46 protein-coding genes and 4 pseudogenes (1 of these 50 cut by a window edge) are annotated in these 57,671 nt (G+C 70.2%); 18 read left to right on the top strand and 32 right to left on the bottom strand.

The features are described 5' to 3' along the window. The first annotated feature begins 72 nt into the window (after window positions 1–72). A complete protein-coding gene (locus QF037_RS02670) occupies window positions 73–2,130 on the top strand; it encodes an ATP-binding protein (RefSeq protein ID WP_307021405.1) in 2,058 nt (685 codons plus the stop codon). Window positions 2,131–2,417: 287 nt separating this feature from the next. Here the strand turns inward: QF037_RS02670 and QF037_RS02675 are convergent, their stop codons facing one another. Beyond that, window positions 2,418–2,546, bottom strand: a complete 129-nt coding sequence (locus QF037_RS02675; protein WP_307021406.1) for an AMP-binding enzyme — start codon at window positions 2,544–2,546, stop codon at window positions 2,418–2,420. A 147-nt stretch (window positions 2,547–2,693) separates the two neighbouring features. Here QF037_RS02675 and QF037_RS02680 point away from each other — a divergent pair, with 147 nt between their 5' ends. Beyond that, on the top strand, window positions 2,694–3,386 hold the full coding sequence (locus tag QF037_RS02680; RefSeq protein WP_307021407.1) for a DUF899 domain-containing protein: 693 nt from the start codon (window positions 2,694–2,696) through the stop codon (window positions 3,384–3,386). A gap of 40 nt (window positions 3,387–3,426) precedes the next feature. Further along, window positions 3,427–3,555 (top strand): annotated as a pseudogene (locus QF037_RS02685) (lanthionine synthetase); the annotation flags it as partial. Window positions 3,556–3,629: 74 nt separating this feature from the next. Here the strand turns inward: QF037_RS02685 and QF037_RS02690 are convergent. Together QF037_RS02690 and QF037_RS02695 are read right to left on the bottom strand one after the other, a co-directional pair. Next, window positions 3,630–4,052 carry a glycosyl hydrolase gene (locus QF037_RS02690; RefSeq protein WP_307021408.1) on the bottom strand — a complete coding sequence of 141 codons (423 nt, stop codon included), beginning with the start codon at window positions 4,050–4,052 and terminating at the stop codon, window positions 3,630–3,632. Continuing rightward, window positions 4,043–5,314: a hypothetical protein gene (locus tag QF037_RS02695; protein ID WP_307021409.1), complete on the bottom strand. Its 1,272-nt coding sequence runs from the start codon at window positions 5,312–5,314 to the stop codon at window positions 4,043–4,045. Before QF037_RS02695 ends, QF037_RS02690 begins: the two co-directional genes overlap by 10 nt. Before the next feature lie 301 nt (window positions 5,315–5,615). On the opposite strand from QF037_RS02695, the gene QF037_RS02700 reads away from it, so the two are divergent. Continuing rightward, window positions 5,616–6,881, top strand: a complete 1,266-nt coding sequence (locus tag QF037_RS02700) for an IS701 family transposase (RefSeq protein ID WP_373463649.1) — start codon at window positions 5,616–5,618, stop codon at window positions 6,879–6,881. A gap of 277 nt (window positions 6,882–7,158) precedes the next feature. Here the strand turns inward: QF037_RS02700 and QF037_RS02705 are convergent, their stop codons facing one another. Further along, window positions 7,159–7,374, bottom strand: a complete 216-nt coding sequence (locus tag QF037_RS02705) for a hypothetical protein (protein WP_307021411.1) — start codon at window positions 7,372–7,374, stop codon at window positions 7,159–7,161. A 152-nt stretch (window positions 7,375–7,526) separates the two neighbouring features. Between QF037_RS02705 and QF037_RS02710 the strand changes: the two genes are divergently transcribed. Then, entirely contained in the window at window positions 7,527–7,934 is a 408-nt protein-coding gene (locus tag QF037_RS02710) for a hypothetical protein (protein ID WP_307021413.1), read from the top strand. Further along, a complete protein-coding gene (locus QF037_RS02715) occupies window positions 7,931–8,389 on the top strand; it encodes a hypothetical protein (RefSeq protein ID WP_307021415.1) in 459 nt (152 codons plus the stop codon). Before QF037_RS02710 ends, QF037_RS02715 begins: the two co-directional genes overlap by 4 nt. A gap of 5 nt (window positions 8,390–8,394) precedes the next feature. Here the strand turns inward: QF037_RS02715 and QF037_RS02720 are convergent, their stop codons facing one another. Together QF037_RS02720 and QF037_RS02725 are read right to left on the bottom strand one after the other, a co-directional pair. Continuing rightward, the gene (locus QF037_RS02720; protein ID WP_307021417.1) at window positions 8,395–9,195 is read right to left on the bottom strand and encodes an FHA domain-containing protein; all 801 of its coding nucleotides are present in this window, start codon (window positions 9,193–9,195) and stop codon (window positions 8,395–8,397) included. Between the two features lies 1 nt (window position 9,196). After that, window positions 9,197–11,152, bottom strand: coding sequence for a serine/threonine-protein kinase (locus tag QF037_RS02725; RefSeq protein WP_307021419.1), 1,956 nt, complete (start codon window positions 11,150–11,152; stop codon window positions 9,197–9,199). Between the two features lie 216 nt (window positions 11,153–11,368). On the opposite strand from QF037_RS02725, the gene QF037_RS02730 reads away from it, so the two are divergent. Together QF037_RS02730 and QF037_RS02735 are read left to right on the top strand one after the other, a co-directional pair. Continuing rightward, window positions 11,369–12,793: a tetratricopeptide repeat protein gene (locus tag QF037_RS02730; RefSeq protein ID WP_307021421.1), complete on the top strand. Its 1,425-nt coding sequence runs from the start codon at window positions 11,369–11,371 to the stop codon at window positions 12,791–12,793. Next, on the top strand, window positions 12,790–14,640 hold the full coding sequence (locus tag QF037_RS02735) for a serine/threonine-protein kinase (RefSeq protein WP_307021423.1): 1,851 nt from the start codon (window positions 12,790–12,792) through the stop codon (window positions 14,638–14,640). The genes QF037_RS02730 and QF037_RS02735 overlap by 4 nt, the downstream gene beginning before the upstream one ends. 80 nt (window positions 14,641–14,720) lie before the next feature. Here QF037_RS02735 and QF037_RS02740 read toward each other — a convergent pair whose 3' ends face one another. Next, window positions 14,721–15,284 carry a hypothetical protein gene (locus QF037_RS02740; protein WP_307021425.1) on the bottom strand — a complete coding sequence of 188 codons (564 nt, stop codon included), beginning with the start codon at window positions 15,282–15,284 and terminating at the stop codon, window positions 14,721–14,723. A 34-nt stretch (window positions 15,285–15,318) separates the two neighbouring features. Beyond that, window positions 15,319–15,771 (bottom strand): hypothetical protein, encoded by a 453-nt coding sequence (locus tag QF037_RS02745; RefSeq protein WP_307021428.1) that lies wholly within the window; start codon window positions 15,769–15,771, stop codon window positions 15,319–15,321. Window positions 15,772–16,217: 446 nt separating this feature from the next. Between QF037_RS02745 and QF037_RS02750 the strand changes: the two genes are divergently transcribed. The 3 genes from QF037_RS02750 (at window position 16,218) to QF037_RS02760 (ending at window position 23,363) form a co-directional block, all read left to right on the top strand. Then, window positions 16,218–19,994 carry an nSTAND1 domain-containing NTPase gene (locus QF037_RS02750; protein ID WP_307021430.1) on the top strand — a complete coding sequence of 1,259 codons (3,777 nt, stop codon included), beginning with the start codon at window positions 16,218–16,220 and terminating at the stop codon, window positions 19,992–19,994. Window positions 19,995–20,151: 157 nt separating this feature from the next. Then, window positions 20,152–21,597: a polysaccharide deacetylase family protein gene (locus QF037_RS02755; protein ID WP_307021431.1), complete on the top strand. Its 1,446-nt coding sequence runs from the start codon at window positions 20,152–20,154 to the stop codon at window positions 21,595–21,597. A 77-nt stretch (window positions 21,598–21,674) separates the two neighbouring features. Then, window positions 21,675–23,363, top strand: a complete 1,689-nt coding sequence (locus tag QF037_RS02760; RefSeq protein ID WP_307021433.1) for a rhamnogalacturonan lyase B N-terminal domain-containing protein — start codon at window positions 21,675–21,677, stop codon at window positions 23,361–23,363. 503 nt (window positions 23,364–23,866) lie between these two features. Here QF037_RS02760 and QF037_RS02765 read toward each other — a convergent pair. After that, complete coding sequence (locus tag QF037_RS02765; protein WP_307021435.1) at window positions 23,867–24,403, bottom strand: hypothetical protein; 537 nt, start codon at window positions 24,401–24,403, stop codon at window positions 23,867–23,869. Here QF037_RS02765 and QF037_RS02770 point away from each other — a divergent pair. Next, window positions 24,288–26,861 carry a S8 family serine peptidase gene (locus QF037_RS02770; RefSeq protein ID WP_307036948.1) on the top strand — a complete coding sequence of 858 codons (2,574 nt, stop codon included), beginning with the start codon at window positions 24,288–24,290 and terminating at the stop codon, window positions 26,859–26,861. The genes QF037_RS02765 and QF037_RS02770 overlap by 116 nt on opposite strands. 263 nt (window positions 26,862–27,124) lie before the next feature. On the opposite strand, the gene QF037_RS02775 is transcribed toward QF037_RS02770, so the two are convergent. From QF037_RS02775 to QF037_RS02800, 6 genes and pseudogenes are all read right to left on the bottom strand, one after another. Continuing rightward, window positions 27,125–27,943 (bottom strand): SAM-dependent methyltransferase, encoded by an 819-nt coding sequence (locus QF037_RS02775; RefSeq protein WP_307021437.1) that lies wholly within the window; start codon window positions 27,941–27,943, stop codon window positions 27,125–27,127. Between the two features lie 231 nt (window positions 27,944–28,174). After that, complete coding sequence (locus QF037_RS02780) at window positions 28,175–28,810, bottom strand: hypothetical protein (protein WP_307021439.1); 636 nt, start codon at window positions 28,808–28,810, stop codon at window positions 28,175–28,177. A 156-nt stretch (window positions 28,811–28,966) separates the two neighbouring features. Then, a pseudogene (locus tag QF037_RS02785) lies at window positions 28,967–29,398 on the bottom strand (acyl-CoA dehydrogenase family protein); the annotation flags it as partial. 314 nt (window positions 29,399–29,712) lie between these two features. After that, complete coding sequence (locus tag QF037_RS02790; RefSeq protein ID WP_307021441.1) at window positions 29,713–30,153, bottom strand: hypothetical protein; 441 nt, start codon at window positions 30,151–30,153, stop codon at window positions 29,713–29,715. Between the two features lie 241 nt (window positions 30,154–30,394). Continuing rightward, window positions 30,395–31,885, bottom strand: coding sequence for a sensor histidine kinase (locus tag QF037_RS02795; RefSeq protein ID WP_307021443.1), 1,491 nt, complete (start codon window positions 31,883–31,885; stop codon window positions 30,395–30,397). After that, entirely contained in the window at window positions 31,872–32,552 is a 681-nt protein-coding gene (locus QF037_RS02800) for a response regulator transcription factor (RefSeq protein WP_307021445.1), read from the bottom strand. The genes QF037_RS02795 and QF037_RS02800 overlap by 14 nt, the downstream gene beginning before the upstream one ends. Before the next feature lie 236 nt (window positions 32,553–32,788). Here QF037_RS02800 and QF037_RS02805 point away from each other — a divergent pair, with 236 nt between their 5' ends. Beyond that, on the top strand, window positions 32,789–33,331 hold the full coding sequence (locus QF037_RS02805) for a hypothetical protein (protein ID WP_307021447.1): 543 nt from the start codon (window positions 32,789–32,791) through the stop codon (window positions 33,329–33,331). Here QF037_RS02805 and QF037_RS50840 read toward each other — a convergent pair. The 3 genes from QF037_RS50840 to QF037_RS02815 form a co-directional block, all read right to left on the bottom strand. After that, window positions 33,280–33,474 (bottom strand): transposase, encoded by a 195-nt coding sequence (locus QF037_RS50840; RefSeq protein WP_373463935.1) that lies wholly within the window; start codon window positions 33,472–33,474, stop codon window positions 33,280–33,282. The two genes, QF037_RS02805 and QF037_RS50840, sit on opposite strands and share 52 nt — an antisense overlap. Before the next feature lie 465 nt (window positions 33,475–33,939). Beyond that, window positions 33,940–34,278 (bottom strand): TfoX/Sxy family protein, encoded by a 339-nt coding sequence (locus tag QF037_RS02810; protein ID WP_307021449.1) that lies wholly within the window; start codon window positions 34,276–34,278, stop codon window positions 33,940–33,942. 527 nt (window positions 34,279–34,805) lie between these two features. Next, window positions 34,806–35,729 (bottom strand): LysR family transcriptional regulator, encoded by a 924-nt coding sequence (locus QF037_RS02815; RefSeq protein WP_307021451.1) that lies wholly within the window; start codon window positions 35,727–35,729, stop codon window positions 34,806–34,808. A gap of 220 nt (window positions 35,730–35,949) precedes the next feature. On the opposite strand from QF037_RS02815, the gene QF037_RS02820 reads away from it, so the two are divergent. The 4 genes from QF037_RS02820 to QF037_RS50845 all read left to right on the top strand — a co-directional run bounded on the left by QF037_RS02820 (window position 35,950) and on the right by QF037_RS50845 (window position 39,540). Further along, a complete protein-coding gene (locus QF037_RS02820) occupies window positions 35,950–37,086 on the top strand; it encodes a M20 family metallopeptidase (RefSeq protein WP_307021453.1) in 1,137 nt (378 codons plus the stop codon). Between the two features lie 46 nt (window positions 37,087–37,132). Then, window positions 37,133–37,933, top strand: coding sequence for a DUF6585 family protein (locus tag QF037_RS02825; RefSeq protein ID WP_307021455.1), 801 nt, complete (start codon window positions 37,133–37,135; stop codon window positions 37,931–37,933). Between the two features lie 131 nt (window positions 37,934–38,064). Further along, window positions 38,065–39,245 (top strand): IS3 family transposase gene (locus QF037_RS02830; RefSeq protein ID WP_307021458.1). Its coding sequence is split into 2 segments (ribosomal slippage): window positions 38,065–38,329 and window positions 38,329–39,245, totalling 1,182 coding nucleotides; the frame shifts between segments, so codons are not numbered across the junction. 97 nt (window positions 39,246–39,342) lie between these two features. Next, window positions 39,343–39,540 carry an FhaA domain-containing protein gene (locus QF037_RS50845; RefSeq protein WP_373463651.1) on the top strand — a complete coding sequence of 66 codons (198 nt, stop codon included), beginning with the start codon at window positions 39,343–39,345 and terminating at the stop codon, window positions 39,538–39,540. A 667-nt stretch (window positions 39,541–40,207) separates the two neighbouring features. On the opposite strand, the gene QF037_RS02835 is transcribed toward QF037_RS50845, so the two are convergent. The 14 genes and pseudogenes from QF037_RS02835 to QF037_RS02905 all read right to left on the bottom strand — a co-directional run bounded on the left by QF037_RS02835 (window position 40,208) and on the right by QF037_RS02905 (window position 56,957). Then, the gene (locus QF037_RS02835) at window positions 40,208–40,411 is read right to left on the bottom strand and encodes a hypothetical protein (RefSeq protein ID WP_307021460.1); all 204 of its coding nucleotides are present in this window, start codon (window positions 40,409–40,411) and stop codon (window positions 40,208–40,210) included. A gap of 120 nt (window positions 40,412–40,531) precedes the next feature. Then, window positions 40,532–41,542, bottom strand: a complete 1,011-nt coding sequence (gene ppk2, locus QF037_RS02840) for a polyphosphate kinase 2 (protein WP_307021462.1) — start codon at window positions 41,540–41,542, stop codon at window positions 40,532–40,534. 118 nt (window positions 41,543–41,660) lie between these two features. Next, complete coding sequence (locus QF037_RS02845; RefSeq protein ID WP_307021464.1) at window positions 41,661–41,903, bottom strand: DUF6411 family protein; 243 nt, start codon at window positions 41,901–41,903, stop codon at window positions 41,661–41,663. A gap of 435 nt (window positions 41,904–42,338) precedes the next feature. Continuing rightward, the gene (locus tag QF037_RS02850) at window positions 42,339–44,084 is read right to left on the bottom strand and encodes a sensor histidine kinase (protein ID WP_307021466.1); all 1,746 of its coding nucleotides are present in this window, start codon (window positions 44,082–44,084) and stop codon (window positions 42,339–42,341) included. Window positions 44,085–44,476: 392 nt separating this feature from the next. Further along, window positions 44,477–45,031 (bottom strand): flavodoxin domain-containing protein, encoded by a 555-nt coding sequence (locus QF037_RS02855; protein ID WP_307021468.1) that lies wholly within the window; start codon window positions 45,029–45,031, stop codon window positions 44,477–44,479. A gap of 162 nt (window positions 45,032–45,193) precedes the next feature. Then, complete coding sequence (locus QF037_RS02860; RefSeq protein ID WP_307021470.1) at window positions 45,194–47,887, bottom strand: bifunctional acetate--CoA ligase family protein/GNAT family N-acetyltransferase; 2,694 nt, start codon at window positions 47,885–47,887, stop codon at window positions 45,194–45,196. A 481-nt stretch (window positions 47,888–48,368) separates the two neighbouring features. Continuing rightward, window positions 48,369–50,750, bottom strand: a complete 2,382-nt coding sequence (locus QF037_RS02865) for a phosphoketolase family protein (RefSeq protein WP_307021472.1) — start codon at window positions 50,748–50,750, stop codon at window positions 48,369–48,371. A 154-nt stretch (window positions 50,751–50,904) separates the two neighbouring features. Beyond that, the gene (locus QF037_RS02870) at window positions 50,905–51,786 is read right to left on the bottom strand and encodes a universal stress protein (protein ID WP_307021473.1); all 882 of its coding nucleotides are present in this window, start codon (window positions 51,784–51,786) and stop codon (window positions 50,905–50,907) included. Beyond that, window positions 51,783–52,805, bottom strand: a complete 1,023-nt coding sequence (locus tag QF037_RS02875) for a zinc-dependent alcohol dehydrogenase (protein WP_307021474.1) — start codon at window positions 52,803–52,805, stop codon at window positions 51,783–51,785. The genes QF037_RS02870 and QF037_RS02875 overlap by 4 nt, the downstream gene beginning before the upstream one ends. Window positions 52,806–52,829: 24 nt before the next feature. Continuing rightward, entirely contained in the window at window positions 52,830–53,774 is a 945-nt protein-coding gene (locus tag QF037_RS02880; RefSeq protein WP_307021476.1) for a universal stress protein, read from the bottom strand. A gap of 227 nt (window positions 53,775–54,001) precedes the next feature. Beyond that, a pseudogene (locus tag QF037_RS02885) lies at window positions 54,002–54,135 on the bottom strand (DNA-binding response regulator); the annotation flags it as partial. A gap of 122 nt (window positions 54,136–54,257) precedes the next feature. Beyond that, window positions 54,258–54,641 (bottom strand): annotated as a pseudogene (locus QF037_RS02890) (pyruvate formate lyase family protein); the annotation flags it as partial. A gap of 377 nt (window positions 54,642–55,018) precedes the next feature. Then, on the bottom strand, window positions 55,019–55,429 hold the full coding sequence (locus tag QF037_RS02900) for a hypothetical protein (protein WP_307021477.1): 411 nt from the start codon (window positions 55,427–55,429) through the stop codon (window positions 55,019–55,021). A gap of 670 nt (window positions 55,430–56,099) precedes the next feature. Further along, complete coding sequence (locus tag QF037_RS02905; RefSeq protein ID WP_307021479.1) at window positions 56,100–56,957, bottom strand: slipin family protein; 858 nt, start codon at window positions 56,955–56,957, stop codon at window positions 56,100–56,102. A gap of 415 nt (window positions 56,958–57,372) precedes the next feature. Between QF037_RS02905 and QF037_RS02910 the strand changes: the two genes are divergently transcribed. Then, window positions 57,373–57,671, top strand: partial view of a DoxX family membrane protein gene (locus tag QF037_RS02910; protein ID WP_307021481.1) — the 5' end (the start) only. It continues 334 nt past the right edge of the window; 299 of the gene's 633 nt are visible here — the first part of the coding sequence; its start codon is at window positions 57,373–57,375; its stop codon lies off the right edge, out of view.

The following is a 57,671-nucleotide window of genomic DNA, read 5'->3' on the forward strand; positions in this document are numbered from 1 at the left end:
TACCACTACTTAGAAAGCGCTTCATCACACCGATCTTCGACGGCAGAATGGGCCTGGCGAAAGGAGCTTGGATTGGCAGCGGCGGGACTGGCGGACCGACTGGCCGCGGCACGAGCCGAAGCGCTGGTGGGCAGGGAGCCGGAGCGGGCGGTGCTCGACCTGATGCTGTCGGGCGCGGCGCACGCTCCGCTCGTCGCCTACCTGCACGGCCCCGGCGGCATCGGCAAGTCCTCGCTCGTGCGCTACGCCGCCCGGCAGGCGGAACTCGCCGGCCGCCGCGTGGTGCATGTGGACGCCCGGTTCCTCGACGCCGACCCGCGCAGGCTGGAGGAGGCCGCCGCCCCGGCGTGCGCCGAACCAGGCGCGGTGCTGCTCATCGACACCTTCGAACAGTGCCAGCCCCTCGAGACGTGGCTGCGCGAGACCTTCCTGCTGCGGCTCGCCGACCAGGCGATCGTGGTGGTGGCCGGCAGGACCGCCCCCGACGCCGAATGGTCGCTGGACCCCGGGTGGGCGCAACTGTTCACCGCACTGCCCGTACGGCCGCTCGATCCCGCCGAGTCCGACGCCCTGCTCGCCGCCCGGGGGGTCCCCGCCGAGCAGCGCGGCGCCTTCGTCGCCTTCGCGGGAGGCAGCCCGCTCGCCCTCTCACTGGCCGCCTCCGTGCCCCCGGCCGCACCCGGCGCGCCGTGGTACCCCACCGGCGACACCCTGACGACCTTGGTCGAGCGGCTGGTCGGCGACCTGCCCAGCGTCCTCCATCGACGTGCCCTCGAAGTCGTCGCACAGACCTATGTCACCCGCGAGCCCCTGCTGCGCGCGGTACTGGGTGACGAGGACACCAATACGGTGTTCCCCTGGCTGCGCCAGCTGCCCTACATCGAGGTCACACCGGAAGGGCTGCACCCGCACGACGCGGTGCGGGCGACCCTCGAGGCCGACCTGCGCTGGCGGGACCCCGAGCGCTACGACGACATCCGCGCCCGCATCTCCCTCGCCGGCCTGGAGGCCGTTCGCTCCGCCACCGCCGACGACGCGCTCTTACGAGTCACGGAATGGATGTTCCTCTTCCGCGACCAGGGCGGCCCGGAGAACCTGTACAACTACCGGACGCACCCTCACATCGAGGACACTCCGCTCCGGCCCGCCGACGTACCCGCCGTGCTGCGCATGGCCGAGGAGGCCGAGGGCCCGGCATCGGCAGCCGCGGTCGCGCACTGGCTGCGCCGCCAGCCGGACGCCTTCCGCGTCCACCGCTACACCGGCTCCACCACACCTGTTTCGTTCATGGCCATCCTGCGGCTGGACGCACCGCTGCCCGAGGACCTCGCCGAGGACCCGGTCATCGCAGCGGTCTGGGACCTCGTGGAGACGGCCGCACCCCTGGGACCGGGCGAGCACCTGGGCATCCGCCGCTTCGCGGTGCAGCCCGGCGGGGGCCAGCGGCCCTCGCCCCTGATGGAACTCATCAGCCGGCGCACCCTCGCCGAGGAGATGAGGATCCACGGACGCGCGGTCACCTTCACCGTCTTCGAAGACGCCGGCCTGTGGGGGCGCTACCTCGCCGAGGCCGGGATGCCGGAGGTCGCGGCCGTGGACGTCGGCGGCCTGCGACAGCATGTCTTCGGTCGGGACTGGCGACGGCAAGCGGTGGAACAGTGGGTGCAAAACCGGGCGCGCACCGCGGTCACGCCCCTGGCGACATGGCCCGCAATCGCCTCCGCGAGCGGCCCGGGCGACCAGCTGCCGCGCGCCGCGTTCGAGGAAGCCGTACTCGAGGCGCTGCGCACCTGGCACACCCCGCGCGAATTCGCGACCAGCGTCCTGCTGCACTCCCATCTCGTGGCGCCGGGCTCATCCGACCCGGCCGCGGTCCTGCGCGGCGCCATCACCACCGCACTCGACGCGATACAGATTGACCCGGCGGGCGTCAAAGCCCACGAGGCCCTCACCGCCGCCTACATCTCGGCCTCCCGCACCCACAGGGCCGCCGCCCGACGACTCGGGGTGCCCTACGGCACCTACCGGCGCCACCTCGCCCTGGCCAAGGAACGCCTCATCGAACAACTGCTGCGCCAGCCGGCCACGAGATCCACACCGACCGCGCCGCACTCGATACCGGAGGAGTGAGGCCAGCGCGGTATCGCAGGGCAACGACCTCCGCGAGAAGCGCGTACTGCCACTCGTTGAGCCGAGTGCCGCGGTCGTGGACTCACAGTCGGTGAAGGCGGGCGCCACCGCCACCCACGCCTCGCGGGAGTTCGCCCCGCCCGCGTCTAAGCGGCGGCCGACGCAGCGGTACGAGCCGCTCGCATCGCGGCCTTGTCGATCTTGCCCAGCGCGTTCTTGGGGGTGGCCTCCACGACGGCGTACGAGGTCGGCCGCTTGTACCCGCTGAGACTGCGCGCACAGAGTGCCTACAGCAATGCCGGATCGACCGTCAGACCCGGCCGTGGCTGCACTTCGGCGACGATGGCTTCTCCCCATTTCTCGTCGGGGACGCCGATCACAGCGGTCTCGAGGACCGACGGGTCACCGGCCGGCACGCCCGCTGTCCATCCTCGACGCGCGGAACTGCCCGCCATGCGGAATCGTGCGAGCGCCGAAGGGACGGCTCGGGCCGATGAGTTCCGGGGCCCGGTGGGGTCTACCTCTGCACGAGCGAAAGCTGCACACGAGTTCTGTGAGGGACCATGACCACCCACGCACTACCACCCGTCGTCGACGCCGCATCGTGGGAGCGCCAACTCGAGGCGCTGCGTGCCCGGGAGAAGGCCGCGACGCGGGAGCTTGACGCCATCGCCGCCGAGCGTCGTCGCCTGCCGATGGTCGAGATGCCCGACTACACCCTGCAGGGCGAGGACGGCCCCGTTCGGCTGGCGGACGTCTTCGAAGGCAAGAGGCAACTGATCGTCTACAACCACATGTGGTTCGCCGGCAAGGACTGGCAGTGCCCGGGCTGCACAGGGTTCACCTCGCAGTACACCCGCCTGGAGTTCCTGGACAACTACGATGCGCGATTCGTCATCGTCACCCAGGGCCCGATCAAAGAGGCACTCGCCTACCGGCAGCGGGTCGGCAACCAGATGACGTGGTACTCCACTGCCAACAGCTCCTTCGGGGCCGACGTCGGTGCACCGCCCGACGCAGGATTCGCGGTCAACGTGTTCCTGCGCGACGGCGACACCGTCTATCGCACCTGGCACACCAACGGCCGGGGCACCGAACAGCTCAGCCACACCTTCCCGCTGATCGACGTCCTGCCGTACGGACGGCAGGAGGAGTGGCAGGACTCGCCCGAGGGCTGGCCCCAGTCGCCCACCTACAGCCGGTGGGCGACGTCCAAAGACATCGCTGCGCTCTATGGCCCGGGCTCCGGCAGCTGAACGACCTGCATCACGGCCGGTGAGCGGGTGAACTCGGCTGCGGCGGCCGTTATCGTGCTACGGCACCGCTGGCCTCGCCCAAGCCCAGCAACTCGCCGCGCTCGCCCGCGGCGACGACGGCCGCCAGCTGGACGCCGAGGACGCGCTCGTGGCTGTCTTCGCCGACCCCGTTCTCTCAAGGTGAGTTGACGCAGCCCGCCGGACGGGCCCGGTGCACAACCGGGCCCATCCGGAAGCCGGACCCTAGTACCAGCCGGTGCAGGTGATCGCCGTGTTGTACCCGGAGTCCCCGCAGGCCCGCATGAGGTAGCCGTTGGCGTCGTTCCAGGCTTCGGTGTGCACGCTGGTTCCCGCGTCGATCTGGCGCCAGCCCAGCTGCGGCTGCCAGGTCCTGCCGCCGTCGTTGCTGCGGTCGACCCAGACGTGCATGCCGACGGAGCCGTTGGTGACCCGGCCCCAGGCACAGGTGTTGTTCCCGGAGCCGTTGTACCTCAGCTCGAAGAGCTGACCCCTGGCTCCGACCGCCGAGCGAGCGGTCCCGGTCACCGGGCTGGTGCTGCAGCCTTCCGCGGCAGTGGCGGTCGTGGCTGCTCCGGACATGGCCAGCAATCCCGTGGTCATGGCCAGCGCCGGGACAGTGGCCGCGACCTTCGTGTTCATGCGCATGTGGCGTGTTCCCCCTTGGGAGCCTCGAGGCTCTCGTGGTCGGTTTCGGCTTGATCGAGCTGTCGCTGCACCTCCTCGGCCTCCTGGTCACGGCCCTGCCGCCGGTACAGGTCGCGGGCTTCGCGCCACACCTCTCGGGCCTGGTCGTGCCGGCAGAGGGCGGCGTACGGATGACCGAGCCGCTCGAGCGTGTCGGCGGCCTCGTAGAAGTTGTCGAGGTCGCGGTACAGGCTGATGGCCTGGCGGTAGTGCTCGACGGCGTCGAGGTGGCGGCCGCTGTGGTGGTCGATGTAGCCGAGGCTGTCCAGGGTCTGCGCCTGCCCGTTCACGTCCTGGTGGTGCCGGTACAGGGCGAGGGCGGCCTGGCAGTGCCGACGGGCGGTGTCGTCGGCTTCGCCGAGGAGCGCGGTGTACCAGCCCACGGCGTTGAGTGCGTTGGCCTCCGCGATCGGCTGGTCGAGGCCGCGGTAGAGATCCAGTGCGCGCCTGGCGTGCTCCAGCGCCCGACGGCCGTCCGGCCAGATCGACGCAAGCGTGTAGTGCGCCTGGGCCTGGAGGGCGCGATCGTTTTGCTGCTCGCTCAGGGCGAGGGCCTGGTTCAGGGCGTCGATCGCCTCCTGGTGATGTCCGAGCACGACGTGCGCGCGGCCGAGGAGCCGGTGGGTGAGGATCTGGGCGCCGGGATCGGGCAACCGGGCCGCGGAGTCGACCGCGATCCGCCACACGGCGAGCTGGTCCTGGCGGTGTCCTCGCCGGTAGTGGTAGTCGTTCAGCGTCCAGGCCAGCTGCCATGCCGTACGGTGCCACGCGTGCCTGACGGCGGTGCGTTGTGCGGCGAGCAGGTTGCGGTGCTCGGTGTCGAACCAGTCCATCGCCGCCGGGATGTCGGGCAGCGCCGGAGGTAGGCAGGCGGGGTCCAACGGTCCGAGCTCGATGGGCTCGCGGTGGGAGTCCAGGAGTCGGGCGGCGGCATGCGCGGTGTGCGTGTAGTAGGCGAGGGCCCGCCGCAGCGCCGTGCTCCGTGTGTCGTCGGACGGGGCGTGGGCAGTGGTGGCGTAGCGCCGGATCAGGTCGTGCATGCGGTAGCGGCCGGCTGCGTCCCGGCTGATGAGCGAGGCCTGTTCCAGCCTGCGCAGTACGGTCCTGGTCCGGCTCAGGTCGCGGCCGGTGAGGCTGGCGGCGGCCCGTAGGCTCGTGTCGGGTCCGGGGGCGATCGCGAGCAGCCCGAACACCTCGGCCTCCCCGTCATCGCAGTAGAGCAACTGCGGCTCGTGCGGTCAACCGAGTTGAGCAGTCGACCACGCAAAGCCCTCGGCCGTGCCCGCTGCGTGCCCGTATGACAGGTGCGTCGCGGTCTCACGGCGAACACCGGGGAACCGAGCCGACGACCAGGCGCCTGCTGAAACCCCCTCTCCCGCAGCTACGCGAGGCAATCGGCCCTGGAACACCTCAGCTTCCCAAGCCAAGAGCGCGAGTTCGATTCTCGTCACCCGCTCTAGTAGGGCTTGGTCATCTTCACTTGTGCGTGCGTGTCTGATGCTGCGTGTGTGTCGTTGGAGTGGTGTGACACCTGAGGAGATGGCCTCGGTCCGGGGGGACTTGGAGGCGTTCGCGGCGGAGTTGTTCGACGGGTTCTTCCGTGCGGATCAACGGCGGTGGGGGCAGGCGTATGTGCGCGGGCTGCTGCTGGACGGGCAGCGCAAGTCGGTGGAGCCGATGGCGGCCCGGCTGGGTGAGGACGGCAACCGGCAGGCGCTGGCGCACTTCATCACCTCCAGCCCGTGGGATCCCGCGCACGTGCGGGCCCGGCTGGCCTGGAGGATGCACGAGGCGATCGGCCCCGAGGCGTTGATCGTGGACGACACCGGCTTTTTGAAGGACGGGGATGCTTCGGCGTGTGTGTCGAGGCAGTACACCGGCACCGCGGGCAAGGTCACCAACTGCCAGGTGGGCGTCTCGCTGCACCTGGCCAACGACCGTGCCTCCGCCGCGATCGACTGGCGGCTGTTCCTGCCCGCATCCTGGGATCCCGACGCGCCGGAGGCCGACCCGGACAAGATCGCCCGCCGCGGCCGGTGCGGGATCCCCGACGGGGTGGGGCATGTGGAGAAGTGGCAGCTGGCCCTGGACATGATCGACGAGACCCGGTCGTGGGGCATCGACGTCCCTTTGGTCGTCGCGGACGCCGGATACGGCGATGCCGCCGCCTTCCGGCTGGGCCTGGAGGAACGCAAGCAGCCCTACGCGGTGGGGATTTCTTCCCGCCATACCGCCCAGCCCGCCGACGCCCAACCCGTCCAGCCCGACTGTGCGGGCACCGGCCGGCCACCCAAAATGCAGTACCCCGAGCCTGCGCAGAGCATGAAAGACCTGGTCATCGCGGCCGGGAGAACGGCCGCGAGACCGGTGTCGTGGCGGGAAGGCTCCCGGCCGGGCAAGGGGGTCAGTGGCTTCAAGCGTATGTATTCGCGGTTCGTCGCCCTGCGGATCCGCCCGGCCGGCCGCGCCATCCGCAAGGCCACCGACGATCCTGAACTGCCCGTGCGGTGGCTGCTGGCGGAATGGCCCGCGACCGAGCCCGAGCCGGTCCAGTTCTGGCTCTCCAACCTGCCCTCCGGCATGCCACTGGCCACGCTGGTGCGGCTGGCCAAGCTCCGCTGGCGCATCGAGCACGACTACCGCGAGATGAAACAGGCCCTGGGACTGGCCCACTTCGAAGGCCGCACCTGGAGCGGATGGCACCACCACGTCACCCTCGTCTCCGCCGCCCACGCCTTCTGCACCCTGCAACGACTGGCACCAGACCCAAAAGACGCCACGCAGGCCTGAGCCTCTACCAAGTGGTCCGCGACCTGCAGACTCTCCTCGCCACCTGGACCGGCGCCTGCCCCACCTGCCACCGCGACATACCCACACCACTACGAACCTGACCAAGCCCTACTAGAATTCGCCCCCAGGCCAGCGGCCTGGGGGTGGTTTGTTGTCCAGACCAATCCGAGGGGAGAGTCGCCAGGCACGTCACGTACGTCATCACCGAGCACGCACGCTCCGCGCCGATGGACCAAACCCGCCAGCTGCCGCGGACCGGCCTGCTCGGTCATCATCGTCACCGCTTCGTCCGGAGCAGGAGGTCGACCTCCTGCTCCTGGTCTCCCGACGCCGTGCCCCGTTCGTCCGCGGTGAACGCGGCACCCAGTGCTTCGACCTCCTGATGGTGGGTGGGACGGTCGTTCATCAGGGTCCAGCCGAGCCATCCGGCAAGGCCGTTGTGCACGGCCTGGCACCACACCGCCACCAACGCGCCCTTGACGCCCCTCGGCATACGCTCCGACACCTGGGGCGTGAGTGACCATGAGGTCCTCCCGCTCTCCCCTCCGAACCTGAGCGCGCCCCAGCTTCCCGGGGCCTTTCCGGGACCCCTCCCGACGCTGTGCCGGTAGGCATTGCCCGACAGACTCGTGAAGGGGGAAGGGCATGGTGCGAGCACGCTCGGGGGCGTCCCCGGCCGTCGTGGCCCTGGTCGCCGTACCGGTGTCGGCGTGTGGTGCGGCGGCGCCGCAGACGTCGCGGAAGGAATTGTTCCAGGAGTACGTCAATCCGACCCACGTGAAGAACGACTGGTCGGGCGGCGAGGGCGGGGCGAGTGCGGATTTGACTGCGAACTTCGCCTCTCGCGGCACGCCGTTCGAACGCTCAGTTCTGGTCAAGCGTCGCAACGGGTCGCTGGAGCTGATCACGCTGCTCCTCCCGGACGACGTGACCCTCGTGCCGGCCGACATCACCTCCGTGCCGGGTGAGGGAAAGGTCGTCGCGGTGCTGGTGCTCGGAACCGCGATCGGCGCGCGGGCGGCCCGTCGGCGCACAGCGGAGGTACGCCCATGACCGGCTCGCCGAACGAACCGGGCGCGGCGGAACTCCTGCCCGAGGAGCCCGAGGAGCCCGAGGAGGAGGAAGAGGTAGAGGCGGATGCCCGCAGGCCCCGGGTGATCACCGTGGCGTTCTGGCTGTTGATCACGTCCGCGGTGCTCTGGGTGTTGGTCAGCGGGAGCGTCGGCCTGGCCGAGCAGCAGGGGACCGTTGCGATCTTCTGCTTCTACATCTGGGCCGCCGCACGCATCCGTCGCGGCCGGTGGACAGCCAGGATCGTCGGCACGGCCGCTGCCGTGTGGCTCCTCGTCGTACCGGGGTCCCTGGCGTGGGGCTTCATGGACCCGGAGAATCCGTACGGGCGGGAGTACGCCGTGTTGGCCGTCGTGGCGGTGGTTCTGACCGGCACCGGCGTGGCCCTGCTCTACGGTCGTCGCGGCAACACGTATTTCCGTCGACGGCCATGGTGACGGCGTCAGGCGGCGTCGATCAGTGCCAGGTCCATCGGTACGAGCGTGGTCGATGCCAGCAGGGCCCGGATCAGGTGGTCGTTGAGCGCGTTGCCCACCGGCTCGCCGAGCTCCTCGCGGGTCAGCCAGGGCACCCCGTCGCGGGACAGCCGGGTGCGCACGCCGTTGACCAGGTGCTCGACGCGCTTGTCCGTCCAGCCGGCACCGGGCTGCACCTCGGCGAGTTCGGCGGCGGTCTGCCGCCAGGTCAGCGGCTGCGGCCGGGGTTCGTGCAGCAGGTAGCGCCGGCCGAGGACGATGAGGGCGAGCTTCTCCTGTTCGGTGAGCGCCCATACCCGGGGCGGGCGGGTGACGTCCTCGTGCCGGGGCGGCGGCCGGTCGCCCCCGGGGCCGGTGACGAAGACCTCCAGCAGGTGCTCGCGCCCGCGGGAACCGCCGACGAACAGCGGGCTGTAGCCGGTGTCGAGCGGCAGTGGCTCCTCGTCCCGGAACAGCAGCCGGGTCCCCGGACAACGGATCGGCAGCCGCCCGGAGTTGCTCACCCACCAGCGGCCGTCCCGGTGCGTGAGCGTGCCCTGGTGGCGACTGACCTGGGGGTCGTCCTCCCCGAGGCAGACATGCACCTCGGGGCGGTTGCGGCCGAACAGCACCTCGCGGCCCTCCCCCGGCCCCAACGTCATACCGCCGGTCAGCGCGAGCGCGAAGACGGTGCCGGGCAGCGGTGCGGACGCGCCACGGGCGAGGCTCCCATGGGTGGCGGTCAACCGCCTGGCGCCTGTGCCGTGGGGAGTTCCCAGCTCCGTCATGTCACGCCTCCGGCAGTCGCTTCGCGATGTTCCGCACGACGACGGCCGCGAACTCCGTCGCGCTGTCGCACAGTTGCCGGTCCGGCTGCGGGGCGTACACGGTCAGCTGGACCAGTTCGGTCGTGCGGCCGCCAGCGGAGTCCGTGTACGTACGGTGCGGTGTCCGTACGGTGCAGCTGTCGTCCTCGGCCTCGTCCGCCACGTAGTAGCTCCGCGTCCCGGCGACGTCCACCGCCGTTCCGTCGTCGGCGTCCAGCGAGTTGTCCCGGCTGAACTGGATCTCGACCTCGCGCTTGCCGTCGTCGCTGGACCAGTCGCAACTCCAGGAACCGAAGCCGCGGTCCCGGTTGTCCGCGTCGACGCCGGGCAGCCGCTTGAGCGCGGTGGCGTCGAGCAGGGTGCAGGTGTCCAGCCGGGCAAGGGAGTTCGCGGCCGGCGACGACGAACGCCGGGGCACCGGGCCGTCGGCCAGCACGCCGACCACGCGGTCGGTGGCGGCGTCGGCCATCTGGCACGGGTCGGGCGCCAGTTCGCCGAGCTGTTTCCCGATGACGCGGATCTGCTTGCCGTCGGCGGTCAGGACGGCCCGCTCGCAGGCCCTCCCTTTCCGTTTGAGGGTCACGACCGTGAGGCCGCCGGCGAGGTGGGTGGATTCGATGTCGTCGAAGTGGTCCCGGTCCGAGTCGAGGTTGACCTGGACGTCCGCGTTGTCGTCACCGCTGTTGTTGCGCACCAGGACGTCGCAGCGGTCGAACTCCTCGTGGTCCGGGTCGAGTACGGTGCCGCCGAAGCGGCTCAGCGAGGCGGCGTCGAGCAGCCCGCAAGGGTCCGCCGTACGCTCGTCGCCGATGGCACCGGCCGGCGCCGTGGCCGAGGGTTTCGCGTCGGTCGCGCCCGTACGGCCGCCCTCGTCGCCCTCGTTCTTCGAGGCCCACGGGCCGAAGACGACCAGCCCGGCCGTGATCGCGCCCGCCGCGGCCAGCGCCACCGCCGTGATGGCCAACCGGCGTCGGCGTAGGGACTGTTGCGGCTGCGGCACGAAGGGCGTGGAGCCCTGCGCTCGGCGGACGAGTCGCCGCAGCCGGAGGGTTGGGGACGTGAAGTCCCGCATACGGCTGTCGTGCAACTGCTCCGCTATGTGCGGGGGCGGCGGCGCGGCGCGCGTCAGCAGCCTCTGCGCCTTGGCGGCGTCGGGCCGGCGCCGGGGCTCCACCTCCAGCAGGGCGGTGAGCGGCCCCTCCAGCGGGCCGGCCCGGTGCGCGGGCTCGATGTGTCCCTCGACGGCCCGGGCCAGGTAGGCCATGGGGTGTTCGACCTCGCCGTACGGCGACCGGCCCTCGACCGCCATGAACAGGGAGGCGCCCAGGGAGAACACGTCGGACTTCTCGCCCGCGGGCTGCCCCTTGGCCAACTCGGGGGCCAGATACCGGGGTTTGCCTGGCACACTGCTCGTCCCGCTGTGTGTGACGTCGCTCCACAGGGCCCGCGAGATCCCGAAGTCGGTCAGTCTCGCGACGCCTTCGTCGGTGACGAGGATGTTCTCCGGTGTCACATCGCCGTGCACCACGCCCTCGTGGTGGGACTTCGCCAGCGCGGCCGCGATCTGGCAGCCGATCGATCCGGCCGCCTCGGGCGTGAGCGGACCGCTCTGAGTCAGGATCTGCGCGAGGCTGCGCGAGGGGACGTACTCCATGATGATCCAGCAGGTGGCGCCCTCGTCGACGAAGTCGAAGACGCCCACGATGTTCGGGTGGTGCAGCCGCCCGGCGTTGCGCGCCTCGCCCATGAGCCGTCGCGTGGCCCGATCGTCGTCCAGGCGTGCGCACTTGACCGCGACCCGCCGTTCGAGCCGCTCGTCCCAGGCCAGCCAGACGACGCCCATCCCGCCGCTGCCGATGGGCTCCCGCAAGAGGTACCGGCCGGCGATCTTGTCCCCGGCCTCCGGCGTCACCAGCACCGCCCCGCCCCTCGCCCCACCGCCAATGGTCCTGCCAGACCACGGAGTGTACTCAGCACGCACCTGGCGGTGATCCCTTTCACCGGACTTCGCGCGGACCCGCCCAGATCCCCCACAGCACGGCCAGTTCACGGTCCGCCCGGGACCCCTCCCGGGAACGGCGCCGCACCATGCGGGCACCGGACCTGTTCGTGATCGAGACCGGGGGAGATCAAGATGAGCGACCCGACGTACGCCCTGCCCACCATGCCGAGTGCCGCGCCCGACGAGCCCAGGGCACCCGACCCGGTGGCCGTCGCCCTGGGCAATGCCTCGCTGCTCGGCGTCGGCTATCTGATGCTGCGGCGACGCCGGCTCGCCCTCGCCGCCGTGGCCGGCAGCGCCGTACTCGTCCTCAGGCTCGTCACGACCGCCTCGCCGTCGTACGAGGTGGCCGTGCTCGTATGGTGGGCGGCCGTGGTCGTCCACGGGTGGTTCCTGGCGCGCGGAGGCGGCGGCCGGGGCACCACGCGCAGACAGCGCCTGGTCGCGCTCGGCATCACGCTGCCGGTGCTGCTGGTGGTGGGGCTGTTGCGCTTCGACGCGTTCAGGATCGGCCGGAGCGTCACCGAGGCACGCGAAAGCGGCGACTGCGCACGGGTGTCGACCGCCCAGGACAGCGTGTGGATCGGGCACCGCGTCGCCGACGCCCCGCTCACCGCCCGCGGGGACGAGGCCGTAGCGGCGTGCGACCGGCTGCGGACGGCCCGGGCCGAGCTGAGCACGGCGCTGACCGGGAACACCGAGGCCCTGGCGGACGGCTTCGGCACACTCGCCTCGGTGCTGGCAAAGGGCGGCAACGACAAGGCGGTCGAAGCGACCTTGAACGGATTCCTCGGCAGGCTGCCCGCCAAGAACCCCTGCGACACCGCCGCCGTCACCGACTGGCTCAGCGACCGGGGCCGCAGCCACGACGTACTGGACCGGGCCGCCGACACGGCCGCGCTGACCGCGCCCGCGGCACTCGTCGGATGCGGTGACGACCTCCTGGCGGACGACAGTTGGGAGGAGGCGCGCACGTACTACGAGCGGCTGCTCGACCGGTATCCCGGCAGCGGCCTCGCGGACCGGGCCCGGAAGGGAGCCAGGAAGGCCACCCTGAGCATCGAGTTGGCGAACGTCAGCAACCTGCTCTCCGGAGAGACCGGCACACAACCCGAGTACTGCGCCGCCCCGGCGAAGTACAGCGGCGCCAAGCCCATGGGCAAGGGCACCAATCCCGCGCTGTTCTACGCCTCCGACGAGGACGGCACCGCCTCCGGCTACCCGAAGCAGTTCCCCGGCTCCTGGAAGGCGGACGATGCCGCCGACGCGGTGCTGGTGGTCTGCATGGGCGAGGACACCTTCGGGGATTCCGTCGAGACCTGCCCGTACCGGAGCGAGTCCTCCGGTGCCGTCGGGGACGTGAGCTTCCACAAGATCGAGATCCCGGTGAAGGTCTACGAGCTGCGCACCGGCAGGCTGGTCGCCGACCGCAAGATCCAGATCAGCGGTACAAGCTGCCCCTCGACCATCTTCACCGCGGAGAGCACGGTCTCGATGTACGTCGACCCGTCCAAGTCCGATGTGCGGTCCGCCTTCCGCCCGCTGGTCGTCCGGTGAGCGGCGGCGCGGACCGTGGCTTCGGCCGGGTCATCGCCGGACGGTACCGGCTCCAGGAGCGGCTGGGTTCCGGCGGTGGCGGACACGTGTGGCTGGCCGAGGACGAGGACCTCAAGGTCCGGGTGGCGGTCAAGGAGATCGCCGTTCCGCACGAGTCGGACGGACCCGGCGACGACCCCGTCCACCGCGGGCGCAGGGAGGCGCTGAAGGCGGCGCAGCTGCGCGAGCACCCGAACGTGATCACCGTGTACGACGTGGTGGAGGACGACGACCGCCCGTGGATCGTGATGGAGTACCTGCCCGGCACCCGGGATCTGCGGGCCGTGGTGGAGGACCGCGGGCCGCTGCCGAGCGAGGATGTGGCCGGGATCGGGGCGGCCACCCTCGACGCGCTGTCCGCCGGGCACCGGCTCGGCATCATCCACCGGGACGTGAAGCCCTCCAACGTCCTGTTGGCGCCGGACCCGTCCGGCGCCGCCGATCGACGGGTCCTGCTCACGGACTACGGCATCTCGCTGTGGCCCCGGGAGACCCGGGTCACCCGGAGCGGCATGGTGGTGGGCACCCCGGGCTACCTGGCGCCGGAACGACTGTCCGGCGGCGAAGCGACGGAAGCGACCGACCTGTTCTCGATCGGTGCCACTCTCTACTTCGCCGTCGAGGGCGCCTCCCCCTTCGAGCGGGACACGCTCGACGCCTCCCTCATGGCGGCGCTGACCGCGGAACCCGCCGTACCGCAGCGGGCGAGCGACCCGCTGATGCGCGTGATCATGGGACTGCTGGCCAAGGATCCGGCGGAGCGTATGCGGGTGGAGCGAGCGCGTGAGCTTCTCGCGGAGGCCGGGGGAACCGGGACCCCTCGTACGCCGCTGCCCCCGCTTCCCGGAACCGCCCGGGAGAGGACCGGTTCCAGCGCCGGTTCCACCGCCGCGGCCGGCTCCAGGAGCGCGTCGGGGAGCGTCTCGGGCGCTGCTCGCCGGGCGCCCGGCCTGCGAACGTCCGTACTGCTGACGCTCGTTGCCGTACTGGTGGGGGGCGGCGGATTCGCTCTGGGCGCCGCCACGTACCCGGCGGAGAAGGCCGGGGTGAAGGGGCCGGAGGCCGGCACGAAGGTGGTCGCGAGCCCTTCCCCGACCGTGACCCGGAACACGTACCCGTACGGCCGGCGGGCGGGGCTGCGCGAGGAGCTCACACCGGGACGGTGCGTCGACGCCGACGGGAAGGACGGGCAGTTCAAGGAGCTGCGCAAGGTGAAGCTCGTCGACTGCTACGACGACAATCCCGACGGCCAGGTCATCACGACCGTCGCAGCCGGCGGCGCGCGGGCGGTGCGGGACGAGTGCACCCGGCGCACCGCCAAGCTGCGGGCGACCATGGCCGACCCGGTGCTGTACGTCCTCACGCCCGGGACCGGGCAGAGCGAGCCGCCGCCCTCGGCCTGCCTGCTCTTCCTGAAGAACGCCACCGCGGGCGGCCCGCTCGGCGACTTCCGCAAGTTCGGCAACGAGGTGTACGTCACGCAACTGGGCCCGGGTGACTGCATCGACACGCGGGAGGACGAGGACGACACGTCCACCGAGACCCTGGTGGACTGCGGCGGACCGCACGACCAGCAGATGGTGGGCTGGACCCGGGCCTCGGGCGACGGCTCGGCGGACAGTGTCGACGCGGGAGACCTCTGCGACGAGAAGTACGGCGTCAACTGGGCCCGTGGCCAGGGACACGAGATGTGGGGCTGGTACTCCTCGGACGAGGAGTGGGACGCCGGGTTCCGGTGGGTGCTGTGCGGCGTGGCCCGGGAGGACGGGAAGAAACTCCCCGGAGGAACGCTGAAGTCGGCGTACTGACTTGCCCGCAGGGACACCGTCGCCATCGACGCCGCGTGACGGGGCACGGGGCCGGAACTCTTCCAACCGGCCCCGACCGCTCAAGGCTGCTGCCCGACATCCTTCACCGAGGTCGGCCCCAATTGCTTGGCGCTGGCGTACTCCGGCATCGTCATGGGCTTGTCGAACAGGAAGAACGACTGGTTCGTGCCGACCGTGAACTCCATGTACGCGCCCGTCGTGGCATCGAAACCGTAGTAAGCGTTGCAGGTGGAACCCGACGTGTACGTGCCGTCCATGCCGGGCTGTGCGAGGACCGCGACGCCGTTGGAGGAGGACTCCACCCTCTCCGTCGGAGTGAGCATCTTGCAGCGCGGCACCGGCAGGCCCTTCATGATGAAGTACCCGTACTCGCCATTGGCGTTCTGAATGTAGACGTACGAGAGTTTGCCCCGCTTCCCCCACGTCTTGATCCACTGGTTGATCGCTTCGCGGGTCGGCGAGTACTCCATGCGGCCCGCCGGCTGCTGGGCCACGAGGTGGTCGTAGTTGTCCTGCTTGGCCTTGTTCTCCTTGTCCTGGCCGGAGTCGGTGCAGGACGTCAGGGCAAGGCCCACAACGAGCGCGGCAACGGTGGCCGGGGCCATGCGTGCGAACTTCTTCATGCGGTGCTGCCCTCTTCCCGGGAGGAGACGGGGATCAGTCGGTACACGTGGTGCGCTCGGCGGTGGCATCCAGCCGGTACGGCAGATCCTTGTCGCGGAAGGGTGCGCGGTGCTCCTGGGCGGCCTTCGAGTTGTAGGTATTGACCGACTCGATCCGCGTGGCCTTCAGCGCGGTGATCGACTGGTCGATCTGCGTCGTGCGAGTTTCCGAAGCGACCTCCCGTTCCTCCTGGAGCGCCTGGATCGTCCCTTCGGCGTTCTGCACGGCCTCGCACAGATCGAAGAACTCCTCGTACGTGGTCTGACGGAACTCGCCCGAGCCGACGGTGTTCTCGCGCTTGTCCGCCTCACCGCGGAACGGGGCGGTGATCCACTCCGCACCGCCGAAGGCGAACACCCCGATCACGTACAACACCGCCAGGCCGACGACCCCGCTGACGGCCCAAGCCGCCAACCGTGCACCCTCGCGTACCTGCCCCACGGTCATCCCCCTTCGCCGGTATCTCCAGCACGCACCGCATCCGTAATGAAGACCGGCTTGCGCGTCCCGGACTCGAATCGTTGGTTGCACGCGAGGCACTTGACTCCGGTGGAGGCCGGTCGTGGGTGCTGCCCGCAGTTGATGTCGGATGCTAGGACGAGCGTCCGGGACCGGTCCCCGATCCGCTCCATGTGATCTCGCAAACCAGTGCGGGGACCGGCATCCACGTGCAGTCGCGACGCCCTCCTCAGTCGACCTACGCGTCGACGAGCCCCGAGCACGGGAAGGGCGGCGCGGTCACGGCACTCGTCCACCTCACGGCGTCGGGCCACGGCGTGCCCTACAGGGCGAACCCGTGGCCAGCCTCACAGGGGCCAGGATTGCGAGGGAATCGGAAAAAAACGTACCTTGACCGCCTGCTGTCCGGGTTCATCAGGTGAAAGGTACTTCCGGTGGGACGTCGCGAAAAGCCGGTCGACCCGGACGCCGGTCCCGTACAACGGCTCGCGCACGACCTCCGTGTCCTGCGGGAGAAGGCGGGGAAGCCGCCGTACAGGGAGATGGCCGAGCGGTCGGGATACTCGCTCACCGCGATGTCCCAGGCGGCGGCCGGAGATCGGCTGCCCTCACCGGCGGTGGTGCGGGCGTACGCCGAGGCGCTGGATGCCGACCCGGACGAATGGGAACGGCGCTGGCGGGAGGCGGACGCCGAGGTCCGGGCGCCCACGCCGGACGAGAGGCCGCCGTACCGGGGACTGGCCCGCTTCGAGCCGAACGACAGCGACCTGTTCTTCGGCCGGGAGGCTCTCGTCACCGACCTGATGGAGTTGGTGCGCGAGCACCGGTTCGCGGCGGTGTTCGGGGCATCCGGCAGTGGCAAGTCCTCGCTGCTGCGGGCCGGGCTGATTCCGAGACTGCGGCAGGCGGAAGGTGCCGAGCGGCCGGCGGTGATCCGTGTGCTCACCCCCGGTGAGCGGCCGGCCCGCACGCACGAGAAGGCGTTCCTCCCCCGTGACGGCGACGGGGAGACCTGGCTGATCGTCGATCAGTTCGAGGAGCTGTTCACCCTGTGCCACGACCGTGCGGAACGGGACCGGTTCCTGGATCTGCTGCTCACGGCCCGCAGGCCGGAGAGCCGACTGCGCGTGCTGGTCGCGGTCCGCGGCGACTTCTACGGCCACTGCGCCGATCACCGTGAGCTGGCGGAGACCGTCTGCCGGGCCGCTCTGCTGGTCGGGCCGATGAGCCGGGACGAGCTGCGCGAGGTGATCACCGGCCCGGCCGCCTCCGTCGGCCTGAACGTGGAGCGCGCTCTCACCGCCCGCGTCCTCGACGAGGTCGGGGACCAGCCGGGCGCGCTGCCCATGCTCTCCCACGCGCTACTGGAGACCTGGCACCGCCGCCGCGGTCGGTTGCTGACCCTGGCTGCCTACGAGGAGACGGGCGGCGCACGCGGCGCGATCTCCGCCACCGCGGAGGAGGCGTACGGGGGGCTGTCGGCGGAGCAGGGCAGGGCTGCCCGGCGCATCCTGCTGCGGCTCATCACGCCCGGCGACAGCACGGCCGACACCCGTCGTCCGGCGTCCCGCGCCGAGCTGGGCAACGGTGTGCACGACGTACTGGAACGTCTCGTCGCCGCCCGTCTGGTCACCCTGGACGGCGACACGGTGGAACTGGCGCACGAGGCGCTGATCACCGGCTGGCCGCGGCTGGCCGGCTGGATCGAGGAGGGCCGGGAGCGGCTGCGCGAGCAGCGTCGGCTCGGTGAGGCGGCGCACGGCTGGGAGGAGCTGGCACACGACCCCGGCGCACTGTACCGGGGCACGCGGCTGGCCCGGGCCGAGGAACTGTTCGCCCGGCAGGAGAACGACGACCAGCGGGGGCGAGAAGACGATCTGACCGGGCTGGAACGAGCCTTCCTCACCGCTTCCCTCGCCGCCCGGGACGCCGAGCGGGAGGCCGCGACCCGCTCCGCGCGGCGGACACGTTCCCTGACCGTCGGCCTGTCCGTGTTCCTCGTGCTGGCGCTGGCCGCCGGCCTGGTCGCCTGGCAGCGCAATGAGGTGAGCCAGGAGGAGGCCGCCAAGGCCACCGCCCGCCGCCTGGCCACCGTGGCCGGCAGTCTGCGCTCCACCGATCCCCGTACCGCCGCCCTGCTCGGGGTGGCGGCATGGAAGACCGCCCCGCTCACCGAGTCCCGCTCAGCGCTGCTGGGTGCCCTGGCGCAGCCGGAACGGGACGCCTTCACCGATCCCCAGGCGGGCAAGGGCGTCCGGCGTTTCCTCTCCGACGGCGGCCGGACGCTGGTCAGCGTCGAGGGCTCCGCGGTGACCGCCCGAAACGTGTCCGACCACAAGGTCACCGCCGCTTACCGCCTGCCGAGCGGCACCGAGGTGGGCGACGTCGGGCCCGGCTCCCGGTACCTCGACGTCATCGGGCCGGACGCGGGCGAGAAGTTGTGGAACCTTCCGCGGGGCAGGTCCGAAGCCGAACTGGGCGACGCGTCGCTGCAGGGCAGCGCGCCCGACGGGAGCGCTTATCTCGTCGCGCCGCCGGACGGTCCGGGCACATTCCGGCTACGCCGGACGAACGACGGCAAGGTCCTCTTCACCATCCACCTCGGGCGCCCGCTCGCCTCGGCGGCCGTCGGCCCCGGTGGACGCCTGCTCGCCCTCTGTCCCGCCGAAGGGCCGCTCCAGCTGTGGGACACCGCCGGCCGCAAGCGGCTGCCGGGGGCCTGGGAGAAGGCGGACAGGACCGTGTGCGGCACCGGCTCCGGCGCGGACGGCGGCGCACGCCTGCTGCGGTTCAGCGCGGACGGCAGACGGCTGGCCGCCGCCTCCGGCACCAGGGCCCTGGCCTGGGACATCCGCAGCGGACGCACGCTCGCCGACTTCGCCGGTGACGGGATCACCGGCTTCACCCAGGCCGCTCTCTCGCGCGACGGCGAGTTCCTCGCCACGGCGGACGACCACGAACTCGCCGTGTGGCGACTGGCCACCGGCGGTACGCAGGTGTTCCACCGGCAGCTGTCCAAGGACGAGGCCGTCGGGCTGACCTGGGACCCGGGCACGCCTCGCCTCCTGCGCTACCTGGACGGTGCCACGGTCCACACCTTCGACCTGACCGACCGTCTCACCCCGCCATGGCAGAGCACTCCGGCCGACGCGAGCGCGCTCAGCCCGGACGGCACCGCCCTGGCCATCGTCACCGGGTCCGGCGGCGGCTACCGTTTCGAGCTGCGTTCGACGCTCCCCCACTCCCGGCTTCGCTCGAGCGGGGGAACCCCCATGGGCGCGGTCCTCGCCCGCGCAGCGCTCGGCACACTGCCGAGCTTGTCCGATACGGACGTCCCCCTGCTGGCCTTCAGCCCGGACGGGGGATCGCTGGCCGTCGCCGACACCGTGTCCTCGCACGGCTCCCTGCGGCTGCGCTTCACCGTGTGGGACGTCAGGGCGCACCGGGTGCGTACGGTCCTCGACACGTCCGGCGCCGCCGACCGCCCGGTCACCGCCCTGGCCCTGGGTCCCGGCGGCCGCACGCTGCTGGCGGCCCGCTCCGCCCCCGACGTCTACACCACGGAGGTCTGGGACACCCGCGACCACCGGCGGTCGGGGACCGTGCGCGGTCTGTCCGGGGCGGCTCTGGCCGTGCGACCCGACGGGGATCTGCTCGTGACCTCCGACGACCAGTACGCCGATCCGAGGGCCGGGAAGGTCTCCGGGCGCGCGCTCGCCGACGGCCGCCAGGTGACCGCGCTGGCGTTCAGTCCCGACGGCACCCGGCTCGCCGTCGGCGACTCCACCGGGCACGTCACCCTGTGGGACGGCGATGTCCGTCACCGTGCGGGTGCGCTGACCGGCACCTCCGACACGGCCTCCCAGGGCGAGCCGGAGGCGGTGGGGGCGCTCGCCTTCTCCTCGGACGGCGGCACGCTGGCGGTGGGCGGCGCGTACGGGACCCTGCGGCTGTGGGACACCGCGACCCAGCAGCCGCTCGGGACGGACCTGCCCACGCCCGGCGACCGGATCCGCACCCTCGCCTTCGCCGAGGACGGCGGCACGGTCTACGTCGGCGGCCCCGACGTACTGCTCCAGCGTTTCCCCATCGCCCCGGACCGGGCCGTCCGCACCATCTGCGCCCGGACCGGTGGCGGGCTGACCGAGGCGCAGTGGCGGACCTACGTCCCTGACGCGCCGTACGAGAACGTGTGCGCCAAAAGCGACTGAATCCACCGAAACCACACGAACCAACCGGGGACCGGATTGTTCAGGGTGGCCCCGCGGGTCGCTGAAAAACGCCTCCGACCTGGACGATCAGTGACCAGAACGACCGCGGCGTCCCGTCGGCGGCGTCCGCACATCCTCTCAGTCAGGTTCTGGTCTCATGCGCACTCACGTCCTCGTCCCCTCGCTCCTCCTGCTCGGCTCCCTCTCCCTCACGGCGGCCTGCTCGTCCGGATCGGACGGCTCCTCGGGTGTGGCGGGCGCCGACGGCCGACACGGATCCGCCGCCACTCCCTCACCGGTCCGCAGCATCGATCCTTCCAAGATCGAGGACCTGCGGATCGTCAGCGACAACAGCGAGCAGAGTTCCTGCCCCTTCGCCGCGAGCTATCCGGACGTGCCCGGTGCGGAGGCGATGACGGCCACGATGAAGAAGGACGTGGAGGAGCGCCTGTCCGGCTTCCGCTCGGACACGTGCGGGGGCGGTTCGGACAGCCCGGAGGGCCGCGAGCTCAACATCAGCCATCAGTTCCTGGTCGCCTCCGGCGACCTCCTCGGTGTCCGGCTCACCACGCTGGACCACGCCGCCGCCGGGTCGGGGCTGTCGAGCAGGACGTACTGGTACGACGGCCAGGCCGGCGCGTACCGCACGGCCCTCGGGCTCGTCGCCGGAAACTCCCGGGAAGCCTTCCTCGCCGCCCTGAAGGACCGGCTCAAGGGGCGCGAAGGCGTCGACACCGCTGCCCTCGACGACACCTTCTCCGACCCGGCCTCCCGCACCACCGTCCTGGACGACATGGCCTTCACCGCCGACGGCGGACTACGGGTGACCTTCGACCGCGGTGACGTGGGCGTCCCGGCGGCCGGGGCCTACACGGTGGTCCTCTCCAGGGGGACGGTCACCCCCTGGCTGTCCGCGTTCGGAAGGCGTGTCCAGCGGCAGACGGTGACGCCCAGCCGTTCGCTCGACCTGGGCGCGACCCACACCTCCACGCCGACCGCCGCCGCCCCCACCGCCTCCGGCGACGACGACACCGACTGCAAGAAGGTCACGTGCATCGCGCTGACCTTCGACGACGGTCCGGCGGCGCCGGAGACCGCGACCCTGCTGACCTACCTGGCGCAGTACAGGGCGCGCGCCACCTTCTTCACCGTCGGCCAGAACGTCGCCGCCCACCCCGACCTGGTCCGCGCCGAGGCCCGCGCGGGACACGAGGTCGGCAACCACTCCTGGAACCACCCCGATCTCACCAAGCTCACCCCCGAGCAGGTCGCCTCCCAGCTGAGCCGCACCAGCGCCGCCATCAAGGCCGCCACCGGCAAGGCCCCCACCCTCTTCCGCCCGCCCTACGGCGCCGTCAACGCCCAGGTGAAGGCCGCGACCACGCTCTCCCCCGTGCTGTGGGACGTGGACACCGAGGACTGGAAGTACCGCGACGCAGGCAAGGTCGCCCAGACCGTCATCAGCAAGGCCGGCCGCAACGATGTCGTCCTGATGCACGACATCCACCCCACCTCGGTCGCCGCGGTCCCGCAGATCCTGCGCACGCTGACCGCCCGCGGCTACCACTTCGTCACCGTCAGCCACCTGCGCGCCACTCTCTGAGCACACAACGCACTCACCCTCGTACGCCCGGCTCCCCGTACCCGGGGGGGCCGACTCTCCACCCGAACGGAACACCCATGCCCCAGCACGCCCGCCGACACCTGACCCGACGCACCGTCCTGCGCAGAACCGCCGTCGGCGGCCTCGCCCTCGCCGGGGGCGCCGCGATCGCCGGACCGCTCGTCTCGGGCGCCGACGCGGCCACCTCGGCCTTCGGCTACCGCGACGACGGGAACGCGTACGTGGTCGGTACCGGCGCCGACCTGGTCTTCAAGGTCGACCACCGCAACGGCGACCTGACCTCGCTGGTGTACAAGGGCACCGAGTACCAGGGCTACGGCGGCAAGAACTCGCACGTCGAGACGGGCCTCGGCACGTCGTCCGTGAGCATCCGCAGGACCGGCGACACGATCCTGATCACGGTCGTGCACGGCACGATGCACCACTACTACGCCGCCCGGCGCGGCGAGAACAACGTCTACATGTGGACGAACAAGGCGGACGCCTCCATCACCGCCACCCGCTACATCGTCCGCGTCCGGCCCGGTCTGTTCCCCAACAACCTCCCCGACTCCTGGGACGCCCGCACCGACACCGTGATCGAGGCACAGGACGTCCGCCGCAAGCCGAACGGCACCACCCGCTCCAAGCACTACTCCAACCAGCGCGTCATCGACTACGACCACGTCGGCTGGAGCGACGGCAAGGTCGGCATGTGGATGGTGCGCAGCAACCACGAGAAGGCGTCCGGCGGCCCCTTCTACCGCTCGCTCATGCGCCACCACTACGAGGACGGCGCCGGCCTGTACGAGATCCTCTACTACGGCGAGAACCAGACCGAGCCGATGCGCTTCGGCCTGCAGGGCCCGTACGTCCTGGCCTTCACCGACGGCGGGGCGCCTGCTGCCTCGCTGCGCCACGACCGTGTCGACACCTCCTGGGTCGACGGCCTGGGCCTGGCCGGCTGGGTCGGCCGCAGCGGTCGCGGCCGGGTCGCGGGGGTCGGCATCGCCGGGCGGGACAAGGCGTACGCCTACACCGTCGGCTTCGCCAACGCCGACGCGCAGTACTGGACCGAGGCCGACCCGGCCACCGGGCGTTTCCTGTCCCCGTACATGCTGCCCGGCACCTACACGCTCACCGTCTACAAGGAAGAACTGGCGGTGCACACCACGCGTGTCACCGTCACCGCCGGGCGGACGACCCGGCTGCACACCCTGACGATCGGCGCCGACCCGAGCAGGAACCCGGCGATCTGGCGCATCGGCGACTTCAGCGGCACACCGCGCGGCTTCAAGAACGCCTCGCTGATGACCACCATGCACCCCTCCGACGCCCGGGCCAGGCCCTGGACCGGCACCTACACCGTGGGTACCTCGCGGACCGACGACTTCCCCTGCTACCAGTGGGCGGACATCAACAACCGCCAGAAGATCCGCTTCAGGCTCACCGCCCAGCAGCTGGCCTCGGGCCACACCCTCAACATCGCCATCACCACGGCGTTCGCGAACGGCAGGCCGCGGGTCCGCGTCAACGACTGGGTCTCGGCCGTCCCCGCGCCCGCCAAGGAGCCGACGACCCGGTCACTGACCGTGGGCTCCTACCGGGGCAACAACCACACCTACAGCTACGCCGTCCCGGCCAGCGCCTGGATCAAGTCCCCGGACGCCTACCAGGAGTTGACTCTCGACATCGTCAGCGGATCCGGCGGCAGTGCCTACCTCAGCCCCGGCGTGTCGTACGACGTGATCGAGCTCCTGCCCTGAGTGACCCAGGGCGGCAGGAACTCCGCTCATCAGCACCTCTATTGACGATTCATCAGATTCTGGCACGGAGCCGGACACCGAAGGAGTATGCGTTGCTGCCCAACTCAGCCAGGTGGGGGATTCTCCCCGCCGTCGCAGGCGTGGTGACCGTCGCGGTCGCCGTGTCGGGGCCGGTCGCCGAGGCCGCCGGCCCGGCCGCGACGTCGGCCCAGCAGCATGCGGGGACAGGGAAGGAGGCGGCCAGAACGGTCACCCTCATCACCGGAGACCGGGTCACCCTGCGCACCCGGGCCGGCGGCGGCACCCCCTCCGTGTCCGTGCTGCCCGGCAAGGGCCGGGAGGGCATGGGCTTCCGCGTGGAGCACGCCCGTCGTGCCGGGAAGCAGCACATCAGCGTGGTCCCCGCCGACGCCGAACGCCTGCTGTCCGCCGGTACGTTGGACACGCGGCTGTTCGACGTCACGGAGCTGGTCCGCATCGGCCGGGACGACGCGCACTCGCGCTCACTGCCGTTGATCGTCGCCGGGCGGCGCGGCCGGGCACCCGCTCTCTCCGCCCTCACCGCTCACGGCGCCGGCCTCGGCCGCACCCTGAGCGCCCTGAACGGCAGCACGCTCACCCAGCCCAAGGACGGCACCGGCGGCCTGTGGCAGTCGCTGCTGGGGGGCGCGTTGTCCGACCGCGTCAGCAAGCTCTGGCTGGACGGCAGGGCGAAGGTCCTGGACGACGAGAGCAACAAGATCATCGGTGCCCCCACCGCCTGGAAGTCCGGTATCACCGGCAAGAACGTCCTGATCGCCGACCTGGACACCGGTATCGACGCCGGCCACCCGGACTTCAAGGGCCGGATCGCCGGCACCAAGGACTTCACCGGCACCGGCATGAAGGACGGTTTCGGCCACGGCACCCCACACCGCCTCCACCATCGCCGGCACGGGCGCGGCCTCCCACGGCACGTACGCGGGAGTCGCGCCGGGCGCCAGGCTGCTCATCGGCAAGGTCTGCGACGACAACGGCGAGTGCCCCGACAGCGAGATCATCGCCGGCATGGAGTGGGCCGCGGCCCAGCACGCCGTCGCCGTCAACCTGAGCCTCGGCGACACGGCCACCGACGGCACCGACCCGGTGTCCACCGCCCTGAACCGGATCACCGCGCAGACCGGCACCCTGTTCGTGGTGGCCGCGGGCAACGAGGGCGGACCGACGGGCAACGGCGTCGACGGCACCGTGGAGAGCCCCGGCAGCGCGGATGCCGCGTTCACCGTCGGCAGCAGCACCAAGCGCGACACCCTCAGCGACTTCTCCAGCCAGGGCCCCCGGCTCGGCGACGACGCCGTCAAACCCGACCTGGTGGCGCCGGGCGAGGACATCATCGGCGCCCGCGCCGACGGCACCAACATGGACACCCCGACGCCCAACCCGCGCTACGAGCAGGCGTCCGGCACCTCCATGGCCACCCCGCACGTCACCGGCGCGGTGGCCCTGCTCGCCCAGGCCCACCCCACCTGGAAGGCCGCCGACTTCAAGCAGGCCCTCACCTCCTCCACGCACGGCCTGAAGAACCTGACCGCCTTCCAGCAGGGCTCCGGCCGCCTCGACGTCGTGCGCGCGCTGACGCAGAAGGTGTACGCCACCTCCGGAGCCGCGAACCTGGGCCTGTTCGCCTGGCCGCACGCCGGCACCACCACCGCCCGGCAGGTCACCTACCGCAACGACGGCGACGAACCGGTCACCCTCAAGCTCGCCCTGGACGTGTACGGCCCCGGCGGCAAGCCGGCCCCGGCGGGCATCCTCTCCCTGGGCGCCACCACGCTCACCGTCCCCGCCCACGGCACCGCGACCGCGACCGTCACCGGCCGCACCACGAAGGCCCAGGTCGGCCGCTTCGGCGGCGGCGTGGTCGCCACCGCCGGGACCACCACGGTACGTACCGCGGTCGGCCTCTTCGCCGAACCCGCACGCCACACACTGACCATCACCGGCCTCAACCACGAGGGCAGGCCCGCCGCGGGCACGCTGCTGACGGTCTTCGGCCCGCGCACCGGCATCCAGCAGGAGGTCAAACTGGGCCCCGACGGCACGGTCCGGCTGCGGCTGCCCGAGGACGACTACGACATCGTCGGCCTCGACGACAGCCTCGCCAAGACCGACAGTTCCGGAACCACCACCGGCCCCCGGACCCTGCTCACCGCCACCGGCGTACGCACCGACCAGGACCGCTCCGTGACCCTCGACGGCCGCACGGCAGGCAAGGTCGGAGCCCGCACCGACCACCGGGACGCCACCGCCATCTCCACCACGGCCACCGTCGAACTGGACCCCGTGCGGGGAGACGGCGTCTACGCCCTCACCGTTGTCGCCGGACGCAAGGCCACCCTGTACGCCACCCCCACCGCACAGGCCACCGGCCACCGCGTCACCTACGCCGCCTCCACCACCCTCACGGGCGCGGACGCGGGCCACGCCTACCGCTACTCCCTGCGCACCTCCCACAACGGGGGCGTCCCCGCAGGCACCTACCCCGTCGTCCACAACCGGCAACTGGCCACCGTGCACGCCACCTACGCCTCCCAGGGCGGCAGGCGGGCGGTGGCCGTGCGCTCCGACGAGCCCTCGACCAGCGACTACCAGATGCCGTTCATTCCGACCCTGCGCACGACGCTGCCGAGCCGGGTGACCGAGTACTACTCTCCCGGACTCACCTGGACCCACACCCTGGACCTCTTCGGCAGCACGCAGAGCCTGCCCGACGGCAGCCTCCCCGACCACGACACGACCACCGCGGTCCGCCGCTACCAGGCCGGCCACACCTACCGCACCGACTGGAACCGGGCTCCTGTCGGCCCCGCCGTCTACAGCCCCACCCGGGAAGGCAACGACCTGCACCTGGACCTCGCGCCCTACGCGGCCGCCGGCACCGGGCAGCAGTCCGACGAGTCCTACGCGACCGGGGAAATGGACGGAGAGGTGGTGCTCTCGTCCGGCGGACGGGTGATCGACCGATCCAGCCCCTTCCTGGTCGACATCACCACACCCACCGCCGGCAAGCGCCGCTACACCCTCACCGCGCACACCACCCGCACGGCGGACTGGACGGCACTGGGCACCCGCTCCTCGGTCACCTGGGGCTTCACCTCCGCACGCCCACGCGGCTCGGCGTCCTCGGTCCTGCCGCTGCTCACCGTGCGCGCCGGCGGAACGGTCGACCTCACCGACGCAGCCCCCGCCGGCCGCGCCTTCCGCCTCCCCCTCACCGTGCGGCGCCCCGCGGGCGCCGAGCGGACGCCCGTGACCCGGCTGACCCTCCAGGTCTCCTACGACGACGGCCGCACCTGGAAGACCGTCCACGTCACCCGCCACGGCACCACGGCCGACGCCCTGCTCCACCACCCGGGCCACGCCGGTTACGCCTCCTTGCGCATCGCCGCCGCGGACAAGGCGGGCAACACCGTCAACCAGACCGTCATACGGGCCTACCGCATCGCCACGGCCCACTGACCCACCCTCGCCGGGCACCGGCGAAAGCTCCCGGTTCCGGACGCCCGGAGCCGGGAGCCGGGAGCTTCCAGTGGGCCGTCGGAGACGCGACGAGCACGTACGCATTGATTGCGCGACGGCCTGGGTCTCCAGCCCGACACTCAGGCGGGACAGGGTCCACTTCAGTGCGGCTTCGTTGATCTTCGGGTGGATCACCTCGGCGGCGGTCTTGGGAGGGGTCATGTCACGACTGCAAGGCGCCGAAGGGGACAGCAGCGCCATTACTAGGCCTTCCGGGCCAGCCCGGCCGCGATGAGATATTCCCAGACCGTGAGTTCTCTCCTTTGACCGATGTCCCGTGGGCTATCGGTCTCATCGGGACGCCACAAGGACGCGGGAACGATCCCTGGGTCGAGGATCTCCAGGCCGTCCAGCAGGGAGGCGATCTCCGCTTCGGTGCGCCACCGACCGCGGCCGAACGTCTGCTGGAGGACCGCCTCGGCCTCCACGGTCTCCGGGTTGTTGCCCGAGCGGAAGTGGCTGATGAAGAAGTAGCTTCCCGAGGGTACGTGCTGGCGCCAGTAGCGGACGATACCGGCCGGGTCCTCGTCATCGTTGACGTGATGGAGGATGGCGCTGAGGATGACAGCCACCGGTCGAGCGAAGTCGATGAGTTCGGCGGTATCCGGGTGAGTGCAGATGCCTTCGGGATCACGCACATCGCCCGGGACGACGCGGGTGCGTTCGTTGCTCTCCAGCAGTGCCCGGCCATGAACCAGGACTTGGGGATCGTTGTCGACGTAGACCACCCGGGACTCGGGGGCGTGCCGTTGCGCGACTTGGTGAACGTTGTCTGCCGTCGGCAGGCCACTGCCCAGGTCGACGAACTGACGAATGCCGGTGGTCCTCGCGATCTCTCTGACCGCCCGGGTCAGGGCCGCGCGGTTGGCAAAGGCAATGGCCACCGAGCCGGGCAGGTCACGCTTGAACACGTCGCCGATCTCACGGTCCACGGCGTAGTTGTCCTTGCCACCGAGCAGGTAGTCGTAGACGCGGGCGATGCTGGGCTTGGTCGGGTCGATGGGAGAACCTTCGTACGTCATGGCGGTCATTCTTCCCGTCAACATCACCTGCGCACCCCCGTTTTGAGTTCCTCCAGTCACTCAAGCCAGCTCCAGGCGGGGTGCCAACAAGCTCAGGTGCACACGCTGTGTCTCAACGACGGGCTTCTTGACCCGAGGGCATCAGCCTCAGCCGTATTTCAGGCCGGCGGCCCAACCCGTTCCCGGCAGGGACACCCACCTTCGAACTCCGGGCAGTGAACCCATCCGACGTCATGGGCGCGGCAGGCTCTCGCCACCGGATCCGTGTAGTGCATCTTGGGCCAGCAGCATCCAGCGTGCGGCATGAGCTGACCGCCCACCCGGCATTCCAGATCCGCCCGCGGTGCGGCCGGGAGCGAACCGCCCGATCCTGCGCGCTTTTCCCCCGATATGACGGCCCGGGGCACCCGGTGGATCACCTCGCCGAGGTACATCGGGGGTTCGATCGGCGGGGCGGCCATGGGCATCCAAGTGACGAAGACGTCGACGGGCCACTCCTTGCCCAGCCCGGCGGAAGAGGCCGGGGGTGGGCATGCCGGAGGCGACGACCCGGCAGTCCGGATACCGGCTCTCGAAGGCGCCGATTGGCTCCAGGCGCGGCTTCTCGGTCACCGTGGTGGAGAACCCGGCCCGCAGCACACCACCGCCGACGGATCCGGCGCAGCGGAAGTCCTCCAGCGTGTGTTCGATCTGGATGTACGCGGACCGCAGCCCGGCGTAGAGCCGGGTGCCCTGCCGGGTCAGCCGGACCATCCGGCTGCTGTGCGCGAACAGCAGCGTCCCGGCCCGGCGTTCCGCGGCCCGTACGAGGGTGCTGACGCGTGAGGTGGACAGCCGCACCCGGTCGGTGACCCGTCCGTCGGCCACCGCCAGAAAGGCCTCGATGTCGCTCGTCTCGCGCAGGCTGACGGGAGCGCTCCACGCAGGGAGAGATGCCGAACAACGCACCGGCCCCAGGTCCATGACCTGGGGCCGGTGGGTGGGGGCGGGACTCGGACGTCGGTGCGGCCGGGGCTCGCAGGCTCAGACGAAGGCGCTCTGGCCGGTGATCGACTTGCCGACAATGAGGGTGTTCATCTCGCGGGTGCCCTCGAAGGAGTAGATCGCTTCGGCATCGACGAAGAAGCGGGCGATGTCGTGGTCGAGGAGGATGCCGTTGCCGCCGAAGATCTCGCGGCTGCGGGCCACGACCTCCCGCATCCGCGCGGTGACGAACGCCCTGGCCAGGGCGGAGTGTTCGTCGCGGAAGATGCCTGCGTCCTGGAGGCGGGCGAGCTGGACGAGCATGCCCCAGGAGGCGGTGATGTCGCCCAGGCTCCTGACCAGCAGGTCCTGCACGAGCTGGAAGCCGCCTATGGGGCGGCCGAACTGGCGGCGCTCCCGGGCGTAGTCCAGGGCCAGTCCGTAGGCACCGATCATCACGCCGAGCGCCTGCCAGGCCACTCCGGAGCTGGTGACCGCCACCTTGTTTCGCGCCCTTCTGGTGGCCGATGGCCCGCCGATGCGGTGACTATCAACGTGCTTTGCTCGGTCGAAGCCGCAGATCAGCGGATTCCGGCGGTGGCAACTACCGTGCTTCGGCCCATGTGTGATGCCTCCCGAAGTGGTGTGCCAACGCTGCTCGAACTCAAAAACAGACCGGCATCGCAAATTCGGTCACAAGGTGGCGCCCACCGTCACCTCGAAACGACTCCCGCGCTGAGATGCAAAGCCAGTGGAGGCAGGTGGCGTAGCCGACCCGGAGGTCGACCACGCCGACAGCCGTCAGGTCAGGGGCACAGGCCCTTGTCGGAGTTGTAGTAGATGTCGATCGAACCGCTCCAGGTCATGCACAGGCCCGGCTTGGGCAGGTCCTTGTACACCGGGCCGGCGAAGGTCGTGTAGGAGCCGGCGTCCGTCGCCGGGGTGCTGCTGGTCGGCCAGGTGTCCAGGGTGACCTCCATGAACACCCGGGCGCCGGGCTTGCTGCGCACCGTGACGGCGCACCACTGCTTGTCCGCGGAGCTGTAGGCCACGTAGGTGGTGGCGGCCACGGTGGTCTGCGAGGACTTGATCGGAGTCGAGGTGAAGACCTCGTACCCGGTGCCGCACGCCCCGTTGTACGCGCCGGTAGTGGCGGCCGAAGCCGGGGCGGTCGCGGCGAGCGTGCCGCCGATGACCAGGACGGCGAGAGCGCCAGCGGTGGCTGCCTTGCGACGGATCGACTTCATGATGTTCCCCCTGTTGGTGTGACGGCCGGTCGTTGCCGTCCACGCAGAGTGAGACCGGACAGGCCCACTGACAGTTGTGGGCCTTCTTGTCGCAGTCCTGTCACCGCTGTCACAAGGGCCGTTACAACCACCAAAGCCACCAACCGCTCGGCTCGCCCGGGGCACGCCGCTGCCCCAAGTCGACGGCAGCGGGGGAGAGTTGGGGTCTTCCGGTTCCGAAGGGCTGCCGCGGTGAAGCGCGTCATTTCTCGGCCGGGGTGGGGGCTCGGGGAAGGCGTAGCTGGAAGCATGCTCCGAGGGTCCGGGGGGTGAGGGTGAGGGTGCCTCGGTGGCGGTGGGCCAGGTCGCGGGCGATGGCGAGGCCCAGACCGGTGCCGCCCTGGTCGCGGGAGCGGGCGTCGTCGAGCCGGACGAAGCGTTCGAAGATGCGCTCGGCGTCCTCGGCGGGCACGCCCGGTCCGTCGTCGTGCACCGTAAGGACGATCCAGGCGTCCTGGTTTCGGATGGTGATCTGGATGCGGTGTGTGGCGTGGCGGGCGGCGTTGTCGATGAGGTTGCGCAGTAGCCGTTCGTATTCGTCGGGGTTTCCGTGTGCGTGTGCGGGGGTCACGCTGTCGCAGGTGAGGGTCAACGGTCGTTCGTTGAGGGGGTATTGCTCGGTCAGCCGGGAGGCGAGGGCTGTCAGGTCGACGGTTTCGGGGCTGGTTGAGGGGGTGCGGGTGTCGAGGCGGGCGAGGAGCAGCAGGTCTTCGGCGAGGGCTTGGAGGCGGCGGGTCTGTCGTGCGGCGGTGGTGGCCGCGGCAGGCCAGTCGGTGCGTTCCGGGTAGGCGAGCGCGACTTCCAAGCTGGCCAGCAGTGTGGTGAGGGGGCTGCGTAGTTCGTGGGCGGCGTCCGCGACGAAGCGGCGTTGCTGGGCGGCGGCGTCGTCGAGGCGTTGGAGGGTGCTGTTGATGGTGGTGGCCAGGGCGGTGATCTCGTGTCCCGTGGCGGGGACGGTGACGCGTTCGCGGGGGTCGCTCGCGGTGACCGAAGCGGTGAGGACGCGGATGGCTTCGACCGGCCGCAGCGCGATGCGGACGGTGACGTAGGCGATGGCGGCGATCAGCACGAGGCCGACGAGACCGGCCCGCAGCAGCAGGTCGTCGGTGGTGCTGACGATCTCCTCGGCTGTGTCCGGAAGCACCACCACATAGGCCCGCAGCGTGGCGCCGGCGGTGACGCCCAGGGTGGCGGCCTTGTCCTTGCCCAGTTCACCGACCCAGATGTCGTTGTACAAGACCGAGTAGGTCTTGCCCGCCATGTCGTATCCGTACTCGGAGTGGTAGTCGCGACGGTCCGGTATGCGGAGGGGCCGCATCGTGTAGCCCCCGCCGTCATCCGGGGTCGGGGCGGAGAGCGCGGGTGGGGCGGGCAGCACATGGCGGGCGCGGGAATCGAAGTCCTGCATGGCTCCGCCGGAGGCGACAGCGGTGGATCGTCCGGTCGCGACGACCTCGTACGGCGCGGCGCTTCTGGGACCGGGAACCGAACCGTCCCTCAACTGATCGACGAGAGCGGCGAGAGTCCGCTCGGCTCGTTCTTCGGCGATGGTCATGCTCTCGCGGTAGACCTCCTGGTGCACCCACCAGCCGATGCCGGCCAGGACGACGGCGGCGGCCAAGGCGGCGGCCAGGGCCGTGCGGACGCGCACCGAACGCGGCCACCAGCGGCGTCGCGGCTCAGTCGCGTTCACGGTCGTCCACCAGCCGGTAGCCGGTACCCCGTACGGTCTGCAGGGATTGCCGGTGGAACGCGGCGTCCACCTTCTTGCGCAGCGCGCTGACGCGCGCCTCCACCAGGTTGGGATCCCAGGCTTCGTCGGGCCACGCGTGATAGAGCAGATCCGTTTTGGAGACCGCCTGGCCCGCCCGGCGGGCCAGCAGCTCCAGCACGGCGAACTCCCGGGGCGTGAGTTCCACCCGGACCCCGGCCCGGCGGCAGACCCGGCCCGCGACGTCCAACGAGAGATCGCCCACGGCAAGAACAGGCGGGGCGACCGTGGCGGCCCGTCTGACCAGGGCCCGCAGCCGCGCGACGAGCACCATGTAGGAGAAGGGTTTGGCCAGGTAGTCGTCGGCCCCGGTGTCCAGGGCCTCTGCCTGATCCCAGTCCCCGTCCTTGGCGGTGAGTACCAGGATGGGAGTCGCGTTGCCCTCCCGGCGCAACTGGGCGCAGACCTTGTAGCCGTTGAGTCCGGGCAGCATCAAATCCAGTACGACAAGGGCGTATTCGCCGGTCCGGGCCATCCACAGCCCCTGCCGGCCGTCATGGGCGAGGTCGACGTTGTAACCCTCGGCGGTCAGACCGGTGTGCAGGGTGTGGGCAAGGTCCACCTCGTCTTCGACCACCAGAATGCGCATGCGGTGCAGCCTCGCACAGCGCCGACCCGCCTTCCTGACCGGCCGGTCAGGTTGGATCAGCAACCGGTCAACGAGGTCCGGGCACGGTGGCGGAATGTCTTCGCCACTGCTGAAAGGCCCTGTCACCGATGTCCGTTGATGAACGCGCGCCCGCCGTGGCCAGGACGGTTTCCCCTCCCGTACCCGCCCGTCGACCATCACCGAGCCCGGGCAAAGCCGTTGTCGTCATCGCGCCCTTGTCGCTGACCATCGCTCTGGGGCTCTGGGGTATCCGGAGACAGAACAAGGAAGGCCGTCCCGGCGACGGGCTGCTCTATCTCACCGGCCAGCACCCGATCTTGACCGCAGCCAACCCCGAGGACACCCGTTTCCTGACAGACCTCTCCCTGGCACAGGACCCCGCCTCGTCGAACACACTGGCAGGTGTCGAGCTTCCCGCCCAGGAAATAGCGGCACGCATACTGGAATTCGACCGGATCGTCGCGGTCCGCGCGACGGCTGCGCACTCGCCGACCAACCCGCGGGAGGAAGCGAAAACAAGCACCTTGCGGCGCCACTTCCGCGAGTACCGAACAACCCACGCCAACGGGGCGCGCATCTCCGTCTATGTCCGAGAGCACGGTCATGTCCCGCGGGGGGACTCCGTTGGCGAAATCGGCGGTGTCTGTGCGGGGCTCAGGCGGCTGAAGCGGGAGGTGCGGGAGCTGGCAAGTGAGGTCACGGTCAGTCAGGCATCGGTTCGGACAAGGTTGAGAGCGGCAGCGGTGAGCACGTGTTGAAGGCGCGTCTTGTCCAGGCCGATGTAGCGGCTTCTGTGCAGGCCGCAGCGGCGTACCCCTTGGGCGATGGTGCTTTCGACGCCGGCGCGGGTGGCGTAGTGCCGCTGCCATTGGCCGTTCCTGGAGTCGCACCGGGCGCGGATCGCTTCGCTTCGTGCTCCACCCGTGGGGCCAGGGCGAGTTTACGTGGCTCGGTCGTCGAGCGGGTGCATCAGGACGCCCGGGGCCGGCGGGCACCCGACCGGGTGCGGACGCTGCTGGCGACGCTGCAGCGCCGCGCAGGCACCGAGTCCCCGACGGTGATGCGCAAGCTGGTGCGAGAGCTCCTGGTTCGGCCAGCCTGGCGGCCGCCTCCGCTTGCAGCTGTTCCGCGTAGGCGTGCTGTTGGTCGGCGAGGTACCCGGCCGCCACGCCGACAAGGGTGATCTCCGTGGCGGTGCGGTCGTCGCTCGCGGTCGCGTTGACACGCGCCAGCAGCTGGCGGACCTGCTGGAAGTCGCTCCAGGCGGGGGCATCCTCCAGGCGGGAGAAGAGCCCTCGCCGCATCTGGGTCTGGTCCTCCAGCCAGCGTTCCGCGTCTACGGCGGCAAAGGTCGCCCAGGGCCATGTCAGCCGCCGGCGCTTTCCTTCGTGTTGTAGTCCAGCGCTTCGTTCAACCAGAAGTTGAATGCCTGGTCCGATGCAGTGCCGCCATCGTCGACAACGATCCAGCCCTTACTCATCTTGCGGCCACGCATCTCCGGCCAGCTGGCACCTTCGCGCTCGAGCAAGGCCTCGATTCTGCCGGGATCGCAGCGGACCATGAGCTGGCCGCCGGCGTTCGCGGTAGCGACGATCTTGCCGTTGACCATGAAGCTGAGTCCGCCGAACATGCGCACCTCGCGCACCTGCGTCACTCCCGCAAGGGCTTCACGAATGCGGTCTGCGAGCTCCCTGTCGTACGCCATGAGTCACCGTCCTCCTAGCCAGCCTCGCAACGGGCCGGCGTCGGTTCGCCGCTCCATGCAGCGGCCAAGCCGCCATCGTAGGTAGGGACGTCGCCCCCGCCCATCAACTTGAGAACAAGGACACCACTGGTCTCGGCATAGCCCCAGCTCGCCTGGCCCGGGCCAATGAAAAGGGATCCCGCCAGTTCGTCGACGTCGAAGGCGCGGGCGATCGGAACGTCCGTCGAGAGCAGACGGAAGGGACCGCAATCTCACAACGCCGCGGCCCCGCGCCGCTCTTCCAGAACCGCCCGCATCGACGGCATGCGCCACCCCTCACCCTCCCGACCGGCACGAGTCGAGACTTCCGTGACGGCGCCAGCCCCATGTCTGACCAGCGAAACCCGCACATGCGGTGCGGAAAGAGATCGAGCAGCGCGAAGACCAGTGGAAGCACGCCCTGCTCGGCGATTGATCTCGTCTCCGACCTCCGGCCATGAATGATGATCTTTCGCTGATGTCACTGGTCGACAGGGCATACCCCCAGCTCACAGGGCTTTTCCTGTCGGCGACATCACGCACGAAAGCTCAGTCACGGCGTCGCGCAGCAGATCCCGCAGTTTCAGTGCCGCTGGTAGCGGGACAGCAGGCAGCGCCACATGGACGGTCCGGCGCAGGGCTGGGTCGGTGAGCCTGCACAGGACGAGTTCGTCGGGGACCGCCCAGGCGGCCAGCGAGGGGACCAGCGCCACCCCCAGCCCGGCGGCCACGTAGCCGAACTTCCCGGACCACTCCGCGATCCGGATGATCTTCCTGGGGGTGAAGGCCGCCCTGGCGAAGGCGTCGGCGAGCATCGTGGGGCGGTCACCGTACGCGTTCTGGAGCCAGGCTTCATCGCGTAGTTCACGCAGGTCGATCGTCCCGGCTCCGGCCAGGCGGTGCCCCCGTGGGAGAGCGACGAACAACTCGTCCTCGCACAACGCGGTCGTCGTGACACCGTCGGCCGACGGCAGACCGGACGGGTAGTCGCTGACGATGGCGAGGTCCAGCACCCCGTCCGCGAGGCGCGCCATCAGCGTGTCGGTCGGTCCCTCGACCGCGACGACCTCGACATCCGGCCTGGCGTCCTGGAGTGTCCGCAGGGCGGTGGGCACCAGCGAGATGTTGGCGGTGGCGAACGCGCCGATGTGCAGCAGCCCGCCATGGCCGGCGTGCAGCACGGCCAGTTCCCGCTCCGCCCGCGACAGCCGGTCGAGCACCTCCAGGGCGTGCCGGTGCAGGGTACGGCCTGCGGGATTCAGCCGTACGCCGCGAGGGAGCCGTTCCAACAGGGTCCCGCCCGCCTGCTGTTCCAGCGTGGCGATCCGCCGGGACACCGCGGACTGCGTGTAGTTGAGCCGGGCCGCCGCTTTCGTGAACGATCCGGTCTCGGCCACGGTGACGAGCAGCCGCAGCGCGTCGATGTCGAACACGTTCCTCCCTCCTCCGAGGCTCTCACCATCTTGCCCCAATGCATTCCTCAGGCGCATGGATCCCATGCAATCCAGTAGCTGGTGGAATGCCATGCCTCGCCCTAACGTCGTTCACGCGGCGGTGCTTTGAGGGGGACGAGCGCCGCCGCTCTCCAATGACCCACGAGATCCGAGGGAGAAGTATGTTGGTGCGAAAGGGAGTTGAGATGGGGCGGGACCGATGACCCGCGGGGCCGCGCTCGCGTTGCCGGCGATCCTGGCCGATCTGAAGGACCTCGTACTCTGCGAGTCCTTCTCCGCGGATCACGCGGCAGTGGCGCGCAGCGCCGAGGTGGTCGGCGCCCTGGGGGCCAGGCTGTTGGGGGCCGGGCCGGAGGTGATCGTGATCGACGGTGTGACCCACCTGCGGTGGAGCTTCGGCACTCCGCGGGTCCTGCTGGTGGGACACCACGACACGGTGTGGTCCATGGGCTCGCTGCAGAACCACCCCTGGTCGGTGGCCGACGGGATCGCCCGCGGCCCCGGGGTCCTGGACATGAAGGCGGGCCTGGTGCAGATGTTCCACGCGCTGGCCTCCCTGCCCTCCCCGGAGGGGGTGTGCGTGGTGATCAACGGGGACGAGGAAGTCGGCTCCGCGACCTCCCGGCAGCTGATCGAGGAATCCGTGCGGGGGTGCGCGGCCGCCTTGGTGCTGGAGGCGTCCGCGGACGAGGACGGCGCGCTCAAGACCGCCCGCAAGGGCACTTCGCGGTACGAGGTCGTCGTGCACGGCCGTGCCGCACACGCGGGCTTGGAACCGCACAAGGGGGTCAACGCCGCTATCGAGGCCGCTCACCAGGTCCTGGCCGTCGCCGACCTCGCAGGCTCAATGGGCGCCACCGAAGCCCCCTGCCCCGCCCTGGGGGCGCCGACCATCACGCCCACCCTGCTGACGGCCGGCACCACTCTCAACACAGTGCCCGGGCTGGCGAAGGTGTCGGTGGATGTGCGCGTGCCGACCCTGGCGGCGCAAGACCGGATAGACACGTTCATGCGGGGGCTCGTCGCCCGGCTGCCCGGAGCCCGACTGGAGGTACTGGGCGGCAGGAGAAGGCCGCCGATGGAACCGGAGTCCTCCGCCGAACTGTTCGCCCTCGCCTCCCGAATCGCCGCGGAATTGGGCCAGGAACCACTGCGGGGGATCGCCGTCGGCGGCGCCTCGGACGGCAACTACACCGCGGCGGCTGGCTGTCCAACGCTGGACGGCCTGGGCGCCGTAGGCGGTGGCGCGCACGCGGACACCGAGTACGTCGAGATCGCCCAGATGATCCCCCGCGCTCGTCTGCTCGCTCGACTCATTGACCACGTGACCAGCTGAAGCGGCCTTGACGAGTGTCGCTCCGAAACGAAACCGAGGCCCCTGTATGAGCGTGCCGGGTTCCCCGACCCCTGAAGTCGCCCAACTGGCTTCCCGTAGAGGCTTCGGCCGACTCGAGCACACCTTCCTGCCGAGGAAGGACGTCAACGTGCAGGAGAAGTACCGGGGACTGTTCATCGCCGCTTCCCTGACCGGCATCGCCTCCCTGGCGACCGGAGGCATCCTGTTGTGGGTCTGCATAAGCTGGTGGGTGGGGTGGTACCCCCTGTTCTTCTCCGCGCTGAGCACAGGTGCCCTGCTCAACAGCCCCAACTTCCGGAAGAAACTCGGCAGTCAACGCCTGCACCTCTTCGAGAGGGGTCTGCTCGTGGATAAGGGCACCGGGAAGTTGTTCGCGGTTCGCTGGGACCAGGCGGTCCATTACCAGGAAACCGTCCAGGAAGTGATCATCTACAAGGGCACGAAGACCCCTCTCAACACCACGCACACCTCCACCCTGGTAGCGCCCAACGGCACCAGAGCGCAGATCTCGTCCCGCTTCGCCGACTTCGGGACCTGGCTGCCCCTGATCTCCGAGGCCGTCGCCCGCGCCCAGGCCCAGAAGGTGTGGGAGGCGGTCCATGAGGGTCACAAGGTGAGCCACGGCCCGTTCAGCGTGGACGCCGCCGGTATCTCCACCGAACGCGAAGGGGTCCTGCCCTGGTCGGCCGTCGCAACGATCGATGTGGGCGGGGGCTTCGTGGCCGTCCGGCAGCACGGACAGCCCAAGGCCTGGGCGCTCGCCAAGGTCGAGACCGTGCCGAACCTCCTCGTCTTCCTGACCGTCACCTCGAACCTCTACGGGTGACGCGCACGCTCGCGCAGGAACGGCTGGGCGAAGACCGCCGTAACCTCCTGGTCGAAGTCGCCGTTGAGGGGCCCCGAAGTTTCCGGACAGGCATCCAATAGGGTTGTCCTGAACAAGGAAACGAGGAAGAAGTGGCGCCACCCAGTAAGTACTCGCCGGAGTTCCGCGAGGAAGCCGTCCAGATCGCGTTGAGGTCAAGCAAGACGATCTCCGAAGTCGCCCGGGAGCTTGACCTGAACTCGGAAACGCTACGCGGCTGGGTGAAGAAGCATCAGAAGCAGCGGGAACCGGCTCCCGATGCAGAGCTTTCGGTGAACGAGCGGGCGCGTCTGAAGGAACTTGAACGACGCAACCGCGAGCTGGAGATGGAAAATTCCTTCCTGAAAAAAGCCGCAGCGTACTTCGCGAAGGATCCCCGGTAGCAAGCAAGTACGAGTTCATCGACGAGATGCGGCTCGACACCGAGGAGTACGCATACAGCGTCGAGTTCATGTGCGGCCGGCTCGGCGTATCCAGATCCGGCTACTACGACTGGCGCTCCCGCCCCGAATCCGCGACGGCCCAGCGGCGAGAAGAACTGAAACTGCTCGTAGAGAAAGCCTTCGACGTGTCCGACAGCACCTATGGTCACCGGCGCATCCAGGCCCAGCTGGACCGCTGGGGAGTGACCGCGGGCATGGAGCTCATCCGCCGCATCATGCGCGAACTGGGCCTGGTGCCCTGCCAGCCGCGGCCGAAGAGGTTCAACCTCACCCAGGCCGCGGCCGGCCAGGTACCGGACCTGGTCGGCCGCGACTTCACTGCAGATACGCCCGGCGAAAAGCTCGTCGGTGACATCACTTACATCGCGACCGGGGAAGGCTGGCTGTACCTCGCAACGGTCATCGACTGCTGCACGAAGGAAGTCATCGGTTACGCCATGGACGACCACTACCAAACCCCGCTGATATCCAGGGCGATCCGCAACGCGGCACGTAATAGGAACCTCTCGGACGGCGCGATATTTCACTCCGACCGCGGAAGCAACTACATGTCGGCTGATTTCGGGAAGACGCTCGATCGGTTCGGGCTTCGCAGATCTTCCGGTCGCACCGGGATCTGTTTCGACAATGCCATGGCCGAATCGTTTTTCGGCGCCCTGAAGAACGAGCGCGTATCAAGGGTGACTTACCTGACCCGCGAGGCCGCCCGGCAGGACATCACTCGCTACATCGAATTCTGGTACAATCGCAAACGCCTCCACTCGGCTGTGGGTTACCGCCCTCCACGCGAAGTCCACGCCGAGTACGAGAAGTTGCGAATCGCCGCGTGAAATAGACGGTCAGACGTCTGTCCGGAAAACGCGAGGCCCCTCACCGTAGAGCAGGCACGGCAGCTCAAGCCGTGGCTCGTAGACGGCATGTTCGCGCATGGTGACGGAGTCCCACCTTCGATTGGCGGTCGGCAGAGCTGAGGTTGCGGGACATCTCGCGGCCCAAGTCCGCCGCCACGCCGCTGAGCAGGGGTACACGTTCGCCGGACCTGCGGTCGTTCACCTTGCGCAGACCGGTGACGCCGACGTCGGTCACTTCCGTGTCCGAAGCCGCATCGCCCCCTTCACGTCGTAGCAGCGGACCTCGTACAGGCGGTAGTTGCCGGCGAACCGGTAGGGCAGGGCGAGCGACTGGGCCAGCATGCACACCCCGATTTCCGAGCCCGCGCCGCCCTTCGCCCTGGTGTCGGACCTGTCCGGGGCTGATCAGCGCCAGGCGGCACCGTGGTGGTGGGGTCGCTGGCCCAGGAGCCGTCACCGTGAGACGGCCCAGAGCCAGGAGGTATACCAACTCTCCATCAGGGCCAGGGCGCCGCCGGATAGTGCCGTGTGTCAGGTGCGCCCATCAGCCTGCCCCATTCGAGCGGTTCAGCCAGGCTGGTTTTTCTTGATGTTTCCGATGTAGAGGTAGGTACCATCCAACGGTCGGCATGTGCACTCCTTTGGTAGGGGGCTGACCGCGGTGGAGGCGATCTGCCCCACACTCCACGAGATGGCGTAGCAGCCGGCTGCGGCTCCCAGCGTCGCGGACGCGGATGCGCCGCAGGCCTCCGGCCAGGCCGCTGGCCACCACGTCGGCGACATCGCCCCACAGGGCCCTGGCGTCTCTCTGGCACAGAGCACGGCACCCGTCACGAAGTCCCCGGCCGAGCCCAGAGTGCCCGCTTTGGAGGTAGGGGTTTTCCTTCAGGCCGGAGGGGTCGGGCTGAGTGGAGCGACCGTGACGTCGTAGTTGCGGGCCTTCAGGTGCTACAGGCCGGTGGGCTCCTGGTAATTTCCGGCGAATCGGAAGGGCTGGGCGACCGGCTCAGATGACTGGGCCAGAATGCGCACACCACGGGGCTGTAGCCGTAGGTGTCGACCTTGTTGCCGTCCGCGGCGGCGAGACCGACCACGCTGCCGATCGCGTCGGTGACGTAGAAATACGTTTTGCCCCCGGTCGTCATGGAGTTCAAGGTGCCCCCGGGCTCGCGGTTGAAGCCTCTGTCCACGTCGGCCGTGGTCTTGGCTGAGAGGCCGAGAGGAGCGTTGCGGAAGAGGGTGTCGCCAAGGCGGATACGTTTAGATCAGGGCTGCTCGTCGTCTGCCCTGGCCGGGTGGTTGCCGGGGCCGTTGCCGTACCCGGTCAGAGGGGTCGGGGAGAGATCGGTGGGTTCCTCACCGACCTCCAGCAGCGTGTTCGCGGCGCCCACAATCAGTGGGTCGGGCTTGCCCACGGCCGGGTAATCCTTGGTGGGATAGTCGCAACGGTCGAGGAGGCTGCGCATCGCTTCGAGCCTGCCGCGCCGTTTGTCGTTGTTCTTCACCACGGTCCACGGGGCGTGTGGAGTGTCTGTCGCCCGGAACATGTCGACCTTGGCCGCGGTGTACTCGTCCCACAGGTCGAGCGAGACGAGATCCGTGGGGGAAAGCTTCCAGCGGCGTACGGGGTCGACCGTGCGAATCGCGAAACGGGTGCGCTGCTCGGCCTGGGACACCGAGAACCAGAACTTCACCAACAGGATGCCGTCCCTGGTCAGCATCTCCTCGAACAACGGGGCCTGCTCCAGGAAGGTGCGGTACTCCGCCTCGGTACAAAAGCCCATCACCCGCTCGACGCCGGCCCGGTTGTACCAGGAGCGGTCGAAGAAGACGATCTCACCGCGGGACGGCAGGTGTGCCACATAGCGCTGGAAGTACCACTGACCCGCTTCCCGCTCGGTCGGCTTCTCCAGCGCCACGACGCGGGCGCCTCGCGGGTTGAGCCGCTCGGTGAACCGCTTGATCGTGCCACCTTTGCCGGCCGCGTCACGGCCCTCACAGAGCACGACCACCCGCTGACCGGTCTCCTTCACCCAGCGCTGCATCTTCAGCAGCTCGACCTGCAGAACGCGCTTGGTCCTCTCGTACTCGGACCGCTTCACCTTCCGGTCGTACGGGTAATTCTCCAGCCACGTGTCCACCACACTTCCGTCCGCGTCCAGGAGGATCGGTTTCTCCGGCCGGCGTTCGTCCACACGGAGGCCGTCGAGCAGGTCCGCCTCGACCGGGGCCCCGTCGTCCTCGTACGGCCGGGCCTCGTCGTCGTGCTCCGACATCACCAATCTCCTGATCACCCTCATGCGCCGACGCGGACGTGCCCGCACGAGACCGGGGCCCTCCCCGCCTCCGACCGGTACCGCCGCCGGACGACCGCCGCCAAGGACAGCACCCCTCTCAGAACGGAAGGCGGCCTCGCGCCCGTCGGCCGGCGGAACCGCTGCGACCGACCGCGCGGGAGCTGGAGCTGAAGGGTTTGCTCAGCAGCCGCCCCAGGCCCCCGGGCGCCTTGGATCCGGCCCGCGAGCCAGCCCCGAGACCACGCTGGGCACCGTTCTGCGGATGCCGGGAAAGACGCGGCACGAGGAAGGCGAGCACGGCCAGGAGGACACATACGGCGATGACAACGGCGATGACCATGAAAGGCTCCCGGGTTCGCTGGTACGTTCGCTTTTCTCCACTTCTGCTGGACCGCGTGCCCCGTCTACCCGCAGTCACGCTGGATTCGAGCGACCCATCCGGTGCGTGTCCAGCAGGTCCGGCATTCGGCACCCATGGCATCGCTCACCGCCGCTCAGTCGCGTCACGGCGATCCTGGCGACAACCCGACGGGGCTCAATCGCCGGACGTCTGCCCCCGGCGCGGCAGCTGGGGTGACCTCGCGGCCGCGGCCTCCGCCCTCGCTCACTGCAGCGGCAGCCTGCTTCTCGGCCTCGTCGGCGGCCGCCGCGCCGTCGAGTGAAGCCGACGAGCCTGTATTGAGCTCTGGAACCCGGTTTTCGTCCGACGTGTCGTCGCCGGTGGGTGCCTCCGCGGGTTGCACGGGTGGGGCAGGGCCGACTGTCGATCGGTCAGTCAGCCTCCGTCCGCGGCACCTTCCACGCTCACGGGGACCCGCCACACCAGCCGGGCGCCGCCGCCCTCCGGCCGTTCGTCGAGTGTCAGCGTTCCGCCGAGGGTGACGGCCCGCTCCTCGATGTTCTTCAGCCCGCTGCGCCCGACGTCATCCGGCACCCCGCAGCCGTCGTCCGCCACCGTGAGCGTCAACTCGCCCCTGGCGAACTGAAGCCGGACGTCCACCGCCTTTGCGCCGGAGTGCCGGGCCGCGTTACTGAGGGCCTCGCTGAGCACCGCGACCGCATGGTCGGCGATGTCGCCGGGGACATCGGTCTCGACGAGCCCCTCGATGCGCAGTGCGGGCGGGAATCCGAGTGACGTGGCCGAGGCCCTCACCGCCTCGGCCACCCGCCCGCGCAGGCCGTCGCTCTCCCGCCCGACCCCGCTGTGGGTGCGCAGTCCGAAGATCGTAGACCGAATGATCTTGATGGTGTCGTCGAGGTCGTCGACGGTGCGGGTCAGCCGCTCCATGCCCTCGGGGTGCTCCATGAAGCGCTGGGTGCTCTGCAGAGTCATGCCGGCTGCGAACAGCCGCTGGATGGCGAGATCATGGAGGTCGCGGGCGATGCGGTCACGGTCCTGGAACAGCGTGAGCTGTTCCGCGTCCCGCCGCCGCTCGGCCAGCTCCAGGGCCAGCGCCGCCTGGTCGGCGAACCCGAGCAGCGGCCCGGTGTCCACGTCGCCGAACGGCGTACCGGCCGGCACGCGCCCCAGCAGCAGCACGCCCCGCGTCTTGCCGCTGGCGCCGAGCGGCACCGCGACCACGGGTCCGAGCCCGGCCCACTGGCCTTCGTCCTCGCCCGTGCGTGCATCGTGCTCGATGTCGGCGCTGACCACCGGCGCCGCCGCACCGAGTGCCGCTCCGACGAAACCGTCCCGCGCGGACAACACCAGAGCGCTGCGTTCCTCTCGGCCCAGGCCGACCGCCAGGGCCGGCCGCAGCGTCTCCTCGCCCGGTACGTGTTCCGCGATCAGCCCCATGTCGGCGGAGACGATCTTCCGGGCCTCGTCGACGATCAGTTCCAGGACGTCCGCGCTCGGCGCACCGGTCAGGAGCATGCTGGTGACCTTGCCGCTGGCCCGCTGCCAGCGTTCGCGCAGCATCGTCTCCTCGTACAACCGTGCGTTCTCGATGGCCACTCCGGCGGCCACCGCCAGCGTCGACAGGACCGACTCGTCCTCCACGTCGAATTCCCTGGCACTGCGCTTCTCGGTGAGGTAGAGGTTCCCGAAGACCTTGTCACGCACCCGGATCGGTACGCCGAGGAAGGAGTGCATCGGCGGATGGTTGGCCGGGAAGCCGTACGACGCGGGATGTTCCGACAGCTCCGGCAGCCGCAGTGGTACCGGGTGCCGGATCAGCTCTCCGAGGAGCCCGTGCCCGCTGGGCAGCGCCCCGATCTCCGAATGCCCCTCTTCGCCGATGCCGACGGTCAGGAACTCGAACAGCTTCTGGTCACCGCCGATCACGCCCAGCGCTCCGTACTCGGCGTCCACCAGCACCACTGCGGCCTCGACGATACTGCGCAGCACCTGCGGCAGGTCGAGTTCCCGGCCGACCGAGAGGACGGCCTCCAGCAGGCTGTGCAGGCGGTCCCGGGTACCGCGTACCGCGTCGATGCGCACCTGCAGCTCGCCCAGCAGCTCGTCGAGCCGCAGCTTGGGCACATGTTCATCGGAACCGCCGTGTCGATCCCCGCTCATGACTACCTCCGACCGACGCAGCAGACAAGGCGGCTCGAACCCGTTCCCCTGTCTTCACCGTACTGTCCGGGGGCCTCGTCCTCCCGGTCAAACGGGCGAAGACAGGTCGGCATCCCGGCGGCGCGGACCGCTCCCTCAAGCACAGTGCCGGCTCCGGAACGGACCCCGTCGCTGCCCGCTCCCGCACGCCCGTCCGACGGCGTTTGGGTCACAGCCCGCACCTCGATCCACGCGTTCACCACGCAGACCGCGGCCGCCGTGGTTGTCCCCCTGCCGGACGACCGTGGCGCTGCCCTCGGCTGCACCGGCCACCACCCTGACCGCGCTGATCCGTGCTCGCCCGCAGGGCGTCGTACCGGCGGAGCCGACGTATACAGCGCCAAGGGGCGCGCTCACCGACAAGACGGCGGACGGGGAGTGGAGGAGGCCCGCATGGTTCCGCTCCCTCGTGACACGCCCGCGAGTTCACTGCCGATCCGAGTGGCCCACGCCTCGATCTCCGTGAAGTCGCGGAAGTCTCCGCCCTTGCCGGAGGAGACGATCTTCCGGGCGACGAATCCCTTCGCTTCCTCATCGAGGCAGCCGCCGAAGGTGGCGTGTTCCCACGCGTCGAGCCGGACCATGGCCCGCTTCACTCCGGGTACGGGCGGGATGTTCCGCTCCGAGGCTGAGGGGTCGAGCGGTCCGCTGCTGAACATCCACAGCGGGCGTCCGGCCAGTGCGCGGCTGTGGCGGCGGACGAAGCGGCGGGCGTGCTTCTGCCAGCGCCCGGCGTACACCCCACCTCCGACCACCACGCCCTCGTACGACGCCACGCTCGCCACGGACTGTGCGGGCAGAACATCGACCGTCAGCCCGGCCTTGCGCAGGACCTCGGCCACGGCCTCGGCGATCTGCGCGGTCGATCCGTTCGTCGTTCCGTAGGCGACCAACACACTGCTGGGCATGGCGGTCCGCCTCCTCTCATAGGTTGTGCCGCTCAGAGCGGCCCGTAGAGGGCAAGCGCCTCGGCCTGCCGGACCATCCGTGATCGGGGAGCCGTACACAGCACGGACGACCTCGGTGGTCATCACGGTGGCGACCTTGTTGTGCTGCGTGTCTGTTCCTCCTCAGCGCAGTCGGCGCAGATAGGGGTCCTGAGCCCGGCGCGGCAGCAGGCGGACTCGTGCGTCGAGCACGGTGATCGCACCGGGCGTCGCGAGGACGGGGTTGAAGTCGGCCTCGGCGAGCTGCGGCAGGTCGCCCGCCATGCGGGACAGGCGCAGCAGCAGTTGTTCCAGACCCTGGAGGTCGACGGGTCCGCTGCCGTACGCGCCGAACAGGAGCGGTGCGCAGCGCGGTGCGGTGATGAGGTCGTGCACGTCGTGGTCGGTCAGCGGGGCGAGGCGGGCGGCGTGGTCGGCCAGGACCTCGGTCGCGGTGCCGCCGAGTCCGAACAGTACGAGCGGGCCGAAGACCTCGTCCTGGACGACTCCCGCGAACAGTTCGGTGCCGCGGGCGGCGAGCGGCTGGACGACCACGCCGGTCATCAGGCCGGCGAACCGTGTCTCGAAGTCCCGGAAGGCGGAGCGTACTTGGGAGTCGCCCTGGAGGTCGAGGTGCACAGCGTGCTGTTCGCTCTTGCGGAGCTGGCCGGGCCAGTGGGCCTTCATGACCACCCGGCCGTCGGGGCCGCGCAGCCGTTCGGCCGCGATGACGGCGTCGTCCTCCGTCTGCGCCCAGGACCACGGGAGCTGGGGAATGCCGTAGCAGGTGAGGAGTTCGGCGCAGGTGCGCGGGTCGAGCCAGGCACCGTCCGGGTGGGCGGCGAGGTACGTCTCGGCGACCGTGCGGGCCCGGGCCGTGTCGACCTGTGCGAGCTCTGGGATGGTGCCCGCCGTCCGACTCAACCAGGCCGCGCGATGAGCGGCGTGGGCCAGCGCACGTGCTGCCGCGCCGGGTTCGGCGTACGAGGGGATCGCGCCGCCCTCCGTGGCCGGCAGCAGCCTGACGGGCAGGTCCTGCTCCAGGCGGACGACGGCGACCGGAAGGTCGCGGTGTGCGGGGCCGCGGGTGAGGGCCCGCACGAGGTCGTCGCCGGTCGCGGCCGCGACGGCCGTGGGGACGAGGGCCACCAGGACGGCGTCGATACCCGGGTGCCGCATGATCCGGTCCACGCAGTCCCCGAGCTGCTCCTCCGTGACGGCGGCGGTGACGTCGACGGGGTTGCCGACGGTGGCACCGTCGGGCAGTACGGCAGACAGGCTTTCGACCACCGAGGGTGTCAGCGCCGCAAGCGACAGCCCCGCTTCCGCGCAGGCGTCCGTGGCCAGGACACCCGCGCCGCCCGCATTGGTGACGATCGCGACGCGGGGGCCGGCCGGCAGCGGCTGGGAGTGCAACAGGGCGGCGGTTTCGAGGAGCTCACCCACCGAGCGGGTGGCGGTGATGCCGGCCTGGGTGAACAGCGCCTGCCGGGTCATGGTCGGGTTCGCGGCGGCCGCGGTGTGCGAGGCGGCGGCGCGACGGCCGGCCTCGGTGCGGCCCGCGTCGACCGTCAGCACGGGCATGCGGCGGGTCACGCGCCGGGCGGTACGGGAGAACGCGCGCGGGTTGCCGAAGGACTCCAGGTGCAGCAGGGCGAGTTCGGTGCGACCGTCGCTCTCCCACCACTGGAGCATGTCGTTGCCGCTGACGTCGTACTTGTCGCCGAGCGAGGCGAAGGACGAGACACCGATGCCGAGCCGGGACAGCCCGTCGAGCAGGGCGATGCCGACGCCGCCGGACTGCACGGCGACGCCCGCCGTGCCGGGGCGCGGATGGTCCGCCGCGAAGGTGGCGTCGAGGGAGAGCGCCGGGTCGGTGTTGGTGATGCCGAGGCAGTTGGGTCCGACGAGCCGCATGCCGTAAGTGCGGCAGGCGGCCATGAGGGTTTCCGCCTGCCGGCTGTCGAGGCCGGCCGAGACCACGAGCAGTGCCCGTACTCCGGCCTTCCCGCACTCCTCCGCGGTGTCGGCGAGGGCTGCCGCGGGCACCGCGAGGACCGCGAGATCCGGGACCTTGGGCAGCGCGCTGACCGACGGACAGGACGGCACGCCGAGGATCGACGTGGCAAGGGGATTCACCGCGAAGAGCCGCCGGGTGAAGCCGCCCTCGTGCAGATGGTGCAGGAGAGCCCGCCCCACCGATCCGGGCCTGCGACCGGCACCGACCACCGCGATCGCGTCCGGTCGCAGCAGTGGCTCCAGGCTGGCCACGTCGGCGGCCCGACCGCGTGCCTCGACGGCCGAGAGATAGGCGTCGTCCTCGTCCAGTTCGATCGCGCAGCGCACCTCCGGACCCTCGAAACGGCGTGCGGTGCGCAGACCCAGGTCGGCGAAGAGCCGAAGCACTTCGTGGTTCTCGGAGAGCGCGTCGGCCGTGAACGTGGTGATGCCGTCCGCACGCGCGGCGGAGACCAGATGCTCGACCAGGAGCGTGCCGACGCCCCGGTGGTGCCGTCCGTCGGCCACCGCGATGGAGATCTCGGCCGAGGCCGCATCCTCGCCGGCCTCGTACTCGGCCAGGCCGGTCACCTGCCCCTGCGACTCGGCCATCAGCGCCCGGTATCCGGGGCGCGGCGGCGCACACGCCCGGTCGGCGGCCATCGCTGCGGAACGCCGGCTCGCCGCGAAGAACCGCAGCCGCAGATTCTCCGCGGACATCTCCTCGTAGAGCCCTCGCAGTCGCTCGTGATCACCCGGCCGCACAGCACGTATGCACACGGTGGTGCCGTCCGAGAGCAGGGCATGGACCGTGGGTCGGCTGAGCGTGTCATACGTCATCGTGGGTCTCCTCCAAGCCTTCTGGCACTTCGAGCATCCAGCGGATGGGGCGGTGGCCGCATGGGCTGTCCGGGGGTGCTTTGGGGGCCGACCGGCCCTGGAGCCCGGTCCCGCACGCGCGGCGGACCCCGGCCTGCACCCGGCGGACATCGAGGGCGCGGGCCTGGGCCCGGGCGGGGGGCGCCGGTTTGGAGGTCGGCGTCGTTTGTCGTCGGCCGCCAGCGCCGTGCGGTCCAGGAGCCGGTTGGTGTAGCCCCACTCGTCGTCGTGCCAGCCGAAGTCCTTGCCCAGATTGCCGTGCGCCTGTGTCAGGGCCGGGTCGAAGACGCAGGAAGCTGGGTCACCGATGACGTCGCGGGAGCGACGTCATCGGTGACCGCTTCCGGCACGTTCGAGGGCCGCGCGGAGGTAGGTGCGGCCGAAGCCGTTGATGCCGACGCGTACGGACATGGCGTTGAACTCCTTCGCGCTGTAGGGGTGTTCAGGCCGTCCAGGTCCAGTCGGTGACCTCGGGCAGGTCGGTGCCGTGCTCGCGGATCCAGGCGTGGTGGCGGGTGCGGGCGTCGGCCATCTCCTGCCGTACGGCGGCGGCGCGGACAGCGAGTCCGGGGACGCGGTCGATGACGTCCATGACAAGCCGGTAGCGGTCCATGTCGTTACGGACGACCATGTCGAACGGTGTGGTCGTGGTGCCCATCTCCTTGTAGCCGCGGACGTGGAGGTTGGCGTGGCCGGTGCGACGGTAGGCGAGCCGGTGGATCAGCCAGGGGTAGCCGTGGTACGCCAAGATCACCGGCTTGTCGGTGGTGAACAGGCCGTCGTACTCGAAGTCGCCCATCCCGTGCGGGTGTTCCTCGCGCGGCAGCAGCCGGGCCAGGTCGACCACATTGACGACCCGGACGGCGAGTTCCGGCAGATGGCGCCGCAGCAGATCGGAGGCGGCCAGGATCTCCAGCGTCGGTACGTCTCCCGCGCAGGCCAGCACCACGTCGGGCTCACCGCTGTTCTCGCTGCCCGCCCAGTCCCAGATCCCGGCACCGCGGGCACAGTGTGCGCGGGCCTCTTCCATGGACAGCCAGTCGAAACAGGGCTGCTTGCCCGCCACGATCACGTTGACGTAGTCGCGGCTGCGCAGGACGTGATCCGCCACGGACAGCAGGGTGTTGGCGTCCGGCGGCAGGTAGACCCGTACGACCTCGGGGCTCTTGCTGAGGACGTGGTCGATGAACCCGGGGTCCTGGTGCGAGAAGCCGTTGTGGTCCTGACGCCAGACATGCGACGTCAGAAGGTAGTTGAGGGAGGCGACCGGAGCCCGCCACGGCAACCCCCTCGATGTCTTGAGCCACTTGATGTGTTGGTTGACCATCGAGTCGACGATGTGCACGAACGCCTCGTAGCAGGAGAACAGTCCGTGCCGTCCGGTGAGGAGATAGCCCTCCAGCCAGCCCTGGCAGAGGTGTTCGGAGAGGATCTCCATCACCCGGCCGTGCCGGTCCAGGTGTTCGTCCACCTGGAGAATCTGGGCCTGCCAGGCCTTGCCGCTGGCGTTGAAGACGGCGCCCAGCCGGTTGGACGCGGTCTCGTCCGGGCCCACCAGGCGGAAGTCGCGCCGTTCCGATGTGTCCCGCATGACCCCTTCGAGGAGGTCACCGAGGACCCGAGTGGGCTCGTGCAGGGTGACGCCCGGCTTGTCGACGGGGACGGCGAAGCGGTCCAGGGACGGCATGGGCAGGTCGCGCACGAGCAGGCCGCCGTTGGCGTGCGGGGTGGCGCCGAGCCGCCGGGACCCCTCGGGGACACAGGCGAGGACGTCGGCGGCGGGCCGCCCGTCGGCGCCGAACAGCTCCTCAGGACGGTACGAGCGCAGCCAGCTCTCCAACTGCCGCAGGTGCTGGGGGTTTTCGCGTACGCCGGACAGCGGGACCTGGTGGGCACGCCAGGTGCCCTCGACCGGGACGTCGTCGACCTCGGCGGGTCCCGTCCAGCCCTTCGGGGTGCGCAGCACGATCATGGGCCAGTGCGCGCGCTCGGTCACGCCGTCCTCGCGGGCCGTGCGCTGCATCAGGGCGATGCGGTCCAGTGCCCGGTCGAAGGCGTCGGCCATGGCGCGGTGTACCTGGTGCGGGTCGTCGCTGGTGACATGGATCGGCTCGTGGCCGTAGCCGCGCAGCAGCTCGTCGAGTTCCGGCTCCGGGAGCCTGGACAGCACGGTCGGGTTGGCGATCTTGTAGCCGTTGAGGTGCAGGATCGGCAGGACCGCGCCGTCGTGCACCGGGTCGAGGAACTTGTTGGAGTGCCAGGACGCGGCCAGTGGCCCGGTCTCCGCCTCACCGTCACCGATCACACAGGCGACCAGCAGGTCCGGGTTGTCGAAGGCGGCGCCGTAGGCGTGCGCGAGTGAGTAGCCGAGCTCGCCGCCCTCGTGGATCGATCCGGGTGTCTCGGGCGCGACATGGCTGGGGACTCCGCCGGGGAACGAGAACTGCCGGAAGAGCCGGTCCATGCCCGCCGCGTCCCGCGAGATGTCCGGGTAGGTCTCGCTGTAGCTGCCCTCCAGCCAGGAGTTCGCGAGCACCGCCGGGCCGCCGTGGCCGGGACCCCATACGCACAGCGCGTCGAGACCGCGGGCCTTGATCACCCGGTTGAGGTGCGTGTACACGAGGTTGAGACCCGGCGAGGTGCCCCAGTGGCCGAGCAGCCGCGGCTTGATGTGGGCGGCGGCGAGGGGTTCGGTCAGCAGTGGGTTGGCCATCAGATAGATCTGGCCGACGGCCAGGTAGTTGGCGGCTCGCCAGTGGGCGTCCAGGGTGCGCAGTTCCTCGTCGGTCAGCGCGGTGCTGTTCCGGTGTTCGACCTTGGGCATGGTGACTCCGTAACTCGTCGAAGCAAGTCGGGCTTCAGGAAGAGGCGTGAACCGGGGGCGTCCCCTCGTCGTGGTGTTCGAGGGACGCCACGTTGGAACGCGTCTCGGAGCACGTGAACCCGCGCGTCGCGCACACAGTGGCGCTCTGCGCCGGTCATGCCCGTTGGGGTACGACGGCCACCGGGCAGGCGGCGTGGTGCAGGACCGCGTGGGCGACCCGGCCGAGCTGGAGCCCGAAGTGGCCGTGGCGCCGCTGGGCACCGACGACAAGCAGCCCGGCGTCAGCCGACGCGTCGAGCAGCACCGTACGTGCGGGGCCTTCGGCGGTACGCCGGTGCAGTTCCACACCCTCCGGGACATCCCGCAGCGCCGCGTCCAGGGTATGAACGGCCCGCTCCTCGTGCAGCCGGGCGGGTTCGCCGGCCATCAAAGGGTGGTCGGTGGTCTCGTACCCGGGGCACCGCCAGGCGCGTACGGCCTCCAGGGGCACCCGGCGCTGCGCCGCTTCCCGGAAGGCGAAGCGCACGGCCGCCGAGTTCTCCGGCTCCTCGCCGACCCCCAGCACGACGCGCCCGCGCCTCGCGGAGTCCGCCCGGTTGTCGTGGCTGCCGCGCAGCACGATCACTGGGCAGTCGGCGCGGGCGGCGACCGCGAGACTGACCGAGCCGAGCACCAGCTCGGCGATGCCTCCGCGGCCGCGCGAGCCCAGGACCAGCGCCGAAGCGGTACGGCCCTCACGCAGCAGAGCAGGCACCGGCTCTTCGGGCAGTACCTCGGTGGAGATCTTCACGTCCGCCTCGCGGCGGTGGGCGTGCTTCGCGGCGGCCTCGACGATGGTGTCGGCCAGCACCTGCTCCGAGGACCTGCCAAGACCCGTGGCGAGCGCGGCACCCTCGTAGCGCTCCCACAGCGAGGCGTACACCAGCCGCAGCGGCACCCCGCGCAGGGCGGCCTCGTCGGCCGCCCAGTCCACGGCGCGCAGACTCGGCTCGGAACCGTCGACGCCCACGACCAGGGGGAGTTCCGTCGTCCTCACCTTCCCGCAGCCATGTCGAAGACGATCCGCGCCTTGATCTCGCCGCGCAGCACGTCGTCGATGGACTCATTGACGCCGGCGAGCGGCCGTGCCTCGTAGATGACCCTGGTGCGGCCTGCCGCGTGGAGCTGGAAGACCTCGGCCAGGTCCTGCCGGGTGCCCACGATGGAACCGATCACCGAAGTGCCGTTCAGCACCGTGTCGAAGATCGGGACCTGGATCGTGCCGTGCGTCGGCAGCGCCACCATCACGAGCTTCCCGCCGCGCCGCAGCCCGGCGTACGCCGCCGAGAACGCCGCCTCGTTCACCGCGAGCGCGACGGCGGCATGTGCACCGCCGTACCGTCGCAGCACCTCTCCCGGGTCCTGCTTGCGGGCGTCGATGACGAGGTCGGCCCCGAGTTCCGCGGCGAGTTCGAGCTTCTCGTCGGTGACGTCGATCGCGGCGACGGTCGCCCCGGCGATCTTCGCGTACTGCACCGCCAGGTGGCCCAGTCCTCCGACACCGGAGATGGCCACGAGCTGGGTCGGCTTGACGTCGGCGACCTTGAGGGCCTTGTACGTGGTGACGCCGGCGCAGCTCAGTGGGGCGGCCTCCAGGGCGCTGATGCCCTGGGGCACCGGCTGGGCGAAGTCGGCCCAGGCCAGCATCTTCTCGGCGTACCCGCCGTCGCACCCGTATCCGGTGTTGATCTGCTGCTCGCACAGCGTCTCCCAGCCGGACAGGCAGTGCTCGCACCGCCCGCAGGCCTTCCCCAACCACGGCACGGCGACCCGCTGCCCGAGGGCCAGACGGGTGACGCCGTCACCGAGCTTCTCGACGAGGCCGACGCCCTCGTGGCCAGGGACGAACGGCGGGTTCGGCTTGACGGGCCAGTCCCCGTGGGCAGCGTGGATGTCGGTGTGGCACAGCCCGGAGGCCTCGACCCGGATACGGACCTGTCCGGGGCCGGGCTCGGGATCGGGGCGCTCCTCGATGACCAGGGGCTCGCCGAAGGCTCGTACGACTGCTGCCTTCATCGATTCTCTCCTCCTCGGGACAGGTCAGCCGTGCGGGACGACGGCGACGGGGGCGGTGGAGTGGTGCAGTACGGCGTGCGTGATCGGGCCGATGCGCACGCCGAGCGGCCTGCGGCGGATACGGCGGCCCACGACGATCAGGGAGGCCTCACGCGAGGCGTCGACCAGGTGAATGGCGGCAGTTCCGTAGCGGGACTCCTCGACGACCTCGACGGCGGGGAACTTCTGCCGCCACGGGCGCAGGAGATCGGTCAGGGCGGAGGCCTGCTGCCCGGACAGCTCGGTATGGAGTTCGAGGTCGGAGGAGAGACCGTAGGCGTAGTAGGGCGGCGGGTTCCAGCCGTGGACGACCCGCAGGGAGGTGACGCGGCGGACGGCCGCGTCGAAGGCGAACTCGACGAGCGAGGGGTCCGGGTCATCGGTGTCCAGACCCAGGACCACGGGCCGGTAGGGGGCCGCGGCGGACGGGATGCCCGTCGGGTCCATCAGGTGCTCGTCGGCGGCCTGTTCACCAGCCCGTACGAGGACCACGGGCCGCTCGGCGTGCGCCACGACGGCGAGGCCGACCGAGCCCACCAGGAACCCGCCGACCCCGCTCAGCCCGCGCGAGCCCAGGACGAGCAGCGCGGCGTCCTCGGCCACGTGCGCCAGGACCTCGCCGGGCCGGCCGGGGAGCTGCTCCGCGGTGATCTCGACACCGGGGTGCCGCAGCCTCAGTCCCTCTGCGGACTCACGGCGGATCCTCCCCCAGCCTTCGGCCGGGGGTGCACCCGTCTCGCTCAGCTCGCTCCCGTGCTGCAGGGGGTCGGCGCCGAGGAGCGGTTCCCGCGCCGTCGGTGCGGGAACCGGCTCCCCGACGTTGACGAGCTTGAGTGGCAGGCCGCGCAGCTTGGCCTCCCTGGCCGCCCATTCGGCGGCGGCGCGGCTCTCCGGTGAGCCGTCGAGGCCCACAGTAACGGTGCGGCGCATGGTCACCACCTCCTGTATCGGGATCGCACGATCCCGATTCCAGACTGGTGTCGATCGAGTCCGTGGCGCAGGGGCCGCAGGTCCCGGGCAGGGGCCCGATCGGCCCCTGCCCGGGACCTGCGGGCGGTCAGCGCAGCCAGCCGATTGGGTGAGGACGAGCGGAAACCTGGCCCAGAACCTGCCGACGCCCCAGGACGGCGCAGATGAGGTGATAGTCGGCAAACGGGTAGCTTCTTGCCGATCTCGCAGTTGGTAAGCCCATCCCCGATGAGTGCGAGGATGCCCCGCTTGCGGGGTGACAGGCCCGCCAGTTCGGGTGCGAGCGCCGGTCCCTCGGCGGGTCCGCGCGCAGGGAGCGCATCCGTACCACTCTCACGGGACGACTTCACCGGAATCCTGACCGCCGTCGAGCGGACGCACGAGAGCAACCCCATGCTGGGGCCGCGCGGAGTGCACCTGGGACTCGTTGTCCCGGGGCTGGCTGTTCTGGACCATCCGCAGGCCGCCGTTCGGCATGATCGCGCGCTTCCGCGAGGCATCGGTCTGCGGGCCGACGATCAACTCCCGCTCGCGGTCGATGTATCCGCGCGCGTGCGAGGTGATCGTCGATGGGGTCGCGGTGTCGACGTCGAGGATGCCCCTGCACCGCTCTTCCGGGAACAGGGACTGACCTTCTCCTACACGGCCCGGGTGCGGCCCGTCGGACCCGCTAGGAAAGCAGAATCGCCCTCGTACGGAGTGTAGTTGGCCTGGACGAAGTCTCGTACGTCGACATTCCCCCAGCTCGCTCGGATCGTGCCACCGTGTCCCGGCGAAGCCACGCCATGCCTCGGGCCCCCGCGTTCCGGCCATCACTGTCGCTGTCATCGCCGGGTCGCCCTTGCCTCGCACAGGAATGTCTCCGCACCGCCCGGCCCTCCCCGCACGCCCCCTCGCGTCACGAGGATCGAAGCGACGGGCAGATCCGGCCGGACCAGCGCGCCCGACCTTCCGTGAACGATCTCGTGCGCCGCGCCCAGGGCACCGATCGCGGCCGCCCCGCCGGTCCCCTCGACGAATCGTGCGACAGCCTCGGGTCCGGGGCCCCGTCGAACCGTCGAGGAAGCCGCCCCCGCGCACTTCGGCGGGGGTGGCATCGAGGGCGAGCCGCTGATCCGGCCTGCGGCAGGGGGGTGTCCGGACTCTGGGTCGTACACCCGGGTACCCATATGAGGTTTTCCTCCCTATCTGTTCACGTGGGAGACCTAACGGCACCCGGAAGAGAGCCGACCCTGCGGCGAGTAGCTGGTGTCGCCGTCGCAGGGGGTGAACAGCACCCACAGCCCCGAACTCAGACGGGCGGCGATGGAGCGCTCGGGGAAGCCGAGTGTTCGGGAGACGGTGGCGCAGGAGTGGTCACCGATGAGGTGGAGAGCAAGCTCGATGCGGTCGAGCGGGGAGGATGCGCTGTCGGGACAGCGGTCTCTGGCCGCGGGCAGGTGTGCGGGAGCTGGACGTGGGGGTGCTGGGTGAGGAGCAGGGACAGCGAAGCCGGGGCCCTCCTCCTTGCCGAAGACCGCGGGAGAGTCGGCGGGGTCGGTGAGTACCTCGGACAGGGCCGCCTCCACAACGCCCGGGTCGTCCGTCATGAGGGTGGACAGGGCGTGGATGGCCATCAGGTGACGGTCGCACCAGGCAACGACCGAGCGTCGGCGTGCGAGGAGCCGTTCGACCTGGGGGTTATGGGGTTCCGCATCGACGGTTCGGGTCCCGGTCGGTGCGGTCACCACCGTGGGCCCCAGGAACCGGGCTCGGAGCCCGGGTGCACTGGCCGAAGCCTCTGGGGAGGACCCGTACGTGGCACCGGATCGTTGCCGGGGTCGCCTGCCCCGGTGATCAGGACCCGGCCATCAGCGCCGTGCCAATGCCCTGTCAGCATCTGAGAGGTGGGCATGGTGTCTCCCGTCCGGAAGAGGTCGGCACGGCGCCGTTGTGCGAGGCAGGACGTACGTGTCTCCTCGAGGGGAAGACTGGAGAACGGTCCTTTCTGATGCCTCAGGACACGGTCATGGACGCCCGGCGCGGTGCCGTGTGTCTCTGAATGCGGCCGTACGGCGGGAGAGTTCGAGTATCGGGCCGGCGGCCGCGGGGGAAGCATCGGGCGACCGCACAGGGGCCGCCCGGGTGCATCCGTGTCAACTGGTAGTAAGCGCCGGGGTCCAGGACGTCTGGTCGCCAGCGTAGCCCCGTTCGGACCAGGCACAAGGGGACCACCGTCCCGTGTTGCCATGGCGGTGACCCGCCAGGACAGGTCCTGGCGGGTCACCGCCATGGCGACACGGTTGATCAGACGGTCTTGGCTGCCCCGTTCAGTTCCGGGTCCGGGCCGGTCGTGGTCCGGTCGGCGGGCGGCGGCGCGGTGGCCGGGGCGGCTGCTGCTGTCTCGCGGGCGAGGAAGGAGCCGAGTTCGCCGATGGTGCTCATGAGGGGGGCGGGGAATACGACGGTGGTGTTCTTGTCCACGCCGATCTCCACCAGGCTCTGGAGGTTGCGGAGTTGGAGTGCGAGCGGGTGGTTCATCATGATGTCCGAGGCGTCGCCGAGTGCCGCGGCGGCCAGTGATTCGCCTTCGGCGTTGATGATTTTGGCGCGCTTCTCGCGCTCGGCCTCGGCCTGGCGGGCCATCGCCCGCTTCATGCTGTCGGGGAGCTGGATGTCCTTGAGCTCCACCAAGGTGACCTCCACACCCCATTCGGCAGTCGTGACGTCGAGGATCTCGCGGATGCCGAGGTTGATGCGGTCGGTCTCCGAGAGTGTCTCGTCGAGGGTGTGCTGGCCGACGACCTTGCGCAGGGTGGTCTGGGCGATCTGGTTGATCGCCGTGTGAACGTTCTCGATCGCGATGACCGATTTCACCGCGTCCACGACCCGGAAGTAGGCGACCGCCGACACATCGACGCTCACATTGTCGCGGGTGATGATGCCTTGGGACTGGATCGGCATCGTCACGATCCGCAGCGACACCCGGTGCAGGACATCCACGACCGGGACGATGACCCGCAGCCCCGGTTCCCGTGATCCGACGAGTCGGCCGAACCTGAACAGCACTCCTTGTTCGTACTGCTTGACGATCTTGACGGCCATGGCGAGTGCCACCAAGGCCAAGAGGATCGCAATGACCAGAAGGAAGATCAGAGCTTCCATGGTGCTGCTCCTCAGAATGAGGACCACGTCGTTGCCACGCGAGGTCCCGGGGTGCGTCGGCGGAGCACGGGAATGGCCCCGGCTCCGTCCGCAGGGCTGTCGGTGCGGCCTGGTGTGACCTTGGCGCAACGAGCCGCCCTGCCGCGTATCCAGCATCGTCCGGTGTCCCCGCACACGGCAGGGGCCGAACGACCCCACCTCCTGCCCCAGGCGGTTAGCCCGCCCGGAACGGGCAGGCGGCGGGGTCCCGTCCGGCATCCGGCCCTCTTCGGGGCAGGGACGTTCGGCCCCTGTGACGGGACCTGTGGGCACCTGTGGTCCGGCCGGCCCGGGCGGGACATTGAACGCAGGACGACGCCGGCGAGCGGACAGATACCGCGGTACGCCCACCAGAGCCCAGACAGGGATGAACATCATGGCAGTACACGAAACTCCCGGCCCGCACGCGGGTTTCCACCTCCCGTCGCGACGCCGGGCCGGGACGGCCCAGAGGCCCGGCGAGACCACGACCGGCACAACAACGACGGCCACAGCGGCCCGCGCCCAGGTCTTCCCGGGGCTGCGGATCGTGACCGGGTTCGTCTTCCTGTGGGCCTTCCTCGACAAGACCTTCGGCTGGGGCTACGCCACCGCGTCCGGCAAGGGCTGGGCCGACGGCGGCTCACCCACCAAGGGCTTCCTCAGCGGCGTCGCCGCCGGACCCATGGAGTCCAC

The organism is Streptomyces canus (assembly GCF_030815415.1).
Lineage (GTDB): Bacteria > Actinomycetota > Actinomycetes > Streptomycetales > Streptomycetaceae > Streptomyces > Streptomyces canus_F.

What these genes read in the sequence shown, in the direction of transcription:
- QF037_RS02680 (WP_307021407.1), top strand. Translation starts at nt 2,694, where the DNA reads ATGACCACCCACGCACTACCACCCGTCGTCGACGCCGCATCGTGGGAG.
- QF037_RS02690 (WP_307021408.1), bottom strand. Translation starts at nt 4,052, where the DNA reads ATGCGCATGAACACGAAGGTCGCGGCCACTGTCCCGGCGCTGGCCATG.
- QF037_RS02705 (WP_307021411.1), bottom strand. Translation starts at nt 7,374, where the DNA reads ATGCCGAGGGGCGTCAAGGGCGCGTTGGTGGCGGTGTGGTGCCAGGCC.
- QF037_RS02710 (WP_307021413.1), top strand. Translation starts at nt 7,527, where the DNA reads ATGGTGCGAGCACGCTCGGGGGCGTCCCCGGCCGTCGTGGCCCTGGTC.
- QF037_RS02715 (WP_307021415.1), top strand. Translation starts at nt 7,931, where the DNA reads ATGACCGGCTCGCCGAACGAACCGGGCGCGGCGGAACTCCTGCCCGAG.
- QF037_RS02720 (WP_307021417.1), bottom strand. Translation starts at nt 9,195, where the DNA reads ATGACGGAGCTGGGAACTCCCCACGGCACAGGCGCCAGGCGGTTGACC.
- QF037_RS02730 (WP_307021421.1), top strand. Translation starts at nt 11,369, where the DNA reads ATGAGCGACCCGACGTACGCCCTGCCCACCATGCCGAGTGCCGCGCCC.
- QF037_RS02740 (WP_307021425.1), bottom strand. Translation starts at nt 15,284, where the DNA reads ATGAAGAAGTTCGCACGCATGGCCCCGGCCACCGTTGCCGCGCTCGTT.
- QF037_RS02745 (WP_307021428.1), bottom strand. Translation starts at nt 15,771, where the DNA reads ATGACCGTGGGGCAGGTACGCGAGGGTGCACGGTTGGCGGCTTGGGCC.
- QF037_RS02755 (WP_307021431.1), top strand. Translation starts at nt 20,152, where the DNA reads ATGCGCACTCACGTCCTCGTCCCCTCGCTCCTCCTGCTCGGCTCCCTC.
- QF037_RS02760 (WP_307021433.1), top strand. Translation starts at nt 21,675, where the DNA reads ATGCCCCAGCACGCCCGCCGACACCTGACCCGACGCACCGTCCTGCGC.
- QF037_RS02765 (WP_307021435.1), bottom strand. Translation starts at nt 24,403, where the DNA reads ATGATCTCGCTGTCGGGGCACTCGCCGTTGTCGTCGCAGACCTTGCCG.
- QF037_RS02775 (WP_307021437.1), bottom strand. Translation starts at nt 27,943, where the DNA reads ATGACGTACGAAGGTTCTCCCATCGACCCGACCAAGCCCAGCATCGCC.
- QF037_RS02790 (WP_307021441.1), bottom strand. Translation starts at nt 30,153, where the DNA reads ATGAAGTCGATCCGTCGCAAGGCAGCCACCGCTGGCGCTCTCGCCGTC.
- QF037_RS02800 (WP_307021445.1), bottom strand. Translation starts at nt 32,552, where the DNA reads ATGCGCATTCTGGTGGTCGAAGACGAGGTGGACCTTGCCCACACCCTG.
- QF037_RS02810 (WP_307021449.1), bottom strand. Translation starts at nt 34,278, where the DNA reads ATGGCGTACGACAGGGAGCTCGCAGACCGCATTCGTGAAGCCCTTGCG.
- QF037_RS02820 (WP_307021453.1), top strand. Translation starts at nt 35,950, where the DNA reads ATGACCCGCGGGGCCGCGCTCGCGTTGCCGGCGATCCTGGCCGATCTG.
- QF037_RS02825 (WP_307021455.1), top strand. Translation starts at nt 37,133, where the DNA reads ATGAGCGTGCCGGGTTCCCCGACCCCTGAAGTCGCCCAACTGGCTTCC.
- QF037_RS50845 (WP_373463651.1), top strand. Translation starts at nt 39,343, where the DNA reads ATGGTGACGGAGTCCCACCTTCGATTGGCGGTCGGCAGAGCTGAGGTT.
- QF037_RS02835 (WP_307021460.1), bottom strand. Translation starts at nt 40,411, where the DNA reads ATGACGACCGGGGGCAAAACGTATTTCTACGTCACCGACGCGATCGGC.
- ppk2 (WP_307021462.1), bottom strand. Translation starts at nt 41,542, where the DNA reads ATGTCGGAGCACGACGACGAGGCCCGGCCGTACGAGGACGACGGGGCC.
- QF037_RS02845 (WP_307021464.1), bottom strand. Translation starts at nt 41,903, where the DNA reads ATGGTCATCGCCGTTGTCATCGCCGTATGTGTCCTCCTGGCCGTGCTC.
- QF037_RS02850 (WP_307021466.1), bottom strand. Translation starts at nt 44,084, where the DNA reads ATGAGCGGGGATCGACACGGCGGTTCCGATGAACATGTGCCCAAGCTG.
- QF037_RS02855 (WP_307021468.1), bottom strand. Translation starts at nt 45,031, where the DNA reads ATGCCCAGCAGTGTGTTGGTCGCCTACGGAACGACGAACGGATCGACC.
- QF037_RS02860 (WP_307021470.1), bottom strand. Translation starts at nt 47,887, where the DNA reads ATGACGTATGACACGCTCAGCCGACCCACGGTCCATGCCCTGCTCTCG.
- QF037_RS02865 (WP_307021472.1), bottom strand. Translation starts at nt 50,750, where the DNA reads ATGCCCAAGGTCGAACACCGGAACAGCACCGCGCTGACCGACGAGGAA.
- QF037_RS02875 (WP_307021474.1), bottom strand. Translation starts at nt 52,805, where the DNA reads ATGAAGGCAGCAGTCGTACGAGCCTTCGGCGAGCCCCTGGTCATCGAG.
- QF037_RS02880 (WP_307021476.1), bottom strand. Translation starts at nt 53,774, where the DNA reads ATGCGCCGCACCGTTACTGTGGGCCTCGACGGCTCACCGGAGAGCCGC.
- QF037_RS02900 (WP_307021477.1), bottom strand. Translation starts at nt 55,429, where the DNA reads ATGGCCATCCACGCCCTGTCCACCCTCATGACGGACGACCCGGGCGTT.
- QF037_RS02905 (WP_307021479.1), bottom strand. Translation starts at nt 56,957, where the DNA reads ATGGAAGCTCTGATCTTCCTTCTGGTCATTGCGATCCTCTTGGCCTTG.